Origin of the sequence: Desulfoluna sp. (genome assembly GCF_030145185.1) — a bacterium.
Lineage (GTDB): Bacteria > Desulfobacterota > Desulfobacteria > Desulfobacterales > Desulfolunaceae > Desulfoluna.
In genome coordinates this window covers 57,672-101,410 of record NZ_JAQYWB010000012.1, presented here as the reverse complement: position 1 = coordinate 101,410, position 43,739 = coordinate 57,672, and the positions used below count along the sequence as shown (strand labels likewise).

At 51.5% G+C, this 43,739-nt stretch carries 30 protein-coding genes and 3 tRNA genes (1 of these 33 only partly in view); 21 read left to right on the top strand and 12 right to left on the bottom strand.

Annotated elements, in window-relative coordinates; translation table 11 throughout:
• The first annotated feature begins 322 nt into the window (after positions 1–322).
• Together Q1Q75_RS05730 and Q1Q75_RS05725 are read left to right on the top strand one after the other, a co-directional pair.
• The gene (locus Q1Q75_RS05730) at positions 323–2,992 is read left to right on the top strand and encodes a DEAD/DEAH box helicase (protein WP_300668226.1); all 2,670 of its coding nucleotides are present in this window, start codon (positions 323–325) and stop codon (positions 2,990–2,992) included.
• 21 nt (positions 2,993–3,013) lie between these two features.
• The gene (locus tag Q1Q75_RS05725; protein WP_300668225.1) at positions 3,014–4,078 is read left to right on the top strand and encodes a hypothetical protein; all 1,065 of its coding nucleotides are present in this window, start codon (positions 3,014–3,016) and stop codon (positions 4,076–4,078) included.
• A 367-nt stretch (positions 4,079–4,445) separates the two neighbouring features.
• Here the strand turns inward: Q1Q75_RS05725 and Q1Q75_RS05720 are convergent.
• Positions 4,446–4,522 (bottom strand) — tRNA-Met (locus Q1Q75_RS05720).
• A gap of 231 nt (positions 4,523–4,753) precedes the next feature.
• Here Q1Q75_RS05720 and Q1Q75_RS05715 point away from each other — a divergent pair.
• Together Q1Q75_RS05715 and Q1Q75_RS05710 are read left to right on the top strand one after the other, a co-directional pair.
• Positions 4,754–4,990 (top strand): type II toxin-antitoxin system ParD family antitoxin, encoded by a 237-nt coding sequence (locus tag Q1Q75_RS05715; protein WP_300668223.1) that lies wholly within the window; start codon positions 4,754–4,756, stop codon positions 4,988–4,990.
• Between the two features lie 5 nt (positions 4,991–4,995).
• Positions 4,996–5,307 carry a type II toxin-antitoxin system RelE/ParE family toxin gene (locus tag Q1Q75_RS05710; RefSeq protein WP_300668222.1) on the top strand — a complete coding sequence of 104 codons (312 nt, stop codon included), beginning with the start codon at positions 4,996–4,998 and terminating at the stop codon, positions 5,305–5,307.
• A 189-nt stretch (positions 5,308–5,496) separates the two neighbouring features.
• Here Q1Q75_RS05710 and Q1Q75_RS05705 read toward each other — a convergent pair whose 3' ends face one another.
• Positions 5,497–6,774 (bottom strand): Hsp70 family protein, encoded by a 1,278-nt coding sequence (locus Q1Q75_RS05705; RefSeq protein ID WP_300668221.1) that lies wholly within the window; start codon positions 6,772–6,774, stop codon positions 5,497–5,499.
• Positions 6,775–7,243: 469 nt separating this feature from the next.
• On the opposite strand from Q1Q75_RS05705, the gene Q1Q75_RS05700 reads away from it, so the two are divergent.
• Entirely contained in the window at positions 7,244–7,837 is a 594-nt protein-coding gene (locus Q1Q75_RS05700; protein ID WP_300668220.1) for a hypothetical protein, read from the top strand.
• A 280-nt stretch (positions 7,838–8,117) separates the two neighbouring features.
• Positions 8,118–10,202 (top strand): ankyrin repeat domain-containing protein, encoded by a 2,085-nt coding sequence (locus tag Q1Q75_RS05695; protein WP_300668219.1) that lies wholly within the window; start codon positions 8,118–8,120, stop codon positions 10,200–10,202.
• A gap of 1,193 nt (positions 10,203–11,395) precedes the next feature.
• On the opposite strand, the gene Q1Q75_RS05690 is transcribed toward Q1Q75_RS05695, so the two are convergent.
• The 5 genes from Q1Q75_RS05690 to Q1Q75_RS05670 form a co-directional block, all read right to left on the bottom strand.
• Positions 11,396–11,472 (bottom strand) — tRNA-Met (locus Q1Q75_RS05690).
• A gap of 95 nt (positions 11,473–11,567) precedes the next feature.
• Positions 11,568–11,930 carry a helix-turn-helix transcriptional regulator gene (locus Q1Q75_RS05685; RefSeq protein WP_300668218.1) on the bottom strand — a complete coding sequence of 121 codons (363 nt, stop codon included), beginning with the start codon at positions 11,928–11,930 and terminating at the stop codon, positions 11,568–11,570.
• Between the two features lie 1,450 nt (positions 11,931–13,380).
• A tRNA-Met gene (locus Q1Q75_RS05680) sits at positions 13,381–13,457 on the bottom strand.
• Between the two features lie 1,172 nt (positions 13,458–14,629).
• Entirely contained in the window at positions 14,630–15,430 is an 801-nt protein-coding gene (rhuM, locus tag Q1Q75_RS05675; RefSeq protein ID WP_300668217.1) for a RhuM family protein, read from the bottom strand.
• Entirely contained in the window at positions 15,400–16,362 is a 963-nt protein-coding gene (locus Q1Q75_RS05670) for an HNH endonuclease (protein ID WP_300668216.1), read from the bottom strand. The genes rhuM and Q1Q75_RS05670 overlap by 31 nt, the downstream gene beginning before the upstream one ends.
• 520 nt (positions 16,363–16,882) lie before the next feature.
• Between Q1Q75_RS05670 and Q1Q75_RS05665 the strand changes: the two genes are divergently transcribed.
• The 6 genes from Q1Q75_RS05665 to Q1Q75_RS05640 all read left to right on the top strand — a co-directional run bounded on the left by Q1Q75_RS05665 (position 16,883) and on the right by Q1Q75_RS05640 (position 25,830).
• Positions 16,883–17,821, top strand: coding sequence for a GIY-YIG nuclease family protein (locus Q1Q75_RS05665; protein ID WP_300668214.1), 939 nt, complete (start codon positions 16,883–16,885; stop codon positions 17,819–17,821).
• A 1,334-nt stretch (positions 17,822–19,155) separates the two neighbouring features.
• Positions 19,156–19,281, top strand: coding sequence for a hypothetical protein (locus Q1Q75_RS05660; RefSeq protein ID WP_300668212.1), 126 nt, complete (start codon positions 19,156–19,158; stop codon positions 19,279–19,281).
• Positions 19,282–19,598: 317 nt separating this feature from the next.
• Entirely contained in the window at positions 19,599–20,663 is a 1,065-nt protein-coding gene (locus tag Q1Q75_RS05655) for an ATP/GTP-binding protein (RefSeq protein WP_300668210.1), read from the top strand.
• Between the two features lie 4 nt (positions 20,664–20,667).
• Complete coding sequence (locus Q1Q75_RS05650; RefSeq protein ID WP_300668208.1) at positions 20,668–21,201, top strand: hypothetical protein; 534 nt, start codon at positions 20,668–20,670, stop codon at positions 21,199–21,201.
• Between the two features lie 1,019 nt (positions 21,202–22,220).
• Positions 22,221–23,225 carry a BMP family ABC transporter substrate-binding protein gene (locus Q1Q75_RS05645; RefSeq protein ID WP_300668206.1) on the top strand — a complete coding sequence of 335 codons (1,005 nt, stop codon included), beginning with the start codon at positions 22,221–22,223 and terminating at the stop codon, positions 23,223–23,225.
• 1,027 nt (positions 23,226–24,252) lie between these two features.
• Positions 24,253–25,830 (top strand): diguanylate cyclase, encoded by a 1,578-nt coding sequence (locus Q1Q75_RS05640; protein WP_300668204.1) that lies wholly within the window; start codon positions 24,253–24,255, stop codon positions 25,828–25,830.
• A 202-nt stretch (positions 25,831–26,032) separates the two neighbouring features.
• Here Q1Q75_RS05640 and Q1Q75_RS05635 read toward each other — a convergent pair whose 3' ends face one another.
• Positions 26,033–27,148, bottom strand: a complete 1,116-nt coding sequence (locus tag Q1Q75_RS05635) for a glycoside hydrolase family 3 protein (RefSeq protein ID WP_300668203.1) — start codon at positions 27,146–27,148, stop codon at positions 26,033–26,035.
• 506 nt (positions 27,149–27,654) lie between these two features.
• Here Q1Q75_RS05635 and Q1Q75_RS05630 point away from each other — a divergent pair.
• The gene (locus Q1Q75_RS05630; RefSeq protein WP_300668202.1) at positions 27,655–28,746 is read left to right on the top strand and encodes a GGDEF domain-containing protein; all 1,092 of its coding nucleotides are present in this window, start codon (positions 27,655–27,657) and stop codon (positions 28,744–28,746) included.
• Positions 28,747–29,846: 1,100 nt separating this feature from the next.
• On the opposite strand, the gene Q1Q75_RS05625 is transcribed toward Q1Q75_RS05630, so the two are convergent.
• The gene (locus Q1Q75_RS05625; RefSeq protein WP_300668201.1) at positions 29,847–30,899 is read right to left on the bottom strand and encodes a hypothetical protein; all 1,053 of its coding nucleotides are present in this window, start codon (positions 30,897–30,899) and stop codon (positions 29,847–29,849) included.
• A 414-nt stretch (positions 30,900–31,313) separates the two neighbouring features.
• Here Q1Q75_RS05625 and Q1Q75_RS05620 point away from each other — a divergent pair, with 414 nt between their 5' ends.
• Together Q1Q75_RS05620 and Q1Q75_RS05615 are read left to right on the top strand one after the other, a co-directional pair.
• Positions 31,314–31,919 carry an isochorismatase family cysteine hydrolase gene (locus Q1Q75_RS05620; protein WP_300668199.1) on the top strand — a complete coding sequence of 202 codons (606 nt, stop codon included), beginning with the start codon at positions 31,314–31,316 and terminating at the stop codon, positions 31,917–31,919.
• 227 nt (positions 31,920–32,146) lie between these two features.
• Positions 32,147–32,482 carry a hypothetical protein gene (locus Q1Q75_RS05615; protein ID WP_300668198.1) on the top strand — a complete coding sequence of 112 codons (336 nt, stop codon included), beginning with the start codon at positions 32,147–32,149 and terminating at the stop codon, positions 32,480–32,482.
• 136 nt (positions 32,483–32,618) lie between these two features.
• On the opposite strand, the gene tig is transcribed toward Q1Q75_RS05615, so the two are convergent.
• The 3 genes from tig to Q1Q75_RS05600 all read right to left on the bottom strand — a co-directional run bounded on the left by tig (position 32,619) and on the right by Q1Q75_RS05600 (position 37,550).
• Positions 32,619–33,935, bottom strand: a complete 1,317-nt coding sequence (tig, locus tag Q1Q75_RS05610) for a trigger factor (RefSeq protein ID WP_300668196.1) — start codon at positions 33,933–33,935, stop codon at positions 32,619–32,621.
• 205 nt (positions 33,936–34,140) lie between these two features.
• Positions 34,141–35,673, bottom strand: coding sequence for a sulfatase (locus tag Q1Q75_RS05605; protein WP_300668195.1), 1,533 nt, complete (start codon positions 35,671–35,673; stop codon positions 34,141–34,143).
• A gap of 308 nt (positions 35,674–35,981) precedes the next feature.
• Positions 35,982–37,550 carry a sigma 54-interacting transcriptional regulator gene (locus Q1Q75_RS05600; protein ID WP_300668194.1) on the bottom strand — a complete coding sequence of 523 codons (1,569 nt, stop codon included), beginning with the start codon at positions 37,548–37,550 and terminating at the stop codon, positions 35,982–35,984.
• Between the two features lie 476 nt (positions 37,551–38,026).
• On the opposite strand from Q1Q75_RS05600, the gene Q1Q75_RS05595 reads away from it, so the two are divergent.
• From Q1Q75_RS05595 to Q1Q75_RS05570, 6 genes are all read left to right on the top strand, one after another.
• Positions 38,027–38,332 carry a hypothetical protein gene (locus Q1Q75_RS05595; protein WP_300668192.1) on the top strand — a complete coding sequence of 102 codons (306 nt, stop codon included), beginning with the start codon at positions 38,027–38,029 and terminating at the stop codon, positions 38,330–38,332.
• A gap of 33 nt (positions 38,333–38,365) precedes the next feature.
• The gene (locus Q1Q75_RS05590) at positions 38,366–39,688 is read left to right on the top strand and encodes an MFS transporter (RefSeq protein ID WP_300668190.1); all 1,323 of its coding nucleotides are present in this window, start codon (positions 38,366–38,368) and stop codon (positions 39,686–39,688) included.
• A 203-nt stretch (positions 39,689–39,891) separates the two neighbouring features.
• Complete coding sequence (locus Q1Q75_RS05585) at positions 39,892–40,260, top strand: thioredoxin family protein (protein ID WP_300668229.1); 369 nt, start codon at positions 39,892–39,894, stop codon at positions 40,258–40,260.
• Positions 40,261–40,283: 23 nt separating this feature from the next.
• The gene (locus Q1Q75_RS05580) at positions 40,284–41,231 is read left to right on the top strand and encodes an FAD-dependent oxidoreductase (RefSeq protein ID WP_300668189.1); all 948 of its coding nucleotides are present in this window, start codon (positions 40,284–40,286) and stop codon (positions 41,229–41,231) included.
• A 39-nt stretch (positions 41,232–41,270) separates the two neighbouring features.
• On the top strand, positions 41,271–42,803 hold the full coding sequence (locus Q1Q75_RS05575; RefSeq protein ID WP_300668187.1) for a DUF1302 family protein: 1,533 nt from the start codon (positions 41,271–41,273) through the stop codon (positions 42,801–42,803).
• 28 nt (positions 42,804–42,831) lie between these two features.
• On the top strand, positions 42,832–43,739 hold the 5' portion of the coding sequence (locus Q1Q75_RS05570) for a DUF1329 domain-containing protein (RefSeq protein ID WP_300668185.1). 409 nt of this gene lie beyond the right edge of the window; the window shows 908 of its 1,317 coding nt (coding positions 1–908); it begins with the start codon at positions 42,832–42,834; its stop codon lies beyond the right edge, outside the window.

Here is a 43,739-nt window from a genome sequence, read left to right as displayed (position 1 = left end):
GAGCTGAAGATGTAGTGGTTTACCTCAAAGCTCTGATAACGCGGCAGATGAGTGCACCCGGCTCGCCCGAAGGGTGAGAAAATCAGACAGAATACCGTGGATTACATTTTGCATTTTTAAAATATCTCAAAATGTTACTACAAGGAACTGTAATTACAGATTATTCCTTAACCCTGATTGTTTTCTCATGAAATATCCGGGATAGGTTACGCCACCCGGAGGTGGCGATATCCGGGCATTGGCTAAACCCGCTTTCAAGATGACACCCCTTGCCGCGGAGGTTTTTTTTGTTCTTTTTCTGACAGGGATGGTTGCAATAAATATGGATTCGATTTTAACAGTGTCCGTCATGCCTGGCGGCGTGCCGCACTTGGAGTGGGGAGGCTCAAAAAGAGCGTTTCCCAAGGCTCTGGACAGGTTTCAACAGGCGCTTTATGACCGGTTTCAGCAGGAACCGGAGAGCTGGCTTTTTTCCCTGGGCTGCTCCACGTTACCGCAGGGGCTGGACCCGTCCCTTGCCTGGCTGGCCAGGGTGGCCACGGCTTATGTCAATGGGCTGGTCCGCTTGTCGGATCTTGAGGCCTTGCGGGAAACCGCTCGGGCGCCCCAGGATGATGAGGTCATGGCAGAGTTTCTTACCGGTGTTCCGCTGATGGTGGGGGGCGATCGGGTGGACGCGGCCATGCTGGCCTCGGTGTGGGAGAGCTTGGGGGAAGGTTTCTCGGTCCGTCTCGCCTCCCATGACGGGAGCGTGGCTTCGTTTTTTGAGGGTCTCAACCCGGAGATTCATCTTGCCGGGCGGGTGTTCTTTCACCTGGTGGAGAACAAGCACGCCGCCATGCCTTTTGCCTTTATGGCCACCTACTCCCAGGCGGGAACCGGTCGGCACCTGCCCCTGAAACGTGCCCTTGATGAGTTTCACGACGAGGCCCTGGTCTCGCTGCTTGCAACCGTTTACCGGGCGGCTTCTGAGAGCCGACGGGTGGCGGATCTTGTGGAGAGCGGGGAGATTTTTCATCCCCTGGCCTGGGATGTGGACGAGGCCTTTCACTTTTTAAAAGAGGTGCCCCTTTACGAATCATGCGGGGTGATCTGCCGTATCCCGAACTGGTGGAAGCCCAAGGCGTCCGGCGTGCGAGTGAGTCTCTCCCTGGGCGACAAGCCGCCGAGCCTGGTAGGTGAAAAGGCCCTGCTCAGCTTTTCTCCCGGGCTGGTGATGGGCGATCTGGCGCTTACCGTCGAGGAGGCCCGGCAGATCCTGGCCGAAAGCGAAGGGCTCGCCTTTTTAAAAAACCGTTGGGTGGCTGTGGACCAGGCCAAGCTGGCCCAGGCCCTTGCGGCGTGTGAGCGGGCTCGTGAGTTGGCCGATGAGGGGATGACCTTAGGGGAAGCCATGCGGCTCCAGCTTCGGCCGGAGCTTCTCCTTGACGGTGCCATGGCCGAGGTGGACTGCGAGGTCTCCCGGGGGGAGTGGCTGGATGCGACCCTGGCCAAATTAGAGACCCCTTCACTGGCCCCCAAGGTGGCCTTAGGGTCTGGGTTTAAGGCCACGTTACGAGGGTATCAGCAGCAGGGTCTCAACTGGCTTGTTTTTCTGGAGCAGCTGAAATTCGGGGCCTGCCTTGCCGACGACATGGGGCTTGGCAAGACCGTGCAGATCCTCTCCTTTCTTTACGCCCGGGCCAAAGAGGAGCGGGGTGGTCCCTCTCTGCTGGTGCTTCCCGCATCCCTGGTCACCAACTGGCTGAATGAAATCGAGCGGTTTGCGCCGGGCCTTCGCGTCTTTGTGGCCCATCCGGATTATGTGACGGCCGTGAAGGGAAAGACCCTGGCCTCAGAAAAAAAACAGCTGGCAACCGACGGACCGGATGATGCCGGCGGCTTTCATCTGGTGATCACCACGTACACCCTGGTGCAAAAATACCCCTGGCTGGGAGAGCGCTCCTGGGATTGCCTGATCCTGGACGAAGCCCAGGCCATTAAAAACCCGGGGACTCGCCAGACCCGCGCCGTCAAAGAGCTTTCCGCCTCCCATCGGATTGCTATGACCGGCACCCCAGTGGAAAACCGCTTGGGTGACCTCTGGTCCCTCTTTGATTTTCTGAACCCTGGCCTCCTGGGCAGCCGAAATGAGTTCGCCAACTTTTCCAAAAGCCTGAAGACGAATCCGAAAGGATACGCCCGGCTGCGGCGACTCATCTCGCCCTTTGTCCTGCGCCGGTTAAAAACCGATAAGACGATTATCTCCGATCTTCCGGACAAGGTGGTGATGAAGAGCTATGCCGGGCTCTCCAAGAAACAGGTGGTGCTCTACCGCAAAGGGGTGGAGGACCTGGCGAAGCGGCTGGAAACCACCGACGGGATCGCCAAGCGGGGCCTGGTGCTCTCCTCTATCATGAAGTTCAAGCAGCTCTGTAACCATCCGGATCAGTACGTGGGCAGCGGGGATTTTAAAGAGAGCGAGAGCGGAAAGTTTCAGCGGCTTCGCGAGATCTGCGAGACCGTGCTGGAGAAGCGGGAACGGGTTCTGGTCTTTACCCAGTTCAAGGAGATGACCGAGCCCCTGCGGGCCTTTCTTGCCGATATTTTTGGTCATCCGGGGCTGGTACTCCACGGCGGGGTGCCCGTAGGGAAACGGGCCGGTCTCATCGATACCTTTCAAGGGGAAGCCTATTGCCCGTTTATGGTGCTTTCCTTAAAAGCCGGAGGCGTGGGACTTAACCTCACCCGGGCCAACCACGTGGTCCATTTTGACCGGTGGTGGAACCCGGCGGTGGAAAATCAGGCCACGGACCGGGCGTTTCGTATTGGGCAAACCAAAAAGGTGATCGTGCATACCTTTGTCACCCGAGGGACCATCGAAGAAAAAATTGATCTCATGCTTCATGAAAAACGCGACCTGGCAGACCAGGTGGTCTCTCCCACAGGGGAGGTGCTTGTGACGGAGATGGCGGACGATGAGCTGGTGAAGCTCTTTACATTGACACTTTAAAAAACGGGGCGCTTGATCACGATGGGTTATTACGGGTATCCAAAATATGTCTCGGTGGCAGAAAAACGGGTCAAAGCCGAGAAAAAACTGAAGCAGCTAAAAAAGAAGAATCCCAAAATCTCACCGGTGTGCATCCCCGAGCGCGGTGCCATGGCCAAAACCTGGTGGGGCAAGGCCTGGAATAAAAATCTGGAAGGGTACGCCGATTACGCCTATCGCCTGGAGCGGGGCCGAAGCTACGCCAGGCATGGAGCGGTCCTGGATTTACAGGTGACGGCCGGCAAGGTGACGGCCCTGGTCCTGGGAAGTGAGAGCCAACCCTATACGATTACCGTCACCATTGCGCCTATGCTGATATCGAAGTGGAAGGCCCTTAAAAAGGCGGCTATGGGCACCATGGACTCGGTTCAGACCCTGATGGCAGGGCGTCTCCCGGAGGCCATGGCCGATTTGTTGACGGCCAAGGGAAAAGGCCTTTTTCCCTCCCCGACCGAGATCTCCCTTCATTGCAGCTGCCCGGATTCGGCCACCCTGTGCAAGCATGTGGCCGCCAGCCTCTACGGGGTCGGTGCCCGCCTCGATGAAGACCCCTCCCTTCTCTTTTTGCTCCGCAGGGTGAAGGTCGATGACCTGATCTCCGAGACGGTGAACGAGACCAAAGGCGAGCTGCTGCGAAAGGCCGGTAAAAAGAGCGATCGGGTCATAGACGATGCGGACGGTCTCTCGGATCTGTTTGGTATTGATCTGGGCGAAGCAGAACCCCCAACGCCGAAACCAGCCGCCAAGGGCCGAAAGAAATCGGCGGGTGCGCCTGTATCAAAAGCGAAGCCGGTAAAGAGCATAAAGAAAAAGCCCGCCGCTCAAACGAAACCGGCCCCTAATAAAAGAGCGGACAACACGGCCGGGATGAACGCACCCATGAAACAGCTGGCAATCCTGATGAAAAAGAAAGGGAAAGGCCTGCCGGTGGCGGAGATGATCACCCAGTCAAAGATGGATCCCCAGAAGGTGCGAAACACCCTCTATCAGATGAAGCAAAAAGGATGGGTGGAGACCCCGGACCGTGGGGTGTACAAGCTGGTGTAAGGGACAACGGATCATGGGAAAAAAAGCCTCCGGCGGCCCTGCCGGGGGCTAAACTTTTGAAAAGTTTAACAAACAGGTTATAAACAGCGATAGCCCGTACTGGAACGCCGCACTCCGGTGCGGTTTTTTTTATAACGCTGAAGTGCAGCGACTCCCCGAACGAAGAACCAAGAACGAAGAACGTTTTCGACAACCCACCATGTTGGGGCCTTGATGATGTTGGACGGCGATTCCGGTGCGGTTTTTTTATAACGCTGAAGCGCAGCGACTCCTCGAACGAAGAACCAAGCACGAAGAACGAAGAACGGTTTTTAAAGAATAAAAAAGGCCCGGAAGATTTCTCTTCTGGGCCTTTGTATTTTTTAAGTGGTAGCGGGAAGTGGATTTGAACCACTGACCTTCGGGTTATGAGCCCGACGAGCTACCAGACTGCTCCATCCCGCAACAACGAAGCCGACAATACATGGGGGGCGTGGGCAAGTCAAATGAAAAAACCGTTTCGGGTGATTTGTTCCTGATTCTTCGTTGAGGAGCCCTTTTGTTGCATCATTGAAGAAAAGGGTGAGCAGGGCTCAACATGGGAACTTGGGAAAAACGATAAAAGTGACGACCTTTACGTCAAATACCTGAATGTGGTATATATTGGTATTAATAATGATATGGAGGTGTGTCGTTATGCAAAAGAATACGAGTGTCACTTTGGGGAAATATTTCGAAAAATTTATCGCCCACCAAATTAAATGTGGTCGCTATGCATCTGCAAGCGAGGTCATTCGAGACGGATTGCGTGTACTTGAAGAACGAGAATTAAAATTGAAGGCCCTGCAGCACGAGTTGAAAGAGGGTGAGGCCAGTGGGTTTGTGGAATATTCTTTAGATCAGTTGGTTGAGTCACTTGATAAAGAGGAATAGATTGCATGCCGTCATCATTCCGAATGAGTGCAAAGGCCGTCGAGGATCTTAAATTAATCGGTCTTTTTATGCTCCAAAGATGGGGCCGTGATCAACGAAATACCTATCTTCATAAGCTTGATGAAAGCTTTCATTTGCTATCTGAACAGCCATTTTCTGGAGCGGTGTGTGACGATATTCGAAGGGGTTATCGGGTTTATCATGTCGGTCGTCATTTGATATTTTACCGTCTGGTGGCGTCTCGGGTTGAAATCATTCGTATTTTGCATGAAAGAATGAATGTCGAGGGCCAGATGGGAGACTCGAAAGGTCGTTGATTCTTAAGCTGATTCACTTTTCCGTCGTGGTTATTCCGGTTAAAGTCAAACGGATTTCATGCGCCATCGGGATCTGATTCTTGGGCTTAAATTAGGAAGAGTACGGCTGCACGAAGAAGAAAAATTGCTTTACCCCTTGCGAACCTGGGGGCCAGGGGATAAATCCCCTGGCCCCGGAGGCACGCTGTTTTATCCCGCCAGATACTGGCTGCACCCCAGCCCGTAGGCCACGCTGGTGAAGGCGTTCTGGGCGTCGATTTTTTCCGCGCCGAACCGCTTGATAAAGAGCTCCCGGATTTTCAGGATATGGGAGGACCCGCCGGTGAGAAAGACGGTGTCCACCTGGTCCGGGGTGAGTCCTGCCTGGGTCATTACCTCGTCGACACAGGCGTCGATTTTTGTGACGTTGGCGTTGATGATCCCTTCGAACTCGGATCGGGGCAGGGGTTCGGAGATGGCAAGGCTCCCTTCATTGAAGCGGATGAGAGCGGTCTCATCGGTGGAGAGACGGCATTTTGTCTCTTCGATGGCCCGGAAGAGGAGATAGCCGTAGTTGTCTTCGATGAGTTTCTGGAGATTCTCGATGAGTTTCGGTTTGTCGGCCCGGTGGTGGATATCCTTTAAGATCGCCTCGATTTTTGGATGCCGCAGGTGGGGAATCAGGTGCCACTGCTTGAGTTTTCCGAGGATCAGGGAGGAAACCGGCAGGGTGAAATCGTCGTAGAGTGCTTTGACGCGCACCTCTTTTCCGAAATAAGGGGCGACCTTGTTCCACATAATCGCTGAATCAAAGGTGTCGCCCCCGATGTAGATCCCGCCCAGGCCCAGGACGTCTTCTTTTCGGTTTTTTGTGTAACCGCTTTGCCCGCCCCTGGCTTTGATGATGGTAAAGTCCGAGGTGCCGCCCCCGAAGTCCCCCACCAGCACGGTTTTTTCTTCCCCATTTTTCAAGGTGTTTTCATAGGCCAGGGCCGCTGCGATGGGTTCCAGCTGAAGGTGGACCTCTTTGAACCCGGCCAGTTCAGCTGCTTTGAGCAGCCGCCGGTTGGCCAGGGCCTCGCATTCGGGGTCTTCGGAGAAGACAACGGGGCGTCCCAGCACCAGGCAGTCCGCCGCTTTTCCCACCGCCTTTTCGCCTCTTTCCCGGATCGTTCGAAGGATCATGCCGATGAGCTGCTCCAGGGTGTAGGTCTTGTTTCCCACCTCGGTTTTTTCAAAACTGGCGTCAGGTAAAAAGGATTTTATGGACTGGATATATCGACCGAAGGCGTCGTTTTCGATGTACTGGTTCACCGCCTCCTGGCCGGAGAAGAATTGGCGCTCCTCGTCGTCATAATAGATGACCGATTTCAGAGTATTTCCGGTTTCGTTAAAGCCGTCGATATCGATCATCGACACGTTGCCGTCGATATTGGCCGAGAGGGCTGAGTTGCTGGTTCCGAAGTCCAGTCCAAAAACAACAGACATAATACGATTTACCTCATCTATTAAAGGCGCGGCCCCAAGGGCAGTCGAGCTGCCGGTGGGCACCGCGTTTCAGACAGCATCATAAAAAAAAGCCGGTGCGCAATGGCTCTTGCGCGCCGGCAAAGGGGCTTTTTAAATTTGAAGATCGGGAATTTACACCACTTGATCACAAATGGCAAGGGGCGGTGAGATAAAAAAGGCAGGCGGCTCTTCGTGGCCTGGTTTGCTGCGGGGGCCGGTCGGCAGACCGATACAGCCTATTGGCTCATAAATGGCTAATAGCCTTGTTCCCGCCTTTGGCCTGTGATATTGCTCTCCGGCCATTATAAATGGCCCTTGATCATTATTGGTTTTTAACAAAAAAAATCCAACCCGAGACGCGCCGTGCTGAGATGGTTTTCAGTCTGGGTGCCCTGTCTCTCATGTTTCGTACGTTATGTATGATTTTTTAAATTAAGGAGTTATTCCTATGATCTCTTTGGTGGGTATGCGTCCCCTTGTCTTTTGTCTGGTGTCGACTTTGTTTCCTGTGATGGCCTCGGTCGGCTTTGCCGCTGAAATCACTCCCTTCGTGGATATGTCGGGGTCAGCGGTTGAGAACACGGCGTGGGCTGCCCCGATAAGCGAGCAGGCGAATGGAGAGAGCCTGTCGGCTATGTTGCCATCACCTCGCAAGGGGTGGCGTTCCGATCCTGCCACGTCCGTTGAATCGGGTTTTGCGGAGCCCGGTGGCGAGATGATCGCCGAACGAATCTATCGAAAAGGTGAAAGCGGCTCTCTGATCGTTCAGATTGTGGCCGGGTCCCCGATGATGCGCAGCGCCGCGATGGAGATGTCCCACCCCCGGTTAGTCGAGGCGGATGGAGGCAGGCTGGAGCGTATCCATCAGCAGAAGGCCATCGTGACCTACGACCCGAATAATGTCTCCGGTGATATCAAGATGATCATTGCTCACCGTTTTCTGGTGACTGTTGACGGGGAGGGCATCACCCTGGATGAACTCAAAGAGTATGCCGCGGCCATCGACGTTGAGACGCTGATCGCATTGCCCGGAAAAGCCTGATAAAAATCCCTCCTCCGTTTCCGCCTTACAAAACGATCCGGCAAGGGCTGTTTCAAACCCCTTGCCGGACCAAAGACCCTTGCCTTTTTTTCGGCCCCCCAGCCCCCCTTTGCCACCGGAGCCTTTTTTGCGCTCATATTGGCCTCAATAGTTGTTTAGAATTTAAGGATAGTTTTTGAGAAAGTGAGATGGATTACATCCATTAGGTAGCTGAATGTGTTATGGTGTGCGCTCGTATTTGCCTTATTTCGGACCCTTTGATGACGCTACGGAGCCCTTTATGAGACGTGTCAGCTTGTTTGTGTGTGTGTTGTTTGTTTTTTTCTGCCAGCCCTTTTTCTCTTTTGCTGCCTCGGATGGCGCTCCGTTGACAGGAGAAGAGAAGGCCGGACTTTTTGTTGAGGTGCTTTCCACGGTTTTTGACGCCCTTGAGAACCACAATTTGTCACAATTAAAAGACGAATCGAAATTTTCTAATTTCGTCAATGACGAGGAAAATGAGGAAGCCCGATTTGAGAGCCGCATTTTTTTCGACGCCACAGGCCTTAAGATCTCTGGCACGGTGAGGGCTGAGGAGGTGACGTTCTATCTGCCCGAGGGGTGGGAACATGCCGATCGTGATGTGGCCAAAGCCATTCATAAGAAGATGGCTTTTTACCACCGGGAAGAAAGGTCTCAAGAGGAGGTTCGAGTCTTTTTTCGTCACTCCAGGCTGGAGGAAGAGGACAGCTATTATGTGGTGCGCCTCGATGTCCCGGTGGGTAACGCCACCCACTTGACCCTGGGATGTTATAAGAAAGATCGCCGTCAGGCGACGACCGTGTTCTCCAACTCAGGGGCTAAGTGGAAGGCCGCGAGCGCCGGTTCAAAGCGGAAGGGCGGTGATCTCTGGGCTGCGGTCCTCCTGCAGCGTAAGTTTAGAGTCTCCGGGGATGTTTTTGGTCGTCATCAGCTGGAATTTTCTTATGTGGAAGGGGTCCCCTGGCTGGCTTATTCGCCCCAACTTTACCCCATGTGGATTGAGGGTAACCCGAAAGCAGCGGAAAAAGGATTTATCAAAAAATTGCAGGGGGTTTATCTGGATGGAAAGTCTCTGGACGCTTTTCAGCGCACGGCCCTGCGTCGGCCCCAGTTGGTTCAGAACTCGAAACAGCCGAGCATGCCTCTGAACGCCGAGGACATTGCCGCCCTGAAAGGGGGCACCGAACTCCGGTTTGACCTGGTGACGGTTCTGGATGAGAAGATGCAGGTTGTTTTTCCCCTTAAGGGCTCCATGAAGGCCCTCTCCACAGTTGAAGCGCGTGCGGCAGCGAAACCGGTCACCAACCTGATCGGCCTGGTGCTTGCAGGGGACCGGGAAGGGTTGCAGAGCGCCATCAACCGGGGCGTCACTGCCCACCCCAGGGCAGGGGGCGAGAGGTCTCCGCTGAGCTTGGCTGTGAGCATGGAAGATACGGAGATGATTCGGATCCTCGGAAAGGCTCAGGGCCTTGATAAAGAAGAGAAAAACAGTGACGGTGATGGCTTTCTTCATATCGCAGCCCACTATCTCCACGGCACGGAGGTGCTGAAAGCCCTTTTAGACATCGGTTGCAACCCGGACATTCGGGACAGCACCGGCCGTTCCCCCTTGAGCCGAACGGTTTGTTACCAGGGATTTGGAAAAATTGATCTTCTCCTGGCTGCCGGGGCCCATATCAACGCCACGGACGAGGACGGATATACCCCGCTGCATCACACCGTGAGAAATCGATTCTCCTCAGAAGACGAGACCGCATATCTCATCAAAAAGGGGGCCGACAAGAACAAGAAGAACCAGGATGGCAATACCCCCCTGATGGTGGCCATCGACAACCAGTGCTGGGCCCATATTACAAAATTGCTCGAGTTGAAGGCCTTCCTGTCACCTGAAAACAACAAAGGCCAGGATGCCTTGGCCATGGCCGAATCGTATCGAGACAGCAGCGACCTGACTGAGAAGATTCCCATGCTGGCTTTGGTCGGTGAAGAGGCGATCCAAAAGATCCAAGAGTCGTATAAAAATCTTGCAGAGATGCTTGAGGAGAAGATGACCTATTTCCTTGGGTTTACGAACTCCACCAGTGAAACGGTGTACATAGCGACTCGTATAAAAGGGTCTGACGGCGATTGGGCTACGCATTCGTGGGCAAAACTTAATCCGGGTGCGAAAGAATTGATAGGAAAATCCCGCAACAGCATTTTTTACTTTTTTGCAGAATCCGACTCCTGGGTCTGGAAAGGGACCGACAACACCCGGACCATCTCAGGCAAGAAGTACGGGATGCGGCAAGTGACGCTCGATGTTAAGGATCGAGGGGAGCCCTATTATTACGATCTTAAATAAGAATCAGGGCCTGTGAACAGTGAATAGTAGGGCGGCGTTGCCGCTGGAAAAGAAAAAACCGTGGTAACGATTCAGCTTCTGTTAAATCAAAAAAAGTGCGCAAGCACTCTCTACGGGGGTGACGCGTAACGGATCACCGACGGTGTGGGGGCCGTGAGGGTAGGGTGTGCTTGCGCACCGCGGGTTAACCGTACCGGCCAGGAAAACCCACGCACGGTTCTCCCCCGCATCGCCCAGAAACAGCCACCGGTGTGGTTTTTTCAAGCCAAAGGTACGCAAGCCCTCTCTACAGGGGTGACGCGTAACGGGTAACCGACAGTGTGGAGGGGCGTGAGGGTAGGGTGTGCTTGCGCACCGCGGGTTAACCGTACCGGCCAGGAAAACCCACGCACGGTTCTCCCCCGCATCGCCCAGAAACAGCCACCGGTGTTGGTTTTTCAGGCCAAAAGTACGCAAGCACTCTCTACAGGGGTGACGCGTAACGGATAACAGACGGTGCGTGGGGCGTGAGGGTAGGGTGTGCTTGCGCACCGCGGATTAACCGTACCGGCCAGGAAAACCCACGCACGGTTTTCCCCTGCATCGCCCGGAAACACACCCAGGGTGATGCGTCGCCGCTGGAAAAGAAAAAACCGTTTTGGCCACAGATACACACAGATGGACACAGATGGGAAAAACAGGCGATAGGCGATAGCCCATAGGCTAAAGGCTAAAGGTGAGGAAACAAAGGCGTTCGTGGTTCTTTGTTCTTCGTGCCTGGTTCAAGGAATTCGCTTCGTTCGGCTATATTATATGACCTGTTTTCCCTCTATTCACTACATTCTAATCACGATTCACCGGGCGAGGCTGGCACGCCATGGCTGCAGGGAAGGCCTTTTAGTCTTGGGCGACGATTCTGGAGCGCCACACTCCGGTGCGGCTTTTTTTAAAATGGCCGGAGCGAAGCGACTCCACAACGAAGAACCAAGAACCAAGCACGAAGAACGTTTTCGACAACCCACCATGTTGGGGCCTTGATGATGTTGGATGGCGATTCCAGTGCGGCTTTTTTATAATGGCCAAGCGCAGCGACTCCTCGAACGAAGAACCAAGAACCAAGCACGAAGCACGAAGAACGCTTTTTCACGAAGAACATTTTTAAAAAACAAAAAAGGCCCGGAAGATTTCTCTTCTGGGCCTTTGTATTTTTTGATTGGTAGCGGGAAGTGGATTTGAACCACTGACCTTCGGGTTATGAGCCCGACGAGCTACCAGACTGCTCCATCCCGCAACAATGAAGCGCACACTACATGGGGGCCGGGGGGATGTCAATGGGGAAATGAAAGCGTTCGTGGTTTTTTGTTCTTCGTGCTTTTTTTTCAGCCGTTAATCTTCTAACGTCAGCAATCCCAGGTCGATTCCAAGGGCGCTTGCAATTCGGGTCAGGGTTTCAGGCTGCAAATTGGCGTTGGGTTTCTCCATGTGGGAATAGGCCGCTTGGGTGATGTTCATGAGCTGTCCCATCTCGCGCTGGGTCAAGTGCAGGTGTTCCCGCCAGGAACGGACAAGGCTTTTTCCGTCTCCAAGGTGTTTATCAACAATTTCGTGGGGGATGTAATCGGATTCGTTGCGTCTCTTTTTGGGGCGTGGGTTGCCGGTGAGATTCAGGTAATCGTTATAGGAGATCACCACAAATGCAGGTTTTCCGGTTTCATCTTTGATGATTTGATGATTAATAGGTGCGTTCATCTCGATTTTTTACCTCCTCGATCTTGATAACGCGAATCTTTTCTTCCACATCAAACAGAACTCGATAGTTTCCAACACGTATTCTATATCCGTACGAATGATTGGAAAGTGCTTTGATGTGACGGCACATCGGCCAGTTGGCAAGCTCGGCAACAGAGAGTCTTGCTCGGGTTTGGTCTTGCACCGGGAGTTTTTTCAGCTGCTTGAATGCGCGTTTGTGCTACCTGATGTTATACATAACTTATATATTAAATGGTTTTCGAGTGGGGTTCAAGGTAAAAATATCAGGCCTTAAAAATACAACTCGCTATAAAGAATGAAATAAGGCTGCAATATTTACGGATCATTTGTATGGGTTTTTAGATGATATTCATGCAGGTGAGTAGGGCGGCGTTGCCACTGGAAAAGAAAAAACCGTGGGAACGATGTAGCTTCTGTGAAATCAAAAAGGTACGCAAGCCCTCTCTACAGGGGTGACACGTAACGGATAACCGACGGTGTGTGGGGCGTGAGGGTAGGGTGTGCTTGCGCACCGCGGATTAACCGTACCGGCCAGAAAAACCCACGAACGGTTCCCCCCCTGCATCGCTCAGAAACAGCCACAGGTGTAGGTTTTTCAAGCCAAAGGTACGCAAACCCTCTCTACAGGGGTGACGCGTAACGGATAACCGACAGTGCGCGGGGCGTGAGGGTAGGGTGTGCTTGCGCACCGCGGATTAACCGGACCAGCCAGGAAAACCCATGCACGGTTCTCCCCTGCATCTCCAAAAACATCCACAGGTTTTGGTTTTTCAGGCCAAAAGTACGCAAGCCCTCTCTACAGGGGTGACACGTAACGGATAACCGACGGTGCGTGGGGCATGAGGGTAGGGTGTGCTTGCGCACCGCGGATTCATCGTGGCAGCCAGGAAAATCCATGCACGGTTCTTCCCTGCATCGCCCGGAAACAGCCACAGGTGTTGGCTTTTCAAGCCAATGGTGCGCAAACACACCCAGGGTGATGCGTCGCCGCTGGAAAAGAAAATATCGTTTTGGCCACAGATACACACAGATGGACACAGATGGGAAAAAAAGGCGATAGGCGATAGGCTAAAGGCTAAAGGTGAGGAAACAAAGGCGTTCGTGGTTATTTGATCTTCGTGCCTGGTTCAAGGAATTCGCTCTGCTCAGCTATATTCTATGGCCTGTTTTTCCTCTATTCACGATTCACAGGGCTGCGCTGGCACGCCATGGACTATGACGGGTGTTGCAGGTGAGGCCTTTTTGTCCTGGGCGGCTATTCTGGAGCGCCGCACTCCGGTGCGGCTTTTTTTAGAAATGGCTGGAGCAAAGCGACTCCTCGAACGAAGAACGAAGAACCAAGCACGAAGAACGCTTTTTCACGAAGAACGTTTTTTAAAAACAAAAAAGGCCCGGAAGATTTCTCTTCTGGGCCTTTGTATTTTTTAATTGGTAGCGGGAAGTGGATTTGAACCACTGACCTTCGGGTTATGAGCCCGACGAGCTACCAGACTGCTCCATCCCGCAACAATGAAGCGCACACTACATGGGGGCCGGGGGGATGTCAATGGAAAAACAAAAGCGTTCGTGGTTCTTTGTTCTTCGTGCTTGGTTCAAGGAATTCGCTCCGCTCATGGCTATTAGTGAATAGTGAATGGTGAATGGTGAGTAGGGCGGCGTTGCCGCTGGATAAGAAAAACCCATGGTAACGATTCAGCTTCTGTGAAATCAAAAGAGATGCGGTGGCGTAACGGATAACCGACGGTGCGTGGGGCGTGCGGGTAGGGTGTGCTTGCGCACCGCGGATTAACCGTACCTGCCAGGAAAACCCACGCACGGTTCTCCCCTGCATCGCTCGGAAACAGCCTCAGGTGTTGGCTTTTCAAGCCAAGGGTACGCAAGCACTCTTTACGGGGGTGATGCGTAACGGGTAACCGACGGTGCGTGGGGCGTGCGGGTAGGGTGTGCTTGCGCACCGCGGATTAACCGTACCTGCCAGGAAAACCCACGAACGGTTCTCCCCCTGCATCGCCCAGAAACAGCCACCGGTGTTGGTTTTTCAAGCCAAAGGTACGCAAGCCCTCTCTGCAGGGGTGACGCGTAACGGATAACCGACAGTGCGCGGGGCGTGAGGGTAGGGTGTGCTTGCGCACCGCGGGTTAACCGTACCGGCCAGGAAAACCCATGCACGGTTCTCCCCTGCATCACCCGGAAACACACCCAGGGTGATGCGTCGCCGCTGGAAAAGAAAAAACCGTTTTGGCCACAGGGGGGAAAACAGGGGTGAGGGCATAGAGGGGAAATAGGCGAAGGGCTAAGGGTGAGGAGAAAAAGCCGTTCGTGGCTCTTTGTTCTTCGTGCTTGGTTCAAGGAATTCGCTCAGCTCAGCTATATTCTATGGCCTGTTTTTTCTCTATTCACTATTTTCTATTCACGATTCACCGGGCGGCGCTGGCTCACCATGGATTTTGGCGCGTGTTGCAGGGAGGGGGTTTTTGTCCTGGGCTGTGATTCTGGAGCGCCGCACTCCGGTGCGGCTTTTTTTATAACTGTGAAGCGAAGCGACTCCTCGAACGAAGAACCAAGAAAACGAAGAACCAAGCACGAAGAACGGTTTTCCAATGAAGCCCCAATCCACGGCGGGGTGACGTTAGCGGTGGCCGAATGATTTGTGGTCTTTTCAGACGAACTTCCGAGGATTACTCGGTAGTTGGCGCTTCAACCAGTTCGCCAGATTTATAGATATTTTGGTCAAACCGCTTTTGGTTGATGCTGTATCCATCTACCAGATATTCTCGCAGGCGTTGAGTGGCCCAGATGCGGAACTGTACCCCTCGCTTGGAATTGGCTCGGTAGCCAACGGAAATTACAGCATCCAGATTGTAGTGTTTGAGTCGCCGTTTAACCTGTCGCTTGCCTTCGGTTCGAACCACTAAGAAATCCTTAGCGGTTGCATCTTCTTTCAGTTCACCGGCATTGTAGATTTTTTTCAGATGCATCAATACGTTTTCAGGCGTGGTATCGAGCACATCGCTCATCTGGCGTTGTGTCAACCAAGCTGTGCTGGTTTCAAAGCGTACATCCATCTGGGCGTTGCCATCAGAACTTTGGTAGATCAGGATATGGCTGATTTCAGTCACGGCGTCGCCGCTGGAAACGAAAAAAACAAGTTGGCCACAGATACACACAGATGGACACAGATTCGGCTTTGCCGATAAAAACAAAAGAAAAAGACGTTCTTTGTTTAGGGAAGTCCCACAGGAAAGACGTAAGATAAAAACAACCCAAAGCAATCTGACCACGAACCACACGAAAGGCACGAACAGGGGCAAAAGCAACCGCTGCTGAAGAGGCCATCGCTCGTCCGGGCGCGCCGTGCTCCGCCGCGGCTTTTTTATCTTATGCTGGAGCGCAGCGACTCCACGGCCGATAGCCCATAGCCGATGACCTTTCGCCTGCTTTCTATCCCTTACCTGACAAAGACCCTTCTTCTGTGCCACGCAAGGTTATCGAACCCTGGCGAGAATGTTTGATCCCTGGGCTCAACAATGGGGCAGTTTTCAAGCCCGAGGAGGTGGGCCGCAGAGTTGCCAGCCGACTTCAGGTGATGGGAAACGATGATTTGGTGGTGTTTGTCGATCCCCAGCATCCCCTCGTCAAAGGCCCAGTGGCAGAGTTTGCAGAGCGACAGGCCATTGGTGAGGTCGTTGTTTTGCGTCTCGGCAAAGGGGATGATGTGGGCCGCATCCACCACGTGATGCTCCTCCGGTGTCTGAACTCGGACCTTGCAGAGGGCGCATCTGTGGTCGTACTCGGGAAGGAGGGCTCCTCGAAATCCCCGGTCTCTGACGATACGGGTGACGGTCACCTCTTTGACCTCATTCGGGGTGAGGGTTTTTCTGTTTAAAAGGTACTGGGTGTATGTTGCCGATAGCCTGTTGACCCTTGACTCCCCCTGGATTATTGGCCGGATTTCCGGGGCAAAGTAGTGGGTGATAAGGGCCGAGCGCAAGATCTCCCGGGTTTTTGGCCCTTGCAACAGAATGTAGAGACAGTCGTCAAGTTGGGCGTGGCTGTAACAACTTCGCAGCTTGTGGAGAGAGTGGATCTCCGTGGGGGGAAGAGGGTGAGAAACTTCGGGCAGGGGGATCAGCGTGAGAACCCCGTCGCCTTGAAGCCGGGGGAAAGGGTAGGCCATGGTCGAGATCTTCGTTTTCGAGAACAGTTTGTCCCAGTAGCTTGAAAAGGCCTCCACCAACTCCAGGGAGGGTTCGAACCGGTTTTCAGTGATTCGGCCAGCCTCCATGAGATCCATGATGGCGAGAAGAAGAAATGGTTTGTGGGGCGCTTGGTGGGTGGTGAGGGCGCTCCAACGCTTGGGGTTTTTGTCGGTGCGGAGTTTGGTGAGTTTTTGGGTCCAGTGGGTGAGCATGGGGGGCTCCGAGAGATACCGATTGATTCAGGTGTAATGGTGAAGTTTGTTTGACGTCTGGTTTACTTTACTTCAAAGGCTTTGTTTGTCAAAGGCAACTTGCGGTTTTGTTTTCTGTTTCATGTGATCAGGTTCTTCTTATAGAGACAAGCCCCTCTTCCTTGCTGTATGTTTCTCCTGTATTTCTCATCAATTCCAGGCTACAAATAATTTTATTACTACCGCCGTTTTTAAAATGAATGGATGGGGTGTGCCGGATTGAGGGGATCCCTTTTGAATCGTTAGGGAGGCGTCGGCAAGTCATTTTTAGTGGGTATGAATAATTCGCCTGCGTTTAGCCGATTTCATCGGTGGCTGAGGCTTTCAGCGGAAAGCCATAACAATGGTGCTTACAAAACTTTAGGCAGACCGGTATCGTTTCCAGGCGCTGAGGTTACCCGCTTTCAAGGTGGCGCCACCTTGCAGCCGGAGGCAGTTTTTTGTTTTTAATCTTCACTATCCCCAGAGAACGGAAACCCACATGACCCTGGCCTACGGAAAAAGTATAAAATTGTTTCTCATGGATGCCGACCCGGAAGGGCGGATGATATGTGAGCTGTCGAATTGGACGGGCAAGGCGTATCGAATTCCACGGAGGAAGGTGGGCGAATGCCGCAGCCGGGAGGAGCTGACCTCCACGGCAGTTTATCTTCTTTTTGGACCACCGGAGACCGCGGGCCAGCCTCGGGTTTATATTGGAGAGACGGAGAACGCCTTTGAGCGGTTGAAGCAGCACGTATCGAAAAGTGATTTCTGGAACGAGGCGGTGGTTTTTATCAGCAAGGATGAAAACCTGAACAAGGCCCATGTGAAGTTTTTGGAATCCCGGTTCCATGAAGATGCGGTGGTTGCGGCGCGGTATGCGGTGGAAAACGATCAAACGCCCACCCGTAGCAGTATTTCAGAGGCAGACCAGGCTGAAATGGGTGAGTTTGCGGTGTATGCCCGGCTTTTGCTTAACACCATGGGGTTTAAGGTGTTTGAGCCCATTGTAAAGCCGGTGGATGCGGCTGAATCCTTGGCTCAAACGGATGACATCTTTTATCTTGCCGGTGCAGGTGATGCCGAAGGAACAGGGCTGCGGACGGCTGATGGATTTGTCGTTCGGAAAGGCAGCCATGCCCGGCTGGACCCAACGCCTGCTTGTCAAAAAGGGTTTTTGGCCAGGCGGGACGACCTTATTGCTTCGGGAAAACTCCGAAAGTTGGACCACGTCTACGAGTTTGTGGAAGATGTCTTGTTCAGCAGCCCGTCCACGGCGGCAGCTATCGTGTTGGGGCGAAGTGCCAACGGCAGGACCGAATGGAAAACCGCCTCCGGGGTGACCCTTAAGGAGATTGAGGCGGTGGAGGTGGGGAGTGCCGAGAATGTGGCGTCCGAGATCGATCCGCTGTTTTTAACTGGGGCCAGGGATGCTTAGGATCGAACATTAAATAGCATAGCCAAAGTTGCCTGCCTCCGGCGGCCCTGCCGGGGGCCAAACTTTTGAAAAGTTTGACAAACAGGTTTTAAACAGATTGCGGTCACCCGACACTCACGGCAACCTCAACATATCATTTATGATTGCTTTCGCCATACCCTTCTCTCCCACTTTGAGGCGGGAGAGAAGGGTGCATCTGTGTCCATCTGTGTGATCTGTGGCTAAGTTTTTTCCCGGGGGAAGGGGTCTCCGTTGCCATGACGAAACAGTGGGGAACAAGGCCAGAAAGTATCTGCCGGGCTGGGTGGAATAACCGTTTGAAATTTGTTTGACTGTTGTTTGACTGAGGTGGGGCTGTTTGAATAAGCCTTTTCTGAAAAAGTCTATTTATCAGTAGTTTATCTTTGCGAAGTTGTTTGATGGTTTTGTTTTAGGCCGGCCTTTGGAAAAGTGGGTGGGTCGTGATATTTGAAAAGTTTTTTTTGTCTGTGTTTATTTGACGTTAACTTCTCCAACACCCCTTAACCCTTCGTCTCAATCAGAATCGCTTCAGAGCCCGAATTTCACACCCTTCCGTTTCTATCAAAAACCAGAAAAACTGGTACCTCGTCTCCGGTGTGTACCAAGCGCTGAGAGCCCCTCACCATCGGGTCTCCTGTGAAAACGGAAATCAGGAATGATTCTTTTGGGGGAGCAGAATGCTGCCCTGTTCGTGCTTTTCGTGTGGTTCGTGGTTAAACGGTCCTTTGCTTGCTCACCAGGCCATCGGAACAAACTAGGACACCTGAAAACAGGGGACAGGCAAGATGCGATTTTGAGGAAGAGAGCGCTGAAGGGTTGTAACTGAAAAAGGAAAAGCTTTTAGCCGCATTCCCGCCTCTTGAGACGGCGAAGCCACTTCATGATCTTCCTGTGCTTCAATGTAATATTGATTTTTCTTGATCCCTGTGTCGCTGATACTACCGACGGCGTGGGGGCTGTGAGGTAGGGTGCGCTTGCGCACCGCGGAATGATCGCAACGGTCATGAAAGCCGATGGATGGATGCCCCCCACGAAGCATAAAAATGGCGAGAGGCGTTGGTTTTTCAAACAGATGGTGCGCAAGCACACCCTACGGGGTATCGTATGGCGGGACGTTTTCGTTATTCTGGCAGCCTGAGGTAGATTGAGCTGTTTGCCTTTGATTTTAATAAAAAGTTCCATGAGTCCGAGGTGGTCTCGCTTCGACGTGGTGTGGGGGATGGTGAGCGAAAAAAGCCGTGACTGAGCTTGGCGCGCCTAAAGACAAAGATTTACGGGAGCCTGGAGAAAGTCCCAAAGCGGGTGAAGAGTCCATGGTACGTATGACAGAAGCGGTGAAGGTCGAATGCGCCAGACGGTTCTTTTCGAAGATTTCCATCGATGAGGTTCATTACGATGTGGTGACGAGCTATGACAAACTCATGGAAATTGTGCAATAAAGTGTTATAGCCCGGATATTTCACGAGTCGAGTGCATTCATATTCAAGACATCAGAGCTGCAGATGTAGTGGTTTACCTCAAAGCTCTGGTAACGCAGAAGATGGGTGCACTCGGTTCGCCCGGAGGGTGAGAAAATCGAACAGAAAACCCAAAATGACATTTTGTATTTTTCAAGCGCATTATTTTTTCGCGACAAGACTCTGCCATTAAGCTATATATTTCTTTGTGTTGCGGTTTCTCATGAAATATCCGGGATAGGGTATATAAAGAGTTAAATTAAAACCATTTCAAAGCTTTGATATAACCGGGAGACCCCATGCTCAAACAGATGACCATTAAAAACCTGACTGTTTTTCAAGAAGAGACCCTTCACTTCGCACCGGGTTTGAATGTCATCATTGGAGAAAATGGCAGCGGTAAATCCCACCTTCTGAAAGCCGCATATGCTGCCATGGCAGCCAGTGCTGAAGAGGCGCGAAGACCCGGGGGGAATGGCCCCACAAAGACGGTTCTCCAAAAGACGTATGCTGAAAAATTCATCAACGTATTCAGACCGGAAAGTCTGGGACGATTGGTAAGGAAGCGTCAGGGCCGGGAGCGCTGTGAGCTTGGTTTTGTTTTTGATGATCATAAAAAAAGCTGCCAATTCGGATTTGCAAGCGCCAGCAAAACAGAGGTCCAGATCGAGACCCTTCCCGGGGCATGGGAAACCCAGGCACCGGTTTTTCTCCCCACGCGAGAGCTTCTCACGCTCTATCCTGGCTTTGTTCCCATGTACGAGAGCAGATACCTCGAGTTTGAGGAGACGTGGCGTGACACATGCCTTTTGCTGGGTGCTCCTGCCCTTAGAGGCCCAGGAGAGAAAAAAGCTGCCGAGCTGCTGAGACCCCTTCAAGAGGCCATGGGCGGAAACGTTATTCTGGACACCAATGGTCGATTTTATTTGAAACGCCCCGGACAAGGCACCATGGAGATGTCATTGGTAGCCGAAGGCCTGCGGAAACTGGCTATGTTGGCACGGCTTATTGGAACAGGTTCGTTGCTGGATAAGGGATACCTCTTCTGGGATGAGCCTGAATCGAATCTGAATCCCAGACTTGTGAAAATGGTAGCCAGGGTCATTCTGGAACTTTGCAACAACGGTATTCAGGTCTTTGTGGCTACTCACTCCCTGTTTCTACTTCGAGAATTATCCATTATTTCATGCGACGCTCGGTTTAAAAAAATGACGCAACGCTACCTCGCTCTCACCCGAGAAACATCCGCATCAGACATTGTTGTGGAGCAAGGGTCGACCATAGACGAGCTGAACACCCTGGTGCTACTCGATGAAGAGCTGGCTCAATCTGACCGATATATGGATTCTGAAGAGATGGGGTAACCACATGACACCATTGGATGAGGGCCGCCTGACGTTTACATTTTCCGGGGACTCATTGGCGACCCAATATGACGACTGGACCTTTTACAAGTCGCATATTCAAAGCGCTTGGGGTGGATGCAAAGCCATCGATTTCATATGTGTCCATCAACGTCAGACCTGGCTCATTGAAGTGAAAGACTACAGAATAGACCGGCGAACCAAAATCTTGGATTTTGGAGATGAGATTGCACTGAAGGTTCGAGACACTCTTGCAGGCCTTGCTGCTGCCAGGTGCAACGCCAATGACGCTGATGAGAGAAGAATGGCTGGGGAGGCGCTTCAGTGTAAAAAGCTTCGTGTCGTTCTTCATCTTGAGCAACCACGCAACCCATCCAAGTTATTCCCACAGGTCATCGATCCGTCAAAGATGACCCAAAAACTCAAACAAAAATTGAAGGCCGTGGATGCCCACCCGCGTGTGGTGGACAAGCACAGCCTAAAGTCAAACCCAGATATGTGCTGGTCTGTTGATGAGAGTTCATCATATAAGCACTGATATGATTGTCATCTCTGGTGATCCTCAATATCCGTGTTTTATATTTTTACCATGCGTCCAAATGTGGTGCTTATAAATTCCAAACCGTGAATGTCACACTTTTTTCAAGCCTCATCATCAGCATCACGAAGGCCCCGTAGGATGGGCAAAGCGCGAAGCGTGCCCATCTTTCATTGGAAAACCCGTAACGATGATGATTACAAAATTTTAGGCAGGCCGACACCGTTCACGGACGTGGCAGGTTGTTCCCGCGCCAGATGGGCACGGCACTACCTTTGCCCATCCTACGGGGTTCCGACCGTGCCCATGGGACAGGGTTTATGCTTCACCAAGCGTTGTCCCGTGGTGAATCAAATATGGCTGAAAAACACTATCGGCAGATTGAAACACCGCAGCGCTTTGCCCTGAGGAACGAAGGGTAAAGCGCTGCGGTAACCCGCTTTCGAGGTGGCACACCTCGCCGCCGGAGGCTGTTTTTTTTGCTGTGAGTTCTTACTTCTAACGAACGGAAACCGACATGACCCTGGCCTACGGGAAAAGTATAAAATTATTTCTCATGGATGCCGACCCGGAAGGGCGGATGATTTGCCCCCTGTGTTAAGATAGATGTCGAATTGGACGGGCAAGGCGTATCGAATTCCACGGAGGAAGGTGGGCGAATGCCGATGCCGGGACGAGCTGACCTCCACGAAATCAGGGGACAGGCATAATGCGAATGCCTTTCTCGACGAGCCACAAGCAAAGCCCAGCGGAAACCTGCTTTCAAGGTGGCTCACCTTGCCGCCGGAGGCACTGCTTTTTGTCCTTTTATATTTTTCTTGCAACCGTCGTTCTGAGGCAGCACATCGCCCTGTCGTTTGGGGTGGCTATGAGTTATAAGCAGTGATATGTTTTTACTATTTTGTTTTTCGGAATGGCAGGACGTCCTCTCAAATAAGGGCTGTTTTACCCCCCCTTAAATTTGCCGGTTGGGGGTGGGCCCAGTGATGAACGCGGAAAGAAGACAGGAGATGGAGAAAATGATGAAAAAAGTGATCTGCAGTTTGACTGTGGCATTGTTTGTACTGGTGGCGGTTCTGCCTGGGATAACGTCTGCGAAAACCCTCAAGGTCGGTTTAGTCACCGACGTGGGGAGGGTGGATGACAGTACGTTTAATGAATTCGCGTACAACGGCATGATGCGGGCGGCCAGGGATTTTAGGATTGAAACCGCCTTTATCGAGACCCATCAGCCCAGCGATTATGAGAAAAACATCGCAAAGTTTGTGGAGGAAGACTATGACGTAATCATTACCATGGGTTATATGGTATGGGACGCCACCCAATCTATGGCCAGAAAGTACCCTGGGACTCAGTTTATCAGTGTGGATCACGCAAACGATCCTGCGGTTGAAAATATCATGGGGCTTGTGTTCGCCGAGAACGAAGCGGGATTCATGGCTGGTGCCCTGGCCGCCATGATGTCTAAGACGCAGGCTATTGGCGTTGTGGCTGGTATCGAGATTCCCCCGGTGATCAGGTACAGAAAGGGGTATGAGGCGGGTGCAAAATACGTGGATCCTGACTGTGAGGTGTTCGGTGTCTATATTGACAGCTTCACGGATCCAGTTCGGGGACAGGCCGCGGCCTTGTCCCAGATGGAACAGGGCGCGGACGTGATTTTCGGAGCGGGGGGAAAAACAGGTTCCGGTGCCATCAAGTTCGCGGCCCAGAAGGGAGCGTGGGTGATCGGAGTGGATCAGGACGAGTACATGACCTCCTTTATGAAGGGGACGGTTCCCGCCTCAGATCATCTCATTTCAAGCGCCATGAAGCGTGTCGACAATGCGGTTTACCAGGCGATTGAGACGACGGTGAAAGGCCATTTTGCCGGGGGAACCCGTGTGTTCAACATCAAGAACAACGGCATTGGACTGGCCCCCTTCCACCAGGCAGACCCGAGCATCTCCGGGGAGATTAAAGCCAGGCTGGCTCAGATTGAAAAAATGATTAAATCCGGAAAGATTGTCGTTCCCGGGTTGTAGAAAACCTATCCCGGATATTTCACGAGTTGGGTGCGCTCATATTAAGAAAGAAACCAGGGAAACCAGGGGACAGGCAAGATGCGCTTTTGAGAAAGAGAGCGCTGAAGGGTTATAACTGAAAAAGGAAAAGCTTTTAGCGGCATAGCCGCTTCATGATCTTCCTGTGCTTCAATGTAATATTGATTTTTCTTTGATCCCTGGTGTCGCTGATACTACCGTCGGTGTGGGGGGCAATCATATCAGGGTGTGCTTGCGCACCGCGGAATGATCGCAACGGTCATCAAAGCCGATGGATGGATGCTCCCCACGAAGCATAAAAATAGCGAGATGCGTTGGCTTTTCAAACAGATGGTGCGCAAGCACATCCTACGGGATGTCGCATGACGGGATTTTTTTGTCATCCTTGCCGCCTGAGGTAGGCTGGGCTGAAGGGTTACTTTTTGTGTTTTTTTATAAAGAGCCCTGTGAATCCGAGGCGGCTGCGTTTCGAAACGGTGTGGGTGATGGCGAGCAAAAAAAGCCGCGACGGAGCACGGCGCGCCCGAAAATCATTTTTACGGGGGACTATAGAGAGCTCCCAAGCGTGAGAAAGGCATCGTTGACGCCTGGATAGAGTATTTTAATGAGCTTTTCCCGGTTCGGCCTAGCCCCTTTCCAGCGGCGCAGCTGTATCTGTGTCATCTGTGTCATCTGTGTGAGCTGTGCCACGTTTATTTCTTTTCGGAAAAAGTGTCGCATTGTGTTTTGCTGACAGCTGGCATACAGAAATAAAATGGTTTATGCCGGAAAAAGAGGCCTCCTTTGTCATTGATAACAACCACTTGGAAACGTCCAGGCTGGTATCTGAAACCAGACAAGTTACGGTTGGTGAGGTCATGTTGAGTAGAATAGTTACCTTGACACAAGATTTGAGCTTTTGTACCTTGTATTTCTTAATTTAGAATATTTTAAAAAAGTGAATTCTTATCATTTTAAGAGCAAAAGAAGTCACCAGTTAAATGTAATTTATTATTTGAATGGATCTACAATGCTTGAGTTAGATATCCGTACTCTATTTGTCGCAACGGCACTTGTCTCGATTGGCTCTGCTGTGGCCTTGGTTTCTCTGTGGCGATTTCAGTCACAGCGTAATGGCGCGGGGTTCTGGGCTGCGGGTATGTCCTGTGTTTCCGCAGGCAGTATCTTAATCTGTGGGCGTGGAAATATTCCCGATTTCATCACTATAGTCGTTGCTAATTCACTTTTTGTGGTCGGGTTTGTGCTTATCTTACGGGGGATTCGTGTTTTTACAGGCCGTCCTTCATTCTTGTTTTTTGATTTGGGCCTACCCCCTATAACCGTCATGCTTTTTTACTATTCCAGCTATGTCGATCAAAATTTTAATATCAGAGTCGTCGTTCTTTCCGCTGCGCTCGCAATGATCTGCTTTGCCATTGTTATGACCTTGGTACGTGATAACAATGCACCTTGGCGATCCACCGGATTTGCAGTGGCTGCTCTTTTCGGTTTGTTTGGCATTTCCCATGGGGGACGGGGAGCAATAGCACTGCTGTCTCCTTTTGAAAACCCTTTGATGCATCCGAGCATTTCGTCGTCGTTAGTATTTCTGGGTGGAATATTTATTATTGGGGGAAGTGCGATAGCGCTCATCCTGATGACTCAGGCCACCTTGGAATCGGAACTTCGGATTGTTTCCCTTGCAGTTAATCAATCAGCTTCATCGATAATTATTACCGATACAACCGGATCTATTGAGTACATAAATCCAGCTTTTACGGAGAAGACGGGGTATTTACCGGAAGAACTCATTGGAAAAAATCCTCGTATTTTGCGTTCTGGCGAAACGTCCCCTGAAGAGTACGCTACTCTTTGGAAAACGCTATCTGCTGGAGATACTTGGCGGGGGGAGTTTCATAACCGTAAAAAGAATGGTGAACTGTTTTGGGAAATTGCATCGATATCACCGGTTAAACAAAGGAGTGGAAAGATTCGCCATTATGTTGCGGTGGAGGAAGATATCACTGCACTGAAGAATGCTGAAGAACGTATCCTCCATATGGCTAATCATGATGTTCTAACAGGACTTTCTACGAAGCGACTTGCTATGGATCGTTTGGTGAGTGCCTTAGCTGTCGCGAAGCGTAATAAAACAAAGGTGGCGATTTTATTTATTGATCTTGATGGCTTTAAGACGGTTAATGATTCTTTCGGTCATGGGGCTGGTGATCAGGTTCTAAAGGAAACGGCAGCTCGGCTTTGTTCCAGTGTTCGGGAGGTCGATACGGTGACACGTGTTGGTGGCGATGAATTCGGGATTTTACTTACGGACGTCCGAGACAAAGACTGTATTACGACGGTAGCCGAAAAGGTTATTAAAGCGGTGGCTACTCCGTATAAATTGGAGACCGTGGAGGTAATCATTGGTGCCAGCGTTGGCATTTCTTTATATCCTGACCATGGAGTATGTCCTCGGGAATTAGTCAAATTGGCAGATCAAGCGATGTACGAGATAAAACGCCAAGGAAAAAATAATTATGCATTTATTGAGGTAAACCACTACATCTGCAACTCTGATGCCTTGACTATGGGTGCACTCGACTCGTGAAATATCCGGCCTGAAGTGTTACTTTTTGCGTTTTAGAGCTCGCGCAGCGGCAACCTGCTTTCAAGGTGGCACACCTTGCCGCCGGAGGCATTTTTTTTGTTTTTATTTTTCCCGAACTCTTCCTGTTTCCCCCTGGCCCCTTCCCAGCGGCGTAGCCGCATCCGTGTCCATCTGTGTGATCTGTGGCCCGCTCCTTATTTTCTTACACGCTTTCTTTCAACGTCATGATTCGATCATAGGATTGTCGAATTCTCTCTTTCGAAATTTTGCCTTCGTCAATGAGGCTGAAAATGATGTCCATGATTTCCGGGACCATATGCTCGTTGTACGTTGTAATATTGTTGGAGAAAACGAGGATATCACAGCCAGCATTGATGGCTTTTTCAATGGACTCCCGGGTTCCAAAATTTTCTCTTATGGCACCCATCTCCATTGCGTCAGAGACGATGACCCCGTTAAATCCGAGTTCTTCCCGGAGTATTCCCGTGAGGATTTTTTCGGACAGGGTCGCGGGATAATCGGGGTCGAGCCGTTGATTAAAGACATGGGCGCTCATGATCATCCGGCATTGTCCATTGCCGATTAACTGCCGGTAGGGGTCGAGTTCGATGTCACTCCAGGTGTCTGTTACATCGGTCAGGCCCAAATGGGAATCGGTTGTGGCGCTGCCATGGCCTGGGAAATGTTTGCAGCAGCTGAGAATGCCGCGGTCTGCGTGCTCTTCAATAAAGAGCCCGGCGTGAAAGGCCACCCTTTCGGGGTCGTCTGAAAAGCTTCTTCCGAGTGCGCCGATGGCCGGGCTGTCGGGGTTGATATTGACATCTACCACGGGGGCGAAGTTGATGTTAATTCCCATTTCTTTCAGGGTGGAGGCCATGATGGCTGCCTGGAAGCGTGTGGTGTTTTCATTGTTGCGCTCACCAAGGGACTGCGCCGTGACAGACGCTGGAAAGCCATAGCGTTCTTTCAGTCGGTCGACGACCCCACCTTCCTGATCGATGGCCACAAACAGTTTTTCTTTGGCATGGGCTTTTAAATCAAGGACCAGTTGTTTTAATTGCTCAGGCGATTCAATATTTCGGGGACGTGACCGGGAGGGGCCATCGTATTCATATAAAATGATCCCCCCTACATTGAAGGTCTCCAGATCGGAGACCATGTGGTGGTCAGGGGCGAGCGAGGTCCCCCGGAACCCTACCATCAGCATCTGCCCGATTTGATCTTCTATGGCAACGGCCTGTTGATCATTGTTTCCACATCCCGTAAAAACCGACACACTGATCAAAACAATAAAACACCATCTTGAAAATTCAGTCATAACCTTGCTTTACTTGTATATCTGATTGTAGGTCTGGATACGCTTGCGAGTCTCATCCGTCAGGGCGTTAAACACCTCACCTGAAAGCAGGCCGTTTTTATTTCGGTATATTATCGTTCAATGTGTCTTCCCCTTATGTGGAGCCATGCCTCATGGACGGCTCTCTTGTTGCAAAACAAAACATAGCCACGATGCGAATATCCCCTCCTTTGTCATTTAAGACAAGTCTGAAATCGATTCTGGTTGCCTGTTTTTTCACACAGGGACCTTCTTGACCCGAAGGGTGAGAAAATCAGACAGAATACCGTGGATTACATTTTACATTTTTGAAACGACCGAAAATATGACTGGGAAGAACTGTCATGACGGATTATTTCTTAGTCCTGATTGTTTTCTCATGAAATATCCGGGTTAGCACGGATGGTAGATAGATCTGGTATGTTGAAGGGAAAATTGAGATAGTATCCCTTCGATTTATATATGGGCAACAAGCAAAGGATGGAGCGATGATCAGGAGTGATATGGATAAGGCCGAAACAGATGCGAAACATGTTCTGAACCAGCTTGGCTCCCTCAGTTCGTATCTCACCGGTATGGATGCAAGTGTGGAGCGGGACGCCTGCTTTCATTTACCCCTGGATATCATGAGAGAGGCCATGGCTTTTGATGTCAGCGTGCTCTATGAGGTGAGCAATGTGGTCGATAACTGGTTGATCCTCGAAGTGACTCGCGTGTTCGATCCGATCGGTTACCGAAGCGACCTGCGCGAGGGGCAGAAGCTCAGGCTGGATCTGGACCACCCCGAAGGGATCTATATCAATGAGATCCTGGCCTTTACCTCTCGGCAGATCTCTCATATCAATGTGCCCAACCAGGGCTGCGATATGATGGGGTTTGTCTATGTGCCCGAGAGTCTCGGTGGCGGATATCTCTTCGGGGGGGATTATTGTGGCCAGGAATCCGGGGTCAGGGATTATGAGGCCAGTGTCTGTGAAATCATGTGCAATTTTCTCAGCACGATCCTGATCAAAACGCAGCTTGAACAGCTGGCCGTTTACGACGGTCTCACCGGGCTTCACAACAGCCGGAGCATCAAAGAGGAGGTGTCCCGCCTCTGCAATCGTTTCACCCGGAAGACCGAGGCCGTTGCCAGCATCGTTCTTTGCGATATCGATCATTTTAAGGCGGTGAACGATACCTATGGGCATATCCAGGGCGACCTGGTCCTGAAGGAGGTGGGGGAGATCCTCTCCGCTTCCATGCGGAAAGATTTTGATGTCGCAGGGCGGTATGGCGGGGAAGAGTTCCTTCTGGTGCTCGATGAGACGCAACGCTCTGATGCCTTCGCGATCGTCGAGCGACTCCGCAAAAAAATCGAGGCGCACGCATTCGGGAAAACCGATAAAGCCGGAAAGCCGATACCCGGCGAATTCCTTCGCATTACTCTGTCATTTGGGATTGCGGAAAACCGGGCCGACTCCGAGCCCTGCGATGCGCTGGCTTGGATCGCTCGCGCGGACACCGCTCTTTATCATTCCAAACGTGGGGGCAGGAACAGGGTGAGTCTCTGGAATGATTTTATGGATGAGGGAAGCTGATCCACGTCTTGAGCCATCAGCGAATGTGATCACCCTGAAGCACGAAGGGTGAGGGCATTCGCAACCTGCTTTCGAGGAGGTGGTACACCTCGCGCCGCCGAATGCCTGTTTTTTCTACCCATTTTAATGATAGAAGGTGTCGTTTGACGGTATTGTGTGTTTTTTAGAAAACTCACTCGCCCGTTTGTCACCGGTGGGCCAAATTGGGATGAAATCATAAGATTTTTGGCACAATTATAAAACCAACTAAAAAATTTAAGGCAAGTGTAATCAGTAACGTTTTGCATAATTCTTTTTTGAAATAAAATGTTTTATGTTTGAATTTAACGAAAAACACAACGGTCAAATACAGTACTGATGAAACAATTGCAAATAAAGCAAAAATTCCAAAAGAGTATCCAATGCATATACTCAGCTTTGAGAGCCCTTGAGTTAAACCAGACTCAATGATTTGGGGCGGCGTTTGAAAAACACCGGATATGATATGGGCGATTAATAATGAAACAATGTAGAGGCTGAGGTTTTGTTCTCTGGGTGAATCGAAAGTGTTGGGCATTGTTTACCTCGTTATAAGAAATCGTGTTTAGCTTCATTCAATAAAAGGTTATGCATTTGGTAACTATTCAGCCTAATTCCCCTCCGACTGATAGAATAACGAAAACATTCCGTCATGCGATACCCTGGTGTGCTTGCGCACCATTTGTTTGGGAAACCAACTCCTCTTGCCATTTCTATGCTGCGTGAGGGGATCCGTATATCGGCTTTCATGACCGTTGCGATTCTACGGCGGTGCGCAAGCGCACCCTACCTTATACCCCCCACACCGTCGGAAACGCCTCACATACAGGGTACGCGTGTTTCCTTTTTTTACACTTTGCCACTATAGCCCAGATATTTCACAGACGCTGAATAGCTACAAAGTAAAAAGCCGCTGGATGCCAAATAGTTTTTTCCCCGATGGCAACCCAGACCACGGATTACGCCATCAGCGAATGTGATCACCCTTAGGCACGAAGGGTGAGGGCATTCGCAACCTGCTTTCGAGGTGGCACACCTCGCCGCCGGAGGCATCGTTTTTTGTGCCTTTTTTTCACAGTCCTTCATCCTAAGATCCCTTTGTAGATAAAGAAACCGTAGCTGGCGGCAAGCAGTGCGCCCGCAGCGCGGGGCAGGCGTTTGAAGACGCCGACAAACACGAGGTGTGCGGTGCCGGCCGCCATGATGGTGATGACCCCGGCCTCGAAGGAGGCGGGGATCTTGATGGGGGAAAAGACGGCATAGATGCCGATGCACATGGGAATACAGATATGGCCATCTCCGATCTGGGAGGAGTAGGCGATATCCGACCGATCCACGGCCGCGTAATAGAAGGCAAGGATTCCGTTGGGGACCACCATGAGGAGGCCGCTGAGGATTCCAATCTGCTTATAAGAGATAATCCCCCCGCCTCCCCCGCTGGAGACCCATGCCACCAGCCCTTCGATGCTGTAATACGTTCCCCAGGCGGCTCCGCCCACCAGGATGAGGTCCACGAGAATCCATGGGTTGATGGCCCTTTCCTTCCGAACGTTGGATTTCATTAGATCGAAAATTTGAAAGACCTGCCAGAACAGGAAGAGTCCGATGAGCACCAGGCCATCCCCCTGGTCCAGGACGTGATCACGGGCAAGGGCCCAGGTCACTGCCGTGAAAAAGATCATGGCGATCAGGGTGAGAAGGAGTGAGAGGTAGTCCAGCTTCTCTTCGGATCGGTCCTCCTTGTTTCCGGAGAGGGTCAGCCCCCAGAGGAGCGCGGGAATGCCAAGGAGAATCGTCAGGTTCGTCACGTTGTTCACGATGCAGTTCTCAAGCACCATGGCGGCATCCCCCCCGGAGGTCCCCATGACGTAGGCGAAGGCGAGGTTGGCAAAGCCGGAGCAGTAGGGCATCACCAGCGTGCCGATGACGGTGCCTTCAAATCCCTTTTGTTCAATCGCATTGAGTCGCCAGACCATGAGCAGGGAGGAGAGGAGAAACAGCCCCAGGAGCTCCCAGGGCCCGGCGTTGACAAAGAGGGTACAGGTATCCTTGAAGAGGGCGTGATAGTTCGGGGTCGCCGCTAACGACTTGAGCCCGTCCAGCAGGTGCCACAGCAAATCTAATTGTTTATCCACAAAAGTCCATCGATCCTGTCCATGCCTCCGTTGGTCGTGTCAGTAGCCAGACTTTTTCCGAATTTTTTGAAAAATGTTTAACTGACAGTGCCTCAGTATACACCTCGGATAATTTTCCATCCAAAGACAGTAAGGAGGCGCCCTGAGGTTGTCGTCTTCGCCTGCATGGGCGGATGGTCACTCAACCCGCATCCGTAAGATATGCCCTGGCAGGGGTCAGAATGCATTTGCAGTCAGCTTTTGAGGACCGCCGCAGGCTTTTTTGCGATCATGTTGAGCTGCATCGTTACTAATAAAGTTTTCAAAGGTGAGCAACCGGTATTTTCTTTATTCGCACCCCCATGATTTTTTTAATAGATTTTTTGTAACGATTCAGCTCATAAATAACAGCCTCCGGTGGCAAGGAGGCCTCGTTTGAATGGCACCGTGACGCAGGATCATTATAAAGGAGAGACCATGTGGAGTCATACGGCATTGCTTATCATCGACATGCAGAACGATTTTGTGCTCCCCGGGGCCCCGGTCTGTGTGGACGGGGCGCTGGAGACCGTGCCGAGAATCACGAAGGTATTAAACCGATTCAGACAGGCCAAGGCCCCGGTCTTTCATGTGGTGCGGGAGTATCGGGAGGACGGCAGCGATGTGGAGGCCAACCGGCAGGATTTTTTCCGGAAGACGGGCGGTTTTGTCGTCCCCGGCACAACGGGCTGCGAGATCGTTGCGGTCTTGAAGCCGCTGCCAGGTGAATATCGGCTGGTGAAGAACAGGTACAGCGGGTTTATGAACACGGAGCTCGATTTTATGCTGCGCAGGTTGGGGATCACTCGGCTGGTGGTGTGTGGGACCCAGTACCCCAATTGCGTGAGAGCCACCCTTTTTGATGCCGTTGCCCTGGGGTACGAGGGGGTGCTGGTGACCGATGCCGCCTCGGCCCAGACACCGGAGATTGCCCAGGCCAATATCCTTGATATTCAAAATATCGGGGTGACGTGTGTGGAGACGGATGTGTTTTTGCGGTGAATGGCGAGAAGTGAGTGGTCAGGAGTGAGTGGTGAGTGGTGAGTGGTGAGTGGTGAGTGGTGAGTGGTGAATAGTGAGTGGTGAATAGGGAATAGTGAGTAGGGAACAGGGAACGTTATTATTCAGCTTATGCCGGCGGCTCTGCCGGGGGCAATTATCGCTATGGCATTTAACCTTTGTTCTTTAATCGGTAAACAGGAACGGAGTTTTAAAAGGATGAGTGGGACGTGACAGAATCACAGTGGGCAAAAAAAGGGGCGACCTTAAGTCATAAAAATGCATGTAAAGAATTTGGCCTTCGGGAAGATGAGATCATAGAGGCAATGAGAGCCGGAAAAATGCAGTTCCGGCAAAATTATGCCCATGGGACCCCCTATTTCAGGTTGCTTCGGATTGAAGTTAAATTATTAGCCGAAGAGCTGCATGGCTCCAATGACCTGGAAAAACAACGGCTAAAACATGCGTTGAAAAAAATAACAACGGAAATAAACAGCCTTAAGAGAAAGCTGGCAGCGTTGGAAAAACAGAAAAATGAATTGCTTGAAGCGCAAAACAAAGCTTAGCCCGAAGGGTGAGAAAATTAAACAGCAAACCGAAAATGACACTTTGTATTTTTAGAGTATCTAATTTTTTCGCCACAACGCTTTGTAATAAAGATGTATATTCTTTCGTATTGCGGTTTTTCATGAAATATCCGGGCTAAACATCGAAGGTGCAGGTGCTGAGCTGGTCAACGAGGGTTATGTTGGCCTTTTTGTAGAGAAAATCGATGGTTTTATTCATGATCAATTTTTGTTTGATAACGGAGATATAGCCGGATTGCTGGACCTCTATCATGAACTGATTGATATCGGTTTCTGCTTGGTTTGCCAACCGCCTGATTTCCTCTTTGATGGTATCCATATCCAGTTTCAACTTTTCTTTTCGTGCGATCGAAAGGAGAAAAAATTGTTTTCTGGATGCAGCCTTTGCGGCAGGGAGAAATTTTTCTCTCCATTCTTCCGTATGGTCTTGGATCTCGGTGATGGACAGTCCGATATGCTGCATTTTTGAAGTGTAGTTTGTCAGGACTTCCTCGATATTTCTATTCATCAAGGTGGGGACAATGGGAAGATCCATATCTTTCATCAGCAGATCCAACAATCGGTGTTTTGCCTCTTCGGTGAATCTCTCTTCTAACTTTGCTTTGTGACGCTGCCGCAACGTTGCTCGCATCGCTTCTTCCGTGGGCACATTGGCCACCTTTTTTGTGAACGATTCATCGACTGCAGGAATAATTTTGCGGCTGAGATGTTTGAGCATCAGTTGCATTTCAACGGTTTGACCGGCCAGTTTTGGATGATAATAATCCGTGGGAAAGGCAACGGGGCCTACCGTTGTTTCTCCTGGTTTTAAAGATTTAACCAACGTTTCGAAATCGTTTACCAGCTCCCCTGTCCCCAGTTCGAACCGGAAATCCGAATAAGTGGTTCCTGAAGTGCCCTTAAATTTTCCCAGTGCCGAAAAATCAACCGACACCACGTCGCCGTCTGCGGGGTAACGATTTTCTGTGATCTCTTCCAGGCGGGCGAAGCGGTCCCTGATGCGTTCAATTATATGATCGATATCGGCTTCTGTGACCTTGGGCTGGCGTTGTTCCAGTTCAACACCGGTGTATGACGCAAACTCCAGGAGCGGTATAATTTCAGCGATGAAAGAAAAATTGAACTCTTTATCACGTTCCAGGAGGCCTTCGGATTCAATTTGGATGGAGTTCAGAGGTCTTATTCCGTAGAGTTCCTGGGCCTCTTTCACGTGGATACTGAAAATCTGTTGAGCGGCCTTCTGAAAGATTTCCTCTTTGAGCTGGGTCTCGATGACGCTGTCGGGGACCTTTTCTTTCCGAAAACCTTTTGCCTCAATTTTACCACGATAGGTTTTTATAAGGGCATCAACCGCAATGTTTACTTCCTGAGGTGAAACCGACACGCTTATTTTTCTCTCCACGGAGGAGAGCTCTTCAATTTGATATGCCATGTGTTTTTCTCTATTTGATTTCAGGGACGCCATTTTTTTACTGAATCCCCATATTGTGGTGTTGGCAGTTGCTTTACCCGACGGCCAACTTTTTCGTACGTACGTACCGGCCGCCGCAGGCGGGCGGAGGTTTTGCCTCTGCCCGCCTGCGTCTGGGGGATACGGCTTTGCGACGCGTTTCCCGGTGTTCGAAAAGACTATTGGGCTATGTCGTTCGAAGTTCGGCCATGTAGTCCATCAATTGTTTGAGCAGCTCTTTTCCGATACTTGGTTTCTCTTTCAAGATGTTTTTAAGCTGAAAGGGATCGCTCTTTCGATCGAAAAGTTGATCCTCCTCGGGCATCTCTGCTTCGCTGTTCGGCGTGCAGGTCCACATCTCGTCTTTCATCAGACTTTTGGTGAATTCTCCTTTGGCGATACCGCCCATATCGGAAAATTTGAAGCAGGCTTCATCGGTGAGGATCTCCTTCATTTGTCCGATCCAGTGGATGTAGCTGTAGTCGTGGGTGATGATACTCCAGGAGAATCCGTAGTATCCGGCAATAGCAAAATCGCGGCCCTCGGCTTCACCACGGATGATGGGAAGCAGGCTGATTCCCTGCATCTCGTCCGGGTTGCAGACCGTCATTTGCTGCGCGCCATACTCCAATGTCTCTTCCTTGATGGCCAGATAGTCGATCATGGTTGGGGCAACGTCGCAGGTTTGAACGAATCCTTTGACTCGTTTGCCTTCTCCGTATCCCGGATAGCGAACGATCATCGGAACGTGGACCAACTCCTCGTAGGGCCAGGGACGACATTTTCGCATGATCCCGTGGCCGTGCTCGCCATGACCCATGGGCTCACCGTGGTCGGACATCACCATAATCAGGGTATCATCCCAGAGTCCGAGTTCCTTGATTTTGTCAAGGATTTTACCCACGTGTTTGTCGCAAACAGTGACGTTCTCGGCGTAGAGCATACGGATGTGGTGCAGCTGCTCTTCGGTGAAGTAATCGGCCATTCCCAGGGGCGGAATGATCATGTCTTTTCCCGTGTAGTCCGGATCGTAGGGGCACTTTGTGTCCGGTTCCCAAACTGATGGTGGATCCCAAGGTTCGTGGGGATCGAAGCTGTCGACCCAGAGCAGAAAGGGCTTGGTCTTGTCCACTTTGTGCAGCCAGTTGCAGGTGTTACTGGCCACAACGCCGACATAGCTGTCATCGTCGCTTTTCCAGTTCTGGCGGAGCTTGAGGTACTCGGGTAACTCGTTCATGGTTACCTCAGGAATCCCGGTTCGGGGTGAGCCATCCGGTTCGGTCATGCAATTTTTATCGATGTAGTCATCGGGATCAAGATGGTAGAGCGTGTCCTTGGCATAGAAGTACTGGTCGAGTTCATGACCGTGGCTGAAGATAACATCGTCGAATCCGCGGGAATAACCGTACTTGGGAAGCCGCATAGGCGCGCTGTCGTAGATGAGGGCGGTATGGACACCGCGGCCCCACATGATGTCGGCGATGGTGGTGTCGTCGTTATCCAGTGGCCCCCATCCTTTAAAGGGTAGAGTAAAACGCCCGGTCAACATGGCGCGTCTGACGGGAACGGTGGGCAGCCCTTCGGCATAAGCATTTTCGAAGAGTGTTCCTTCGCTGGCCAGCTTGTCCAGGTTGGGCGTCTTGATCCACTCATTGCCGTAACAACCCACATAGTTGAACTGGAGGCTGTCAAGCATGATCAGTACAATGTTTTTTTTCATTAAGTTTCTCCTTGGTTAAGATGGCCTGTCCTGGCTTTTTTTACTTAAAGCGAGAATCGTGCCAACTCTGGAGTATAGGAGATATAGACAGCTCCCTCAGTTTGGATCTCCTATGAAATGAGGTCACCCATGAAAGCAAAGACATTTTTTTTGTTGGATTGAGTTTGATGATGCGAAGGGGCAGAGTGCGGAATAGAGTGATGGAATCGCTGTATTCCGCAAAAGTGCAGTATACAGCGACAAACGTGAAAGGATGGTACAGCGCCTGTCAGCGAAGACAAGCCTCGGTGGGCCGAATCGAATGGCGATCAGAAATGCGATGACTTTCGAAACGAGATTCCGAGTTTAATCATGCGGGTGCGAAGCGTGCTGCTATTGATTCTCAGGATACTCGCGGCTCCGTTGGGGCCATGGATTTTTCCCTGGGTGAAGGACAACACCCGTTCAATGTAGCTCCGCATATGCTGGTCCAACGGTTCCAGGGGCTCGGCTGACTGTACCGGAGCCGCTGTCGGAGCCACGGCTCCGCAATCACAAACCGGTTCAAAGATTAAGGGAAGATCTGAGGGACGCCCCATTGATCGTATCAAGGCTCGCTCGACCACATTTTCAAGTTCACGTATGTTGCCCGGCCATCGGTACTGTGAGAGCTTTGCAACGCAGGCGGTATCGACGGGTGGTGGGGTCTGCAGCTTCATTTCAGTGGCTTTTTTGCTCACAAAGTGTGCAACCAGATCGGGTATGTCCTGCAGCCGCTGCCGCAATGGCGGAATGACCACGGGAAAGACGTTGAGTCGGAACATCAGGTCTTTTCGGAACAGCCCATCTTCAACCATCTGCCACAGGTCACGGTGGGTGGCGGCGATCACCCGGATATGGACAGGAATGACCTGGGTCCCTCCCACCCGTTCGATTTCATGTTGTTGCAGCACCCGCAGCAGGCGCACCTGGGCCGACAAAGGCAACTCACCGATTTCATCAAGGAAAATCGTGCCGTTGTGCGCCCGTTCGAATCGTCCTCGTTTCAGGGTTGCGGCTCCGGTAAAGGCCCCTTTTTCATGACCAAACAGTTCGGTATCGATGAGATTTTCAGGAATGGCGCCGCAGTTGACCTTGATGAACGGCCCCTTGTGACGGTTGGATTGATTATGAATGGCGTTGGCGATGACCTCCTTTCCCGCCCCTGTTTCTCCCAGGATTAGAACGGGGGTGTCTAAGGGGGAGACCTGATGAATCTTTTGCATGACCTCGTTCAGTCCGCCTTTTTCACCGATGATGTGATCACCCACCACGGCCATGAGCTCCTGCGAAAGGTAACGGTTGTCATCCGTTACGCGATTTTTGAGTTCCAAGAGCTCATGATGTTGACGGATGTTGGCCATGGCGATGGCAAAGGGTTCGCGAAGCATGCGCAGGATACTGGCGTGGCGTCGGGTGAAACAATTGGGATTTTTGGCCCAGATATTGAGCGCTCCCACGGTTACACCGTCCAAAGTGAGGCTGATACCGAGGTTTGATGCTATGTGCGATACCGGAAGCATGTGATGTGAAAATTCCTTTAATTCGGGATGCAGGTCGGGGTTGTTGAGGAGCACGGCCTCTCCGGAGTTGTAGCGGGTTTTGAGTTCGCGCATGGTGGCCCTTGCCGCATCGGAGATGTAGGCATCCCAAGCCTTGTAGGTCACTCCCTGGCGGGAGACGATGGCAAAGGAGATCTTGGGCTGGGGTGAGGTGTCTTCATAAGAGAGATACAACCCTTCAAGCGGCAAGATCCTGAGCAGGTATTCAAAGGTATTGCCCATGGCGGTTTCGATATCCAGGCTGCCGCAGATTCGGATGGTGACCTGGTGAAAGATTTCGTTCAGTTCGTTATCCATCTATCTCAGTGTCCCTATGGGTTGGAGAATGTTGCGGGCACTCTGGGGTCGGTTCCCACATGCGTATCCTTAAAAATTGCGTGATTTGACTTAATTGCGCAATGTCATCATTCAAATTGCGGTATATCATCATTTCAGTTGAAGTATGGTAGATTTTTTCCGTTGTCCTATTTTTTATTTCCCCATTTGGCAGTCTCTTATTACTAATAAGGTTAGAGCGCCAAATTCTGTGAGCCCCAATTATCATATGAAAACTGTCTCCATACTTTCAAGGGTAGCATTGTGGGCCATCTTTTGGTTGTCTTCAAAGACGACTCACTGACTGGCATGCAATATGCTTACCATGATGGGACTGTCGGTTGTCTGTCCTGGCCATCGACAATCGGCCTGGGGCCGATTGCCACCATCGTTTGTAAATACCGTAACGACCCTCATGGTTGCGGTATAAGTATTCATGTTAGTGGAGATCATAGACAATGTTAAAGATTAGGATTCTGGATTTAGATTACCACCGATTAATCAAATCAGAACAGACCTTGCTTCGTGCACTGAAATATAACGGCCTCTACGGCCGTGTGATGATGGTAGCTGAGCCATTGGAGTTAAGCCGTTTTAATGTCCTTGAGTGCATGCCGGCTCTGGAGATCAACGACGCCATCGTCAGCCGGGGTCGGGTGATTGACGATGAGATGGCTCGTTGGATTCTGGCGACCGTGGCAGAGCGCATCAGTGCCACGAGGAGTGCCTCGGAAGAGGGCGTTTCCAGGAAATCAATCCTTTGATGGCCGTCTATATCATTTTGGAGGTACACCATAATGGAAGTTACTACCGAAGTTTTAAAAGGACCGCCTGTAGAAGAGACAAGCAGTTCCGGTCGCGGGCTGGCCTGGTCGATTCTCTTAACTCTGGTCACTCTCAATGTTTTTAATTATGCCGATCGTTCGATTTTGTCCATCGCGATTGAGGCCATAAAAATAGATTTGGGGTTTTCCGATACCCAGATGGGGGCCCTGCAGACGGTCCTGTATATCGGTGTCGGCTTGATCACTTTGCCTGCCGGGGTGTTGGTCGATCGTTGGAGTCGCAAGAAGGCGCTGGCTCTGATGGGCTTCTTGTGGAGCCTGGCCACCGTAGGCACGGCGTCGGTGCACAGCTTTGTCGTCATGATGATGATGCGTTTTGGCTGCGGTGCCGGTGAGTCCTCTTTTCATCCGGGAGGCGCCGCCTGGCTTTCAGCCATTTTTTCCAAGGAAACCCGCGCCAGGGTGATCAGTCTGATGCATGTCGGAGCGTTTATCGGCAGTATCTTCGGCGTGGTGTTGGGCGGCTATCTGATCGCTTCTACCGGCAATTGGCGTGTCCCCTTTTATGTTTTTGGTGCCCCTGGGTTCGTGTTGGCGATGATTCTCGTTTTCATTCGGGACCCCGCTCCGGTCGTGGACAAAGTGGCCAAAGGGCAATCGTTATTCAGTGAGTTTAAAGAGATGGTAAAGGTACGGTCCTTCCTCTTTACCATTTTCGGCGCTGGATTCGTCAACGTGTTGTTTATCACCATGATGTCCTGGCTGCCGGCATTGATTATGAGAAGTTATGGCATCAACGAGGCCAGGCTTGGCGCTGTGATGGGCATCGCTTTTGTGCCGGGGGCGGTGGCTCCTCTTATTGCCGGTTTTTTAGCGGATAAATTCCAGGCGCGTCGGGCAGACGGGCGTCCGTTGCTCGCGTCGATTATTGTCGCCTTCGTGGCGGTCGGGGCGGTCCTGCAGTTTTGGTTTGTCGGCCAGGTTTCCTTGACCGTTTTTACGATCATGCTGGCGATTTTTACCTTCGTTACGAATATGACCATCGTTTTTTTTCAGGTGATCACCATGGATGTCATGCCATTGCGCAACCGTGGCAAGGCGGCGTCCCTCTGCGTGCTGGTCATGTTCCTGGGCTTTTCCTGGTGGGGATCGCTTCTGGTGGGCATGGTCTCGGATATGTACGGGGGGGGGTGTGACGGTCTGCGTATCGGGATGTTGGCCCTGTGCCCGTTTCCATTTATGGGTTCCGTCTTTTACTATATCGCTTCGCGTTTTTATCCGGCTGATTCTGCGGCAGCCGATGAGATGGATCTCCATGAGTTAGCCACCCATTAACCGCGGGCTGTTGGCTGAGACGAATCCATAGCGCTGCTTTTGTATCTGGATAAACGGTCGGTATCTCCATATCGACAGCTCCCGCATATTCGCGGCACATCATCGCCATCGGCGGGTTGGAAACCTATCTCACAAATAGACAAAAAAAATTCTCTGGTTTGTTCTGCGCGTTCGGGTTGAATGATCAATGTGTCACCTTTGTGATGGAAAAGAATAGCGTGACAAACCAGAGGACTACGATTGAAGAGGAGAAGAAGGACATGGCGGATCTGATGGAACTTACCGATGAAAACTATGCCGATTTTATCGCCCGGCAAGATGGCATCCTGCTCTTTTACAAGTCTCTTTGTCCGCACTGCAAGGCGATTAAAAAGGTCATGCAACGCTTTGCGGAAAAGGGTTCTGAGGCTTTAATGGCTCAGATTGACACAGAGGCCAACCCCCAGGCCGTCCAGGCGCTTGAGGTAGAACGTGTCCCCACAATGATCCTCATCAAAAGGGGAGGCATCGTCGGTCGCAAGATCGGTTTGCTCAACGTCAAAGAATTGGCTGAGTTGTACAAAACGATTTGAACGTATGAATTGGGAATGGACGTATGAACAAAGACACGTACGATGTGATCATTATTGGTGGCGGAATCGCTGGGATGACGGCGGCCATTTACGCAGCCCGGGCCAACCTCAGGACGGTCGTCCTTGAGCGTGAGATCTGTGGTGGCCTGGTGAACAGTACTTATATGGTGGAAAACTTTCCTTCCTACCCGGCGATTCATGGCATGGAGTTGATGGGAAAGGTCTCCGATCATATGCGCCTGTTGGGTGTGACCGTTGAAGAGGTCACCGATATCGTCGAGATGAAGCTTGGTGGCGAATGGAAGACGGTCGCGACCGATGAGAGTGCCTATGATGCCCGGGCGGTCATTCTGGCCACCGGGAGAAAACCGGTTCCGTTGACGGTGGCCGAAGAGTGTCAGCAGGTGCATTACTGTTCGATCTGTGACGGTATTGGCTATAAAGACAAACGTATACTCGTGGTGGGGGGTGGCAACAGTGGCTTTGACGAAGCGCTTTATCTGCGGTCCCTGGGAGTTGGGCACATTACGTTGATTGAGATGGCCGATCGTTTTTTTGCTAGCCCCCTCATTCAGCGGGAATTACTTGCCTGCACGAATGTATCGGCACGGACTTCGACTCGGGTCAAGGCGATCGTGAGTCAGGATCGCCTGAAGGCCGTGGTGCTTGAGGATGTTGTGACGGGTCAGATTCAAGAGGTTTCGGTTGACGGTATCTTTGTTTACATGGGCCAGCACCCCAACACTGAGATGTTGCGCGATTGTATTGATTTGGACGACAGCGGTTACATTGTCACCGGTAGTCGCATGGAAACCAACATCAGCGGGGTGTTCGCTGCTGGAGACGTGGTGCAAAAGATTTATCGTCAGATCACCACGGCCATGGCCGATGGTACCGTGGCGGCTCTGGCGGTGGAGCGGTACCTCCGTGAGCACTTTGGGACGAGCTGTCTGAATCATGATGACAATTAATGGCTGGCAATGCCAGCAAGAGCCATAGAGGAAACAGTGATGAAAAAATTTCAACTAATTGCCCTTTTCATGGCCATCGGGTGGATCATCACCCCGTGCGCTTGGGCGTCCTTTCCCTTGAACGACTCGGGGACCATGACGGTCCAGGGACGCCTTCGCTCACAGGCTGCGGTGCGTACGAACAGCACCCAAAATACCCCTTTGCCCATTGAATCGGGTGATTTGGTGCAACAGCGTAACTCGGCCATTGTTCTATTTGATTGGGATATCGGTGAGGTTGCCAGTGGGGTGACATCTCACATGACTCTGCAGCCCCGTTTTTTTTACGACAGCGCCTGGGACATCGGGCCGGATGTGATGAGTGATGCCGATACCCGGGCCAGCTATCGATACTTCGATCAGGATGAGGTCGACGACCTGAAATGGGACGCTGATTTTTTTCTGGCCTACCTCGATTTGCAATCGGATGGGAACTTTATGCGGCTGGGAAAACAGGCTTTCTCCTGGGGCGAGATGACCACCATGCGCATTCTCGACGGGGTGAACCCCCTGGACAGCCAGGGGGCAGGAGTCGATATGGAAGAACGGCTGGTGCCCCTGTGGATCGCCCGGGGCAGTCACACGATTTACGGGCTGGGTCCTTTCGATAGTGCTTCTCTGGAAGGTTATTTTATTCCTGGGGGTGTAGAGCATACCAACGGTGAAGATCTGCCTGACGGAGCCCCCGCTTTGCTGGTGCCCTTGGGGCTTCGTACCAAACCGGCATTGCCCACTGCGATGCAGGAGTTGAACGAAGAAAACGACCGGTATGGCTTCAAACTCGGCATGAGCGTCGGTGATCTGCAGTTCAATTTGGCACACTACCGCATGTACGCTGAAAATCCGACATCCCGGGTGCGTTATGACACAGCGACTATTCCCGGGGCCGGTACCGTTCCCACTTCGGTCCACGTTGATTTGGTGACTGAGGACATTAAGGTGTATGGCGGGAGTTTTAATTACGCATTCAGCGGCCTGGATTTCGTCCTGCGCGGCGAGGCGGCCATATTCAAAGATATGCCGTTGAACATCGAAGGGGTCAACAGTGGAAGAGCTGCTGAGTTGACGGCAAAAGGGTTGGTCACCGAAGACGGCTACATTGAGCACTCAGACGTTTATCGTTGGGGGTTGGGGGTCGACAAGTTCGTGAGCGCTCCATGGCTTAACAGGGACAAGAAGATCTTCTGTTCCTTCGAATATGTCGGGAGTCAGTTTGCCGATTATGATTCTAAGATCAGTTATCCCTGGACAGACCCGGATACCGACAAGACGCTTTACAAAGACCGTTATGACCACCAGCTCATTGCCGTGGCCAGTACGGAGTATTGGCACCAGCGGATCACAACAAATATTACCGGTATGTGTGATTTGACCACTCGAAGCTTGATGGCCATCCCGTCTATCGTCGTCAGCGATTGCCAGCAGTGGGAGGTTGAGCTCAGGTATCAATGGTGCCTCTCAGATACCTATAAGGGGTTTGGTTTTAAACAGGACAGCAACGAACTGCAGATGAGTGTGAGTTATCTTTTCTAAGATAGTCATCAATAAGGAGGAGGAACAAATGCAAAGAATGACAGGTAGGGCATGGATTGTTTGTGCACTGGCACTGCTTTTGGCCGTTCCCGGGGCCATGGCCGATGTCACCCCGGGCGATGTGGTCAGCAAGGCCAACTGGGAGCAGGTTGAGGGGTTGGTGCCTGATTTTATAGTGGATCAGGTCAAGGCAGGGCGGGTGGAACTGAAAATCGGGGCGCTTGATTATGACCCGGGCAGCTTTCAGCTTCCTGGTATAGCAAAAAGCCTTGAGACCAATTCCGGGCGTTATGGGGTGGACGATGCCGGTAATCTGATTGAAGCGGCAACGGGCAAGAAATACCCAACGGATTTGCGTGCCGGAGGGATCCCCTTTCCTGAGTTGGCAGCCAATGATGCCAAACTCGGCTGGAAGCTGATGTATAACTATTTTTATCAGGCCAATGTCGCCCTCGGTCATCAGGATATGGCCGCAAAACAGTTGACCATCGGCGCAGGAGGAATTGAACAGACCTGTAAACTTGAAGGACGCACATTCATTCCGGCTCCCGATGACGGCAAGTATGAGTGGCTGATGCTGGCGGTCTACCGAGCACCGTATGATATTTCGGGCATAGCGACTCTGTGCAAACAACCCATCGTTCCAGATGTGGGGACGGTACGCTACACCTATATGCCCAGTACACGCAAGACACGGCGCATGCCATCGACCACCGCCAGCTCGGAACATTATTTTGGTCAGGAAAGTACGGAAGATGATCAGTGCTGGGGCGGACCGTTTTTTAAAGTGCGTAACGCCGAGTATAAACTGAAGGGCGTGCGAGAAATGCTGGTGCCCTTTTTAGATGAAAAGGCGCGTTCCGTGGAGATGCTGGAAGGCGGTGGTGTGGACGTAAACATCGGGGCGAATCAGCCGTTGGCGCTTGGCTTTGAGAC

Bases quoted from the DNA above. Each gene is read 5' to 3' on its own strand.
- Q1Q75_RS05730 (WP_300668226.1), top strand. From the start codon at position 323: ATGGATTCGATTTTAACAGTGTCCGTCATGCCTGGCGGCGTGCCGCAC.
- Q1Q75_RS05725 (WP_300668225.1), top strand. From the start codon at position 3,014: ATGGGTTATTACGGGTATCCAAAATATGTCTCGGTGGCAGAAAAACGG.
- Q1Q75_RS05715 (WP_300668223.1), top strand. From the start codon at position 4,754: ATGCAAAAGAATACGAGTGTCACTTTGGGGAAATATTTCGAAAAATTT.
- Q1Q75_RS05710 (WP_300668222.1), top strand. From the start codon at position 4,996: ATGCCGTCATCATTCCGAATGAGTGCAAAGGCCGTCGAGGATCTTAAA.
- Q1Q75_RS05705 (WP_300668221.1), bottom strand. From the start codon at position 6,774: ATGTCTGTTGTTTTTGGACTGGACTTCGGAACCAGCAACTCAGCCCTC.
- Q1Q75_RS05700 (WP_300668220.1), top strand. From the start codon at position 7,244: ATGATCTCTTTGGTGGGTATGCGTCCCCTTGTCTTTTGTCTGGTGTCG.
- Q1Q75_RS05695 (WP_300668219.1), top strand. From the start codon at position 8,118: ATGAGACGTGTCAGCTTGTTTGTGTGTGTGTTGTTTGTTTTTTTCTGC.
- Q1Q75_RS05685 (WP_300668218.1), bottom strand. From the start codon at position 11,930: ATGAACGCACCTATTAATCATCAAATCATCAAAGATGAAACCGGAAAA.
- Q1Q75_RS05670 (WP_300668216.1), bottom strand. From the start codon at position 16,362: ATGCTCACCCACTGGACCCAAAAACTCACCAAACTCCGCACCGACAAA.
- Q1Q75_RS05665 (WP_300668214.1), top strand. From the start codon at position 16,883: ATGACCCTGGCCTACGGAAAAAGTATAAAATTGTTTCTCATGGATGCC.
- Q1Q75_RS05660 (WP_300668212.1), top strand. From the start codon at position 19,156: ATGGTACGTATGACAGAAGCGGTGAAGGTCGAATGCGCCAGACGGTTC.
- Q1Q75_RS05655 (WP_300668210.1), top strand. From the start codon at position 19,599: ATGCTCAAACAGATGACCATTAAAAACCTGACTGTTTTTCAAGAAGAG.
- Q1Q75_RS05650 (WP_300668208.1), top strand. From the start codon at position 20,668: ATGACACCATTGGATGAGGGCCGCCTGACGTTTACATTTTCCGGGGAC.
- Q1Q75_RS05645 (WP_300668206.1), top strand. From the start codon at position 22,221: ATGATGAAAAAAGTGATCTGCAGTTTGACTGTGGCATTGTTTGTACTG.
- Q1Q75_RS05640 (WP_300668204.1), top strand. From the start codon at position 24,253: ATGCTTGAGTTAGATATCCGTACTCTATTTGTCGCAACGGCACTTGTC.
- Q1Q75_RS05635 (WP_300668203.1), bottom strand. From the start codon at position 27,148: ATGACTGAATTTTCAAGATGGTGTTTTATTGTTTTGATCAGTGTGTCG.
- Q1Q75_RS05630 (WP_300668202.1), top strand. From the start codon at position 27,655: ATGATCAGGAGTGATATGGATAAGGCCGAAACAGATGCGAAACATGTT.
- tig (WP_300668196.1), bottom strand. From the start codon at position 33,935: ATGGCATATCAAATTGAAGAGCTCTCCTCCGTGGAGAGAAAAATAAGC.
- Q1Q75_RS05605 (WP_300668195.1), bottom strand. From the start codon at position 35,673: ATGAAAAAAAACATTGTACTGATCATGCTTGACAGCCTCCAGTTCAAC.
- Q1Q75_RS05600 (WP_300668194.1), bottom strand. From the start codon at position 37,550: ATGGATAACGAACTGAACGAAATCTTTCACCAGGTCACCATCCGAATC.
- Q1Q75_RS05595 (WP_300668192.1), top strand. From the start codon at position 38,027: ATGTTAAAGATTAGGATTCTGGATTTAGATTACCACCGATTAATCAAA.
- Q1Q75_RS05590 (WP_300668190.1), top strand. From the start codon at position 38,366: ATGGAAGTTACTACCGAAGTTTTAAAAGGACCGCCTGTAGAAGAGACA.
- Q1Q75_RS05585 (WP_300668229.1), top strand. From the start codon at position 39,892: ATGGAAAAGAATAGCGTGACAAACCAGAGGACTACGATTGAAGAGGAG.
- Q1Q75_RS05580 (WP_300668189.1), top strand. From the start codon at position 40,284: ATGAACAAAGACACGTACGATGTGATCATTATTGGTGGCGGAATCGCT.
- Q1Q75_RS05575 (WP_300668187.1), top strand. From the start codon at position 41,271: ATGAAAAAATTTCAACTAATTGCCCTTTTCATGGCCATCGGGTGGATC.